Source organism: uncultured Methanobrevibacter sp. (genome assembly GCF_900314695.1).
GTDB lineage: Archaea > Methanobacteriota > Methanobacteria > Methanobacteriales > Methanobacteriaceae > Methanocatella.
This window is the reverse complement of sequence record NZ_OMWD01000010.1, coordinates 57,672-103,720: the sequence shown is the minus strand read 5'-3', so window position 1 is coordinate 103,720 and position 46,049 is coordinate 57,672. Positions and strand designations below refer to the sequence as shown.

Here is a 46,049-nt window from a genome sequence, read left to right as displayed (position 1 = left end):
CTACTTTTAAATTAAAAATAAAGAAAAATTAGAAAAGAAAATAATGTTTCTCTTCAAAAATTTTTTTAATCAAAATCAATTAAGTTTTTGAAAGAGCCAATGATTTTGCATAAATTTTTTTGCAGGTGTGATGGAATTTAAATTTTACTTTAAAAATAGTTATTTTTTTAAGATTTTGTTCAAAAATAAAAAATTAATTAAGCAGTTGTTTGTTGTACAACTGCAAATCAAAATTTATAAAATGTTTGAAGAACCCATGTCTTCTTTAATAACATCTAAAACGGTTTGGGTGTAAGTTCTTTCTATAATTGGATCTTTTAATAATTCTTTAATAAATCCATTTAGTTCATTGGTGTTTCTGAATTTTGCAATTAAAAATGCGTCATATTCGCCAGTAACGTCGTATATTCCAACAACATTTTTGTTGAAAAATGTTTTTTCTTCCCAATTTTTGAGTTTTCCGCCTTTTACTCTTACACCGATGATTGTGGTCAATACAAACCCTAATTTTTCGTGGTCAATTACTGGTGAGAATTTTTTGATTACTCCAGATTTAACCATTTTGTCTATACGGTTATGTACTGTACCTACAGAAACATCTAAACTACGAGATATTTGTCTGTAGGATGTTCTAACATCTTCATTAATAATTTTAAGGATGTTAATATCTGTATCATCGAGTTTAACAACATTGTCTTTAGTTTTTACCATTATATCACTTCATTCATGTATTAATATAGCTAATATGTATAATTAATAATTAGTATATATAATTTAATTAATTGTTTATTATATTTAAAACTTTATATATATTTAACTATTTTTTTTTATAACATCTACTATAATATAATTTAGTGTAGTATGTTTTTTTGTTATTTTTTTATATTTTAATAATATTTAGATTTTTTATCACAATTGTTAGGTTATTGTTTATTTTTTTTACATGTTATTATTCATTATTGAACTCAAGAAGAATATTTTTTATTTCAGTAATGTTTGCATTTGTTTTTATGCCTAGTGGGTTATAGTGGGTTTTAACTGCGCTATATCCTTCATCTTTTATTTTATCAAAAATTAAATCAAGCTTTGGAGCACTTATTCTCAATGTTTTACATATGTTGTGCACGTCAAAAAATGTTGCTGGTGCTTCAGATTCTATAAGGCAGCTATTAAGTAATTTAAGTGCTTGTTTTTCTGTATTAATTTTTTTATAATCTATTTCATTAATCATTTGTTCGATAAACTCTTTATTTTGGATAGGGCCTAACCATAGGGGTCCTGCATGAATTAATTTTTCACCACAAATGGGGCATTTTTCTTCAATTGCACTGGCCAATCCTTTAGTGGTCTGTCTATGTAAACAGTTTTTACAATGACTGATGTAACCTATATTTTTTAAACATTCATCAGTTTTTTTAGGACCTTTCTTAACATTAATGTATAATCTCATATAATGTTCAGTACTGTGGGACATTTTCACTTCAATATATTTTCCATATTTCGCAAGGGTAAGTGCTAAAAAACCTGCCAATATCCTAATGCCATTCTCATGGCAATATTCACTTTTATAAGGTTTTGCATTGTACTTTCTTATACATGGCTCCTTATATGTTCCACATAATGCAGAGGTGTCAGTTGCAGTTACGCATAACAATGAATTTCTACGTGCGCAGTATCCTGCAGAATCTAGAAATGGGGAGGGGGTTCCGAAAGGATCTATGTCTATTACGTCAAATTCACCACGTTTCATTCTTAAAAACATGCTTGCATCATGTTGGTAAACTTCAATATCTTCTAAATTATTTAAATCAATATTATGTTGTTCATATTCATTGGCCAATTCGCTTATGTCATTGATACATACATTTCCAACGCCTTCTATTTCATTTTTGTAACGAATTCCTCTAATTCCGCTTCCACCAAATAAATCACAAATGTCAATTTCTCTTTCTTCTTGTTTTTGGAATACCTGTATTGCAAGAATTGACAAATCTCTATTTAATTCCATGTGTGGATTGTAAAAAACAGGGGCGTCGGATGATACTTTATCAAATTCGGGAAATTCAATTTTTGTTAATCCTTCTTCAATTTGTTTAATTTTATATTCATCCATTGATTCACACTCAATTTTAATATTTTTAAATATGTAATGTTTTAAATATTATTAGATTTAAATATTAGTATGATAATTAATCTAATTTTTATAATTTGGTGATAAATGTGTCAGAAATTAAAGTTCCTATTGCAAAACCAATTATTGGTGATGAAGAAATAGAAAATGTAGTTGAAGTCTTAAAATCAGGAATGATTGCTCAAGGACCTAAAGTGGAAGAATTTGAACAAAAATTTGCCGAGTGGGTTGGAGCGGATTATGGTATTGCTGTTAATTCAGGTACTGCTGCATTGCATGTTGCTTTATTGTCATGTGGTATAGGCAAAGGTGATGAAGTAATTACAACTCCATTCACATTTATTGCAAGTGGAAATTCAATTTTATACACTGGTGCAAAGCCGGTTTTTGCTGATATTGATTTAAATACTTATACCATAAACCCTGATTCAATTGAAAAATTAATCACTGAAAATACTCAAGCAATTATGCCTGTCCAGTTATATGGGCAGTCAGCAAATATGGATAGAATCAATGAGATAGCTGAAAAACATGGATTAATTGTTATTGAAGATGCTGCTCAAGCACATGGTGCAACTTGCAATGGTAAAAAAGTAGGTAGTTTGGGAGACATGTCTTGTTTTAGTTTTTACCCTACAAAAAACATGACCACTTCTGAAGGAGGAATTATCACCACTGATGATGAAGATTTGGCAGACAATGCCAAAATATTCAGAGCTCACGGAGCAAGCGTCAGATATCACCATGATGATATAGGATATAATTTCAGAATGACTGATATTGCCGCAGCTATTGGTCTTGCACAGTTAAATAAAATTGATGATTTCAATGCTAAAAGAATTGAAAATGCTAAATATCTAAATGATGGATTAAAAGATGTCGACGGCATTGTTACACCTTATTGTGCTTATGGATCAAAGCATGTATATCACCAATACACTATTCGTGTTGAAAAAGGTGATCGTGATGATTGGGTTGATGTAATCAATGATTGCGGTGTTGGAACTGGAATTCATTATCCAATTCCATTGTATAATCAACCAATTTATAAAAAATTAGAAGTTGAAGGAGATTGTCCTAATGCGGAACTTGCAGCAGACAATGTAATTTCTCTTCCAGTGCATCCTTCACTCACAAAAGAAGATTTGGATTTAGTAATTGAAGCTGTTAAAACCGCTTCATCTAAATTTTAATTTTTTTTATTTTAACATTTTATTGACTGTTTCTACTTTCGCATCCAATGTTCTGTTTTCCAAGTCTCGTCTGTCATCTACTTTTATAACTGTATAAACTCTGCCGATTCCTAATTCAAAAATTGCTTCTTGAGCATTAGCTATTGCTTCATAAAGTTCATTTAAATTTTCTGCTTCTATTTGGGTCCCCATTCCAGTTAGTTGATAGCTTAGTCCGGAATCTTTGATTGACTGAACTGCAGCAGTTACATAATCTTTACATTCGGTTGTTTCAGTTCCCACAGGCAATATTGCAAAATCACAAGTTATCATATTATCACTGGTAAAATTATTTATTTATCTTAATATAAATTAATTTAGTAATGGTTAAACTAAACAAACAAGATTTTAACGAAAAGATTTTTACAAGGATTAACAATTTAATTTCAGATTATGAATTAATCAAGGAAGGCGAATTGATTGCCGTTGCATTGTCTGGTGGAAAAGACAGTGTTTTAACATTGCATGCATTAAAAAATTATCAGCAATTTTTAAATTTTGATTTGGTCGCAATAAGTGTTGATGAAGGAATTGAAGGTTATAGGCAACATGGAATTGATTCTGCAGTTAAAAATGCAAATGATTTAAACATTGACTTAGTTCAAAAATCCTTTAAAGATGAAGAAGGTTTTGCATTGGATGATATATATCAGGATTTTAAAAGTGCCTGTATTCCATGCGGTGTCTTTAGAAGAAATATATTGAATAAGACTGCATATGAACTTGGAGCATGCAAGATAGCTACCGGTCATAATTTGGATGATGAAATTCAATCATTTTTAATGAGCTTTGCAAGAGGGGACACAATTAAATTCTCAAAATTTGGGCCGGAATTGGATGTTATTCATCCCAAATTGGTTCCAAGGATTAAGCCATTGTGGAACACTCCTGAAAAAGAAGTTGGAATGTGGGCCATCTTGAATGATATTGATATTCATTTAGATGAATGTCCTTATTCTCATTTGTCCTTAAGGGCTAAAATTAAAGAATTTTTAAATGTTAATGAGGACAGGTATCCTGGAATTAAAAATAATGTGATGGAATCTTTTCAAAAAATATTGACTTTTGAAAATGATATTTCCACAAGCCTTAATGAATGTGAAGTTTGTGGTGAGCCGACTTCATCAAATATTTGCAAGGCTTGTGAGTTAAAAAAATTAATTTCTGAGAATTGCGAAAATCATGTATGCAATAAATAATGCAACTAATATCGCACCTTCTTTTCTATCAAATTTATCTTGTGTTTTACCGAATATGAAACATAGTACTGTTACGAATACCATGAAAGTTACATCTATGAGCATACTTGAATCAAGAGATATTGCAGTTATGGCACTACTTGCTCCGAGAACAAATAGGATGTTGAAGATGTTTGATCCGATAACATTTCCTATAACCAACTGATTTTCTCCTTTCTTTAAAGCAGTTAGTGATGTGACAAGTTCAGGTAAAGATGTACCTATTGCTACAATGGTTAAACCTACTAATGTTTCACTCATTCCAAATGCAATTGCTATATCTGATGCACTATTGACAACCAAATCTCCTCCAATAACGATTCCTGCAAGCCCAATAATTATGAAAAGTATACTATATGGGAGAGTAAATTTCGGTTTTTCTACAACATTCGCATTATCTGATTTTTTTGCGGATTTGATAAGATGGGCTACATAAGCAATTAATATAATAAGTAGAATAATTCCTTCAATTTGGGATACATTCCATCCTATTATAATAAATGCTGCAAATAAGACTGTAATTCCGACAAGGAATGGCAAATCTTTATTGAGAACATCTTTTTCCATTAATAGTTCTCCCAGCAGTGCAGATATACCGATAACCATTAATATATTGAATAAATTACTACCAATTACGTTACTTACAGCCATTGCATTATTTCCGGTAATTGCTGATGTGATGGAAACTGCTGCCTCAGGAGCACTGGTTCCAAATGCCACAATGGTTAAACCAACAATTATTGTAGGAATTTTTAAAAGGGATGCAATGCTACTGGCACCATCTACAAAAAAGTCAGATCCTTTTATTAAAAATACGAATCCAACAATTAACAAAACAAATTGTAATAGTATTGACATGTCCATTTTTTATTCCTCTATTTTAATCGGTTCTTGAGGTCCCAAATCGGTTACAAGAATTTTGTCGATTTGGTGCCCATCCAAGTCTATAACTTCAAATATGAATCTTCCACATTCATATTTTTCATTTTCATTAGGTATTTTACCACTTAAACTTAATATGAAACCTGCAATTGTAGTATATCCGTCTTCTTCTTCATCGGGCAATGTTTCATTAAAGTCAAATAGTTCTTTAAATTTATCAATAGGATATCTTCCATCAATCAACCAAGTGCCGTCGCTTCTTTGTGTAGCTTGAGGTTCATCCTCTTCGTCAATTCCAGGAATGTCTCCCACAATACCTTCAAGTAAATCGTTTAATGTAATTAATCCTTCCACACTTCCGAATTCATCAACAACAAGTGACATGTGTACATATCCTTGGTTTTCTTTGAATTCTTTTAATAGTTCCAGTGTTTCCAAGTGTTCTGAAACAACTAATGGTTCTTTTACAATTTTATGAATGTCGAATTTGTCATCATTAAACATTGCTGAAAGAATGTCTTTGGCCTGAACAACTCCGATAAAATCATCTAATTCGCCGGATGCAATAGGAAATATTGATCTTTTACTTTCAATAATTTTTACTTTGTTGATGTCCTTATCATCTTCCAAATCAATCCATATGATTTCATTACGTGGGGTCATGATACTTTCAACTTTTTGGTCATCAAGTTTGAAGACTCTTTTGATGATGTCTTCTTCCTCTTGTTCAATTGTTCCGTCTTCTCTTCCTTCCTTAATCATTAATTCAATTTCTTCTTCAGTAACAACATCATCATTTTTGTTTTCAATTCTAAGTACCCATAAAAGAAAACTGCTTGATTTTGCAAGAACAAAACTAACTGGCTTTGAAACCTTTTCAAGAATTACCATGCTTTTTGCAACTTTTAGGGATATTCTTTCAGGGTCATTCAATGCAATTACTTTAGGAACAATTTCTCCTACGACCAATGTTAAATATGTAGTGATGATAACGACTATTGCTACACTTATCGGTTCGCTGTAAGGTATGAATGAAATAGCATTTGCAAGCGGTTCAGCTAATGTTACTCCTCCAAATGCACCTGTTAAGACACCGATAAGAGATATTCCAATTTGAACAGTTGATAAAAATTCATTAGGATCTTCTAATAATTCTAAAACGATTTCAGCATTTTTATTTCCTTCTTCAATGTATTTTTGCATTTTCGCTTTTCTCACCGATACTACGGCCAATTCAGCCATTGACAAATAACCTGTGAGTATTATTAAAATTAAAATTATAATTATCTCGAGTATCGTTCCAATCATTTTTAACAGACCATTAAAACTAGTTATAACTCACTGGCTCGTTGAAAGTCAGTGTTACCATATATTTTGTCCTGCATTTCCTGAACTGCTAATGAAGCATCTTCTCGGGTAGCTGCTTTTTTAAATATTCTTCTAGATTTAACCTTCAATGTTTTACCGCAAACACATTTGCGGGTAGCTACACCTTCTTTTGCATATAATGCACGACCGCAGTCGCAACGGAATATAAGATACATGGTATTTTTCCCTTTAAAAATTAATAGTAATTATAATATATTAAGGATATATTATATAAAATTTTAACTACCCTCCGAAAATTTTCATGAATAGAGGTATGAAAACTTGGGATGGTAAAATTACTAAAGTTGCAATACTAACGGCTAAGTTAGTTCCAACAACGACCAATAATATTCTAAAGATATTGTTGTGCCACAAGTCCTTAAAGCTTTCTAAATGCGCTAAACTGTCAATATCTCTTTTTCTAACTTTTCTAAATTTGGCTTCGGTCAATCCTGAAAACCATCCTGCTGCAAGTAATGGGTGTATGATGGTTAATGGGGCCACTACACCTCCGATAATTGCGGACTGAATTTTTGAACCGGATACGATTGAACCGATAAATCCCATTACCATACTTATGATAATAAATTCGTATAAATTTCCGGTTATGTTTATCCCGCTAAAATATGCCAGAAAAAATATCACCACAAATAAAATTGGAATCAGTGCTAAAATTATCTTTACCCAAGGAATTCCTCCCTTTTTGTTTATGTCTTCCAATTCGTGAAGCGGTGGCAATGTTTCGGGATTGTCCAAATATCTTGTAATTCCCGGTTTATGTCCAGCTCCCACAACTGCGATAACATGGTCTTGTGGAATTTGAAGTAATTTGCCTGCAAGGTATGCATCTCTTTCATGCACAAGAACTTCATACACGCTCGGAGCTTCATCTTTAAACATTTCCATTAAATCGTCAAGGTTATCCGGATTTTTTAGCTCTTCAATATCAATTTCATCTTCTGCATCATCTCCACCAAATACGGATGAAAGAAGACTAAATAAAAATTTAGCTTTTTCCATAAATCCCATTCTATTTAAAGCTCTCTGCAGGGTGGTATTGATTTCCCTATCAATCAAAGCTATTGGTATTCCTAAATCTTCACATGCTTCAATGGCTCCAACCATTTCAGACCCAGGTTTCACATCAACATCCGCACCAACCTTTGATTGGAAATATCCAAGAAGTGTTGTGGTCAAAAATAATCCAACTTTGTTATCTTTAATTATTTGGCTGACGGATATGGTATCATCTTCTTCAATACCCATCATATCTTTTTTTAATTTTATATATCTTCCCTTATCAAGTTCAATTGCTACTACTTCAGGGTGTTGTTCATAAATGGCATCTTTTACTTCATCAACACTTTCTGATGATACATGCGCAGTACCAATTATTGTTAAGCATTCTCTTTTCATTAATAAAACACTTCTTTTATATTTATTCTTCTAATAATATTATGAAATTTAAATATATAAACTTAATTATTTGGTGTTTTCCTGTTTAATCATATTAATTTCAATAGGAATGTGATGATTTTCACTTGATATTGTATATTTGGATAGTTGTTAAATAAAGTTTTTCGCATGTGGGTGATTACTTGCTCCTTTTAAAATGTTAATGGACTATAGTAATACTATATTTCCATTTTTGTAGATTGCCACATTGTTGGTAATGTTTTTTTGAATACAATATTCAATATCCTTCTCATATCCTATTTTTGCCAAACGTTTTCCAGAGCGGGAATTGTAAAATCCTTCTTTCAGTGACTCGTCATCCCTATTAGCATTTATTGCAGCTTTTGCAAAATCATTCAACTCATATTCTTCTAAACTTTCACATATCCAGTATAAAATCTCACCTGCAGCCAAAAAGTCCTCAAGAGTGAATTCTCCTTTAACTCCTGCCATAACAACATCAATATGGCTTTCAGCCATTTTTGTTGATGCTTCTCCAACCGCTTTTGCATTTATAAGTGATCCTATGAGAACTTGGGATGTCATGTTTTCAAGGATTCGGGTTCCGTTGCTTGTTGTTAGGATTAAAATTCTTTCGTCACTGTCGTAATCCTTTAATCCGGTCGGGGAATTTCCAATGTCAAATCCTTCTATTTTTTCACCACCACGTTCTCCTGCAAGAACGCCTCTGTATTTATCCTTTAGTTTAAAACCTTCTTCGGGAGTAAAGCATGGAATTACTTTTTCATATTTGTTCAATGCAGAAATCATTGTTGTACTGGCTCTTAGGGCATCAACCATTATCGATGTATCTGTGCTGATTGATGTTTCTAGACTTAATGTGACTTTCATGATGTAATTTATTTAGATGTTAGTATATAATATATAAGCATGAAAATTATCACAACACCAATGTGTGAAGAAATTGTGCGGTTGGCGGGAATTTCAGATTATACTGTAAACAAATTTCCTGATGATGAAGAAGGGGATTTGGCTATTTTACTTTCAGAAAGTAAAACAAAAATGAATTCTTTAGCAATTAAAATCAATACATCTTCACAGATTTTTGAAAGCATAAAAGAAGTTTCTAAAATTAGCGGAAATGAACTGTCTGATGAGGAAGTATTGACATTTTTCAATGATTATGAACTATCTAAAAAATATCTTGTTTCAGATTTTAAAAGAGATATTAATGTCAAAGTCTATTCTGAATTCTTAAAAGATATTGTTCGAGATGTGGGATTCAATATAGTTTGTGAAAATTTTGATTATGTCATATATCCTGATTATTTGGAAAATAAGGTTGTGGAAGTGGATAATTTAGTTAAGATTCCTTCACATAATAATATTTCTAAAAACCCTTTTGAAAAAGTGGAAGCGAGATATTCTATTTTAGAAAGTTTAATATAATAATATAAATATAATAATTTCTAATAACACAATGAAATTGCATTTTTTTGAGAGTTGTTAATATGTATGAATCATTAACATTTACTGGTGGAGTTCACAAAAGTGAAGAAATTAAGGAATTGATAGAAGATTTAGGCGGTTTCATTCTTCAGGAAAGTATTCAACAGATGGAATTGGTTTTAAATATAGCTATCCCTATAGAAGATGTTGACAAAATTGAAGATAAATCCCGTGAACTTTTAGCAAAATTATCTGTTGCTCCTATGGCCGGTTCTGAAATAGCTATTGTTTCACCAACTTTGGCAAGGCATCACTTGCCTCATGCTGCATGTGATATATCTGAATATTTGAGGGAATTCGGTGCAAAAGATAATATGATTGGTCTTGCAAGAGGGGATGGAAAAGGAACTTCTGGAATCACCGAAGAAGAAAAAAGATTAATTGAAGAGCATGATATTGCTGTTTTTGCATTAGGCAGTTTTGAAAATTGTATCAAGGAAAAGGCTTTTTTATATGATGATATTGATATTCCAGTAATTGTTACCGGAGCTCCAGACATTTCTGTTGATGAACTTCCTGGTGCAGATGCATATGTGGGCGGTTTAGGCAGAATTCCTAGAAGGCTTAGAAGAGGTCCGGATATACGTGCACTTGATAAACTGGTGGAAACAATTGAGCAAATATTAAGTGATAGAAAACGTGAAATGGCTCTTGATGCACCATTAGTTCCATCCATTGTTGTTAAAAATGCAATTGAAAATCAAGTTAGTGAAATTAAGGATGTTATTTCTCCAACTCCAGTAACTTCACAATTGGATGGTGTTCGCGTAAAGTTAAATTATGACAAATATGCAGATCTGATTGCAGATGTTGTAATCGATGGTAAAAAATTGTCTGAACTTGCCGAAATTAAAAAGTCATTCATGTATGATTATATCTTAGTAAAAATAAATAGTGAGAGTTCTCTTGTTGAGGATTCAAACTAACTCTTTTTTTTAAATTCTTCTCATTCCAAAGAAGTTTATTGCATCCACCAGATCATTAAATTCTTCTAATTCTCTTTCAATGACATTTTCATCAGTCATGTCTATGCTTAATTCTCCATCAACGCTTAATGTATCTGGGCCACGGCCGATGAGCCTTTCAACTCCGTCAGCACTTAAAATTCTTTCAGCATCTAGTTGGTGGACAAATGATCGTCCTGGTATTATTACAGTATCTTTTATTTCACTTAAATCAAGCTTTTCCAAATCTTCTTTTGTAATTAGGCAAGCTATTTCTTTTTCACATGCAACAATATTGACATTTTCTCCTGTTTCTAATTTGGAAAATATTTTGGTGAGATACGGTTCTGCAATTTTTGAGGTAATGACTGTTGCTTCACCGGTAATCGGTTTGATAAATTGTAGAAATACTTCATTTTCATCTTTGGCTATTGCAAATGGACCTCCAGTTTCAGGGTCGCATACTGGTGTTCCGCTGACTCTAAACTTATATTCGGAATTTATTTGCTTAACAAGTTCGCCAAATTCTTCAACAGGCTGTGATTCAATGCCTTTTATGATGGGTTCGTTGCCCAATATTAACCCTTCGTTAAATGTATTTGCAAATCTCATTAAAAGCATTCCTTTTGCACCCCATTCTTCCAATGAGTTGCAGGTTTCTCTTAAAACATCACCATCATTAACGCCGGGAATAATTACTGCGGCACCTGTTAAGTCAATGTTTTCACAGAATATTTGGCATGCCTTTAGCGCTTCGGTAGGGTTGGGGTCTTTAACCCATTCCTTTCGAAGTTTGGGGTCAGATGAAAAAATAGTAAATGAAACTTCTTTAACGCCATTGTTGATTAATCTTGCAGCCATATCAGAGTCGGTTATTCCTTTTCCGCAGGTATATCCTAATACTGATGAAATTGAAAATTGGTTTAGGTTGGCAGTTAGACTTTCAAGATGTGGATAACAGCTTATATCTCCTCCGCCACTGATGTAAGCATTAATTTCGCCTTGATGTCCCATTGCCATCATCATTGCAGTTTGGACTTCATTCATAACTTCGAATGGTGCTTTAAAATCACCTTGTGTTTCGGAAACTCCTTTGCTGCACCTTTCACAACCTATTTTATTGGGTAGACAATGTGCACAGCCAAAACTTTTAACTTCTTTTACCTTTCTAAAGTAACAGTATTTGCAAAAACCGTTACAATCTCTTCCAGGTATACCTCCAACATCCGCTACAAGTTGCATATTATTTAATTTTTATTTTTATTTTATATAAAAATTCACGATTTTTTTTGGAGAAATTTCTTATTACTTTTAGTATTATTTATTACTATTGAACCTTAAAGTAATAATTTATTATTTTCTTTTATTTTTAATAATTCATGTAATTTTAACTTTATTTTTAAAAAATTAATTGTATTAATGTTTTAATAAATTTTAATGCATTTATTATCTATTTTTGTGTATATAAATAATTTTAATTAAAAATAAAAAGTATTACTTTTGGGGGTATTTTTCTTAAATCAAAAATCTTTTATTATACTTTATAAACTTTTCTAAATTATTTCATAGGTAATCTTTATATTATATCTTTTATAAAATAAAATTTGTATACCATATGGCTGGCTATTGCAATAGAACTTGCTTTGTAGCTCAACTCAATTTGGTGAAAAAATTTCACCATTGAGAGTGGTATATTAGTTAAACTCTATTTATTTAGGAGGGAAAAAATGGCAAAGTTTGATGATAAAATCGATTTATTCGATGATAGAGGCAACGAAATTGCATCTGACGTACCAATCGAAGCTATTAGTCCATTAAGGAACCCTGCAATTCAAAGCATCGTAAAAGGTGTAAAAAGAACTGTTGCAGTAAACTTAGAAGGACTTGAAAAATCTGTTAAAACCGCATCTGTTGGTGGAGACAAATCTAGAATCTTAGGAAGAGAATTAGATCTCGCTATTGTAGATAACGCAGAAGCAATCGCAGACAAAATGAAAGAAATTATTCAAATTTCCGCAGACGATGATACTGTTGTAACACCTATTTCCGGAGGAAAAAGGTTATTAGTACAAGTACCAACTAAAAGAATTGATGTTGCTGCTGAATATTCTACAGCTCCATTATCAAGCGCTTCCGCTTTAGTACAATCTGTTATTGATGTTTGTGGTGTAGACATTTACGATGCAAACTTCGTAAAAGCTGCAGTATTAGGTAGATACCCACAATCTGTAGACTACAAAGGTTCTAACATTGCAACCATGTTAGACATTCCACAAAAACTCGAAGGTGCAGGTTACGGTTTAAGAAACGTAAAAGCAAACGACTTCGCTGCTGCTACCTTGAAAAACACTTTCCAAGCTACCGCATTAGCTGCTATTTTTGAACAAACTGCTATGTTTGAAATGGCTGACGCTTTAGGTTCATTTGAAAGATTACATTTATTAGGTTTAGCTTACCAAGGTTTAAACGCTGATAACATGGTATATGACTTAGTAAAAGATAACGCAACTGAAGGTACTGTTGGTAGTATTGTACAAGCAACTATTGCTCGTGCAGAAGCTGATGGTGTAATTGCTCCTCAAGAACAATTAACTGATTTCGCTATTTACAACACTGATGACGCAGCTAAATGGAACGCATATGCTGCTGCTGGTGCTGTTGCAGCAACTATGGTTAACGTAGGTGCAGCTCGTGCTGCTCAAGGTATTCCATCTACTTTATTATACTTCAACGACAACCTCGAATTCGCTACCGGTTTACCTGGTCTCGACTATGGTAGAGCAGAAGGTGTAGCTGTAGGATTCTCCTTCTTCAGTCACTCCATTTACGGTGGTGGAGGTCCTGGTCTCTTCAACGGTAACCACGTTGTAACCAGACACAGTAAAGGATTCTGTATTCCTTGTGTAGCTGCTGCTATGTCATTAGATGCAGGAACACAACTCTTTTCACCAGAAGCAACTTCTGGTTTAATTAAAGAAGTATACAGTCAAATTGATGAATTCAGAGAACCTATTAAAGCAGTTGCAGCTGCAGCTGAAGAAATTAAAGGTGACATCTAATTAATTTAAACAAATCTAATTTGAAGGTCTAACAATGGATATTGAAATATTTCCTTACAGAGTTCTTGGAAGTGACACAACAGAAAAGTTATTGAATGACTTGGAGTCACTTGAAGATGTAAAAAGAACTGTTATCCACGGTCCAAGATTCCCAAAAGGTGAAGCAACTTTACCTCCACAGTATCAGGAACGTAGAGTTATTCAGATAAATGGGGAAGATGTTGTTTTACAAGTTAAAACAGCCAGAATATTTTTGGAAATTACTATGGAATCTACAATTAAGGAAGTAGAACAGATATGTGAAAAACACATTCCATATGGTTTTGATATTAATCAAGACAGGTCAAATTATATCAGAAAACAAAAAACTGTTACTGATAGGATTAAATATGGTAATAAAGAAATTCCTGACGAATTAGTAGGAATGACTGATCAATATTCAACATTCGAAGACCATGTGAAAATAATTAAAAAGGATGACTAGATCAATATGATAGGACGTTGTACTCACGTAGTGGATTGTAGGGAAGCAAGCGGTATGGGTAGAGGCGGAAGCCTTGCTCAAAGAGGTACTTTTGCAGAATGCGGTACTGATGTATGTGCAGTAGCTATGTCTCCAGGACGTAGGCACATTACAAAACCGGTTTGTGAAATTACATTTGGTTTACGCGAAGCGAATGTTTTAACAAGTACTATGGTTTTAAATGCTGGTGCAGGCGTTCCTCATGATGCTCCCGCTTCCGGTGGAACTTTGTTTGGACTTACTGATAAGGAAGTCGAACAAATGCGTAATTTTAAATTACTTGTTATTCACTTAGGTGGTGTTGCAAATCATATTATTTACAAAGCAAGATTAATTCTTAGGAATGTCAATAAACACTGTATAATTATATGCGAATCACCAGTTGACTGTGAAGATTTTGCTAAAATTGGCATAAAAACTTCCAAAGTCATGCCTGATGAAGGCGATATTAAAACTGCAGGAACTATTGATGACATTGTTACAGGTGTTATCCGTGGTGAAACAATTTCACAGGACAAATTAGATGAAATTATTAGAAAAGTTAAATTAGCATTAGGAGATGCATAATTATGGTACAAATTTATCCAGGTACTTCTCAGGTTGCTCAAAACAGAAGAAACTTCACTAACCCTGAATACGAGTTAGAAAAGTTAAGAGAAATTTCTGATGAAGACGTAGTAAAAATATTAGGTCACAAAGCTCCAGGTGAAGAATACAAATCAGTTCACCCACCATTAGATGAAATGGATGAGCCAGATGACAGTGTAAGAGAATTAGTAGCACCAATCGATGGTGCAAAAGCAGGAGACAGGATCAGATACATCCAATTCGTAGATTCCATGTACTTCGCTCCAGCTCAACCTTTCTTAAGAGCTAGATCTTACTTATGCAGATTTAGAGGAATCGATACCGGTACATTATCTGGAAGACAAGTTATTGAAGCAAGAGAAAGAGACATCGAAAGAATCTCAAAATATCTCTTAGAAACCGAATACTTCGATACCGCAAGAACCGGTATTAGAGGTGCAGGTGTACACGGTCACTCCTTAAGATTAGATGAAAACGGTTTAATGTTCGATATGCTCAGAAGACAAGTATTCAACAAAGAAACCGGTAATGTTGAAATGGTAAAAGACCAAGTTGGTAGAGAATTAGACGAACCTGTAGTCTTAGGTGAACCATTAGATGAAGAAACCTTAAGAGGAAAAACCACTATTTACAGAATAGATGGTGAAGCATACAAAGACGACGTAGACGCTGTAAAAGTCTGTCAAAGAATACACGTTACCAGATCCTTTGGTGCATTCAATCCTGAAGCAGGATGGTAGATAACATGGCTGATAAAAAATTCTTAGATGCAATGAAAAAGAAATTCACAGAAGACCCAACCGAAAAAAGAACCCAATTCTATAACATGGGTGGTTGGACTCAATCTGCAAAGAAAACTGCATTTGTAAACGAAGGTAAAGAAATCGCTGAAAAAAGAGGAATCCCAATGTACAACCCGGACATTGGTACTCCTTTAGGTCAAAGAGCTTTAATGTCTTACCAATTATCTACTACTGATACTTTTGTAGAAGGTGACGATTTACACTATGTTAACAACGCAGCTATTCAACAAGCATGGGATGATATTAGAAGAACTGTAATTGTAGGATTAAACACTGCACACAACGTTCTTGAAAAAAGATTAGGTATTGAAGTAACTCCTGAAACAATTACTCATTACTTAGAAACTGTAAACCACGCTATGCCTGGTGCAGCAGTAGTTCAAGAACACATGGTCGAAACCGACCCATTAGTAGTACAAGATTCCTATGTAAAAGTTTTCACTGGTGACGACGAATTAGCTGATGAAATTGACTCAGCATTCGTATTAGACATCAACAAAGAGTTCCCTGAAGAACAAGCTGAAGCTTTAAAAGCTGAAGTTGGCGGAGCTATTTGGCAAGCTGTAAGAATTCCATCCATTGTAGGAAGAGTCTGTGACGGTGGTAACACATCCAGATGGTCTGCTATGCAAATTGGTATGTCCATGATTTCTGCATACAACCAATGTGCTGGTGAAGGAGCTACTGGTGACTTCGCATACGCATCCAAACACGCAGAAGTTATTCACATGGGTACTTACTTACCTGTAAGAAGAGCAAGAGCAGAAAACGAACTTGGTGGAGTTCCATTCGGATTCATGGCAGATATCTGTCAAGGTTCCAGAGCTTACCCTGATGACCCTGTAAGATCAACCTTAGAAGTAGTAGCTTTAGGTGCTGCTTTATACGACCAAATTTGGTTAGGTTCTTACATGTCTGGTGGTGTAGGATTTACTCAATATGCTACCGCAGCATACACCGATAACGTATTAGACGACTTCACCTACTACGGTAAAGATTACGTCGAAGACAAATACGGTGACTTATGCTCAGCACCTAACAACATGGACACTGTTCTTGATGTAGGTACTGAAGTAGCATTCTACGCATTAGAACAATACGAAGAATACCCAGCTTTACTCGAAACTCACTTCGGTGGATCTCAAAGAGCATCCGTTGTTTCCGCAGCTGCTGGTGCATCTACTGCATTTGCTACTGGAAATGCACAAACTGGTTTAAGCGCATGGTACTTAGCTATGTACTTACACAAAGAACAACATTCCAGACTCGGATTCTACGGTTTCGATTTACAAGATCAATGTGGTGCAGCTAACGTATTCTCCATCAGAAACGATGAAGGTTTACCACTCGAAATGAGAGGACCTAACTATCCTAACTACGCAATGAACGTAGGTCACCAAGGTGAATACGCTGGTATTGCACAAGCACCTCACTCCGCTCGTGGAGACGCTTGGGCTTTCAACCCATTAGTAAAAATCGCATTTGCTGACAAAAACTTAGTCTTTGACTTCAGTAAAGTACGTGAAGAATTTGCTAAAGGTGCATTAAGAGAATTCGAACCTGCTGGTGAAAGAACTGCTATTACCCCAGCAAAATAGATAGAAAAACACATGATAGGTGATTAATTTCACCTATCTACCACTTTATAAAAATCAAGTTTACTTGAAAAATTCCAAAACATTTATATTTGAAGCATATAAAATATAATAATTAGTAATATTGGAAGGTATTTTTTGAGGTTTTTGATTTTGTATGGAACAAAAATCAAGTTTACTTGAAAAATTCTGAAACATCGTATTATTATAATATGGTGGATATTACGATTTCAATGATTTTTGTATGGAACAAAAATCAATTTCACGTTTATTAAATGATCAATTTAATAAAAAATATGGAGGAAAAAAATTATGGACCCTGTAACATTAGGTGTAGTTGCATTAATGGGTGCAGTTGCTACTATCGGAGGGGCTGCAGAGGACTTAGAATCTGATATTGGTTCTCAAAGTAACCCTAACTCCCAAGTTCAACTTGCTCCACAAATGGGACATTTACACCGTATGATAAACAAGGCGGCTTCTGGTGAACCAGTCGCTTATGGTGTTTGGTGTGGTGTCGCTGGTGCTATTGCAGGATTAGTTATGTCTTTAGGTATGATGCCTCTCGTAGCTATTGCAATGGGTGCTTGTGTCGCTGCTTTTGTTCACGCTATTTATACTGTTACATCCCACATGGGAAGGATTGTTGGACAATCCCAATTTGAACAACCATTATTTATGGATGTATTAACTCAATCTTTAGGACCTATTGTAGGTCACGGATTTATAACTAGTTTTTGTATTGTTGGAATTTCTTACTTGATGACCATTCCTATTAATGGTACCCCATTACACGTATTCCCATTACCACTTTTAGCAATGCTTTGGGGTATTGCTCTCGGTGCTATTGGATCTTCAACTGGGGACGTTCATTATGGTGCTGAAAGTGAGTATCAAAAATTCGAATTTGGTGGAGGAACCCCTGTAGCTATTCAAGGGGATATTGTTACTAAAGCTCCATTAGGTGCTAAAAACTCAATGGATGTAGTAAACTTCTGTGCTAAATTTGGTGGACCATTAACTGGTTTCTGTTTCGGTCTCGTTGTATTCTTTAGTTTCTGGAATACAGTAGTATTTGGAGTATATGGTGGTATTATTGTTGGTATTATAATCATTATCTTATTAATTATAATAGATGATAGATTAGAAGTATTTGCAAGAAACCAATATGGACCATATGAGGAAGAATAAGGAGGTTTCGATTATGGATCCAATTACATTAATTTTATTCATCGCTATAGGCGGTATTATGATTGGTGCAGGTGTGCACTTTATTCCTGTAGGAGGAGCTCCTGCGGCTATGGCAACAGCTACTGGTGTAGGTACCGGTACTGCTATGTTAGCTGCTGGTGCTGGTTTAACAGGACTTATTACTGCTGCAACTATGACAGGTGAACCATTCTATATAGTGGGTATAGGTGGTGCAATAGGTGCTATGATTATGATGGGTATTACTATGCTCATTGCAAACTTAATCTACATCTTCGGTGTAGGTATTGTTCCTGCTGCATCTAAAGTACCTGTAGACTGGATTACTAAACGTAATCAAGAAGCTTACAAAACCCCTGGTACTGAAGGTCACGGTGTACCTTTAACTTCATTCATAAGTGGTCTCATTGGAGGTCTCTTCGGTGGTTTTGGTGGTGGATTAGTCTACTACGGAATTTATCAAGCTGTTCAAGACAGTACTTTTGTAACTGACCCTGCTGTAAGTATTGGTTTAGCTGCTATTTTAGGTGTAGGTGTGTTCTTTATTAACTCAGTAATTGCTTCTTATAACATTGGTGGTACCATTGAAGGTATGCACGATCCAAAATTCAAAAGAATTGGAACTGGAGCAATTGCATGTGCTATCGCATCTATTGTTGTCGGAATCTTTTGTATTATTTTAACTGGAGGTATCTAAATGTCTGCTGGTGGAAGTGCTGATGGTGCAGCTGCAGGTGCAGTTAGCTCAACTCATTTATTAATTTTAGGTATTGTCGGTGGATTAATCGGTATTTACTTATCCGGTATGTTAAATGAAACTATTGGTTCATTATTCGGTGCTCTTGGTGCTGTATGCGCTATTGTTTGGGGTGCTGACGCTATTCGTAGAGTAGCAAGTTACGGTTTAGGTACTGGTGTTCCATCTATCGGTTACATGTCTTTATCTGTAGGTGTAATCTCATCTTTAGCAGGTATTAGTTTAGCAACTCTTATCAAAATGCCTTTAATAGGACCTGTTGCAGGTTTAGTTATTGCTATTATCATTGGTGCAATCATTGCTCTTGTCGCAACTAAAATTGTAGGTATGAAAATCCCTATTATGCTCCAATGTACTATTGAAATTGCAGGTGCTGCTTGTTTATCTATTTTAGGATTCTCCGCAGCTATTGCTGGTACTTTTGATATGACTGCAATTTATGAAAATGTTGTTGCAACTGGTTTTATTGCTGTATTATTTATTATGTGTACTATGGCAATCCAACACCCATTCAACGCATGTTTAGGACCTAACGAAGATCAAGTAAGAACCCTCAAATGTGCAGCATCTACTGCATTTTTATCCATGGCTATTACTGGTCTCATGTCTGTCACTACTGGTGGACTCGGTTGGTTCATTGTATTCATCGTTGGTTTAATCGGTTGGATTATCTCATTCAGAGCATTCGTACAAGCTTCATGTAATGATGCAGCTTCAACCAAATGGGCTGGATTATGGCCTAAAGTGGAAAATTAGATTAGGAGGAATTAAATATGGCTCAAATGTTACCTATGGTACAAATTGTACCTGAAATGAATTATGCATATGACCCAGTATCCGGGCTCATAAGTTCATCTTTAGGTTCAGGAATCGTACTCCTATCTATGGATGATGTAAATGAACAAGTAGCAAAAGTGGAATTAGCTGCTGATGAATTGATGGCTTCATTAGATCCATACACAAGTCCTGTTGGTTCTTTCCCTGGAAGGGAAGGTTCTTATGTTACCGCAGGATTATTAACTAACATGGTATATGGATTCTTATTAGCTTCATTTATCATATTTGCTGCATTACCTATATTACAAATATTGGGGGTTTTATAGATGGCTGATAAAAAAGCTCCTGCAGACGGCTGGCCGGTTATCAGTGGAGACTACATTGTCGGTGATCCAGAAAGCCCAGTTGCAGTAACAACTTTAGCTTCTCACATTGAAGCTGAACTTTCTGGTGCAGCTATTGCAGGTCCATGTAAAACAGAAAACTTAGGAATAGAAAAAGTAGTTGCAAACATTATTTCAAACCCTAATATTCGTTTCTTAATATTAGCTGGTGCTGAAGTACAAGGTCACATCACAGGTCAAAGTTTTAAAGCTTTACATGAAAACGGTGCAGATGCTGACAAAAAGAAAATCATCGGTGCAACTGGTGCTATTCCTTTCGTAGAAAATGTTCCTCTCGATGGTGTTGAAAGATTCCAACAACAATTGGAGATTGTTGATTTAATCGACACAGAAGATGTCGGAGCAATTCAATCAAAAATCAATGAATGTGTAGAAAAAGATCCAGGTGCTTTTGAAGAAGAAGCTATGGTTATTTCCGTTGACGATGATGGCGATGACGAAGAAGAAGGAGAAGCAATCAAAGTTGTTTCTGCTGAAACTGCTCTTGTTGAAGCAAGAATTAGGGATATAAACACTAAAATCGACATGGTCGGTGCAGTTCAAAGGAATATGGCTGGTAATTATGCAGGTAAAGTCCAAGGTATAATGATCGGATTAGCTTTTACTTTAATAATTGGAATTTTATTCTTGATTTAAGGAGGAGATGAATATGGTACAAATTTCAAATAAACCAAATATACACGGGATGAAAAACGCAGCAGATGATGCTGAATATAGTTCTAAACTCCTTGCAAGAGAAGGTAAACTATTCGCAGGTTTACTTGCAACTAGATTTAAAGGATTTGCTATTGGTGCTTGCATAGCATTACTTTTTATCGTAATTATTCCTGCACTTGCAAAAGCAATGGGATTATAAGGGGTGTTATTTATGAGTGAAGAAGATAATTCAATACCTCAAGTCATGGTTTCCTCAGATGATTTCAACCAAATTGTTGCAAAATTAGATGACGCAGAAGAAAAAGTTGATTTCACTGTAGGTGAATACTATCAACGTTTAGGCCAACAAAATGGTAGGGATGTTGGTATATTATATGGTATTATAATTGGCTTAATTATTTTAATTGTAGCCATAAAATTTGGTATAACTTCAATGTTATCTGCCTTATTATAGGAGGTTTATATTTATGTTAAGATTTGATAAAGAACAACTCGTCATTGATGTTGCTGGTATGAAAATGGGAGGGCAACCTGGTGAATACCCTACTGTTTTAGCAGGAACAATCTTTTACGGTGGACACAATATTATTAGTGATGAAAAAGAAGGTATCTTTGATAAAGATGCTGCTGAAGAAAGAATTAAAACTATGGAAGAAATGTCCGATGTAACCGGAAACCCTTGTGTTGTACAAACTTTCGGTGCTACTGCAGACGCTATGGTAAAATACTTAGAATTTGTAGGAGACGTCTGTGACAAACCTTTCCTTATAGATTCAACTGCAGCTGCTGCTAAAATTGCAGGTGTAGAATACGTTCAAGAAGTAGGATTATGCGAAAGAGCTGTTTACAACTCTTTAAGTATGGCTGCTGAACCTGGTGAAATCGAAGCTGTTAAAAACTCAGACATCGACGCATCCATTCTCTTAGGTTTCAACCCAATGAAAGCTGGTGTAGAAGGAAAAATCGAAATCTGGGAAACTGGTGGAGATGTAATTGATCAAGGTATCCTTGAAATGGCTGATGAATGTGGAATTACTAAACCATTCATGGATGTAGCAGTTACTCCATTAGGTCAAGGTGCAGGACCTGCTGTAAGAACTTCCTACGCTGTAAAAGCTAAATGGGGATACCCAGTAGGATCTGGTATTCACAACGTACCATCCGCATGGGATTGGTTAAGAGGATACAAAAAAGAACACAAAGAAGCATGGCCTGTTTGTGATATTGGTTCTAACATTGTTCAACAAATGGCTGGAGGAGACTTCGTTCTCTTTGGACCAATCGAAAACGCAAGACTTGCATTCCCTGCTTGTGGTATGGCAGATATCATGATTGCTGAAGCAGCAAAAGATATCGGTACCGAACCTGTAGAAGAACACCCAATTAACAAATTATTATAAACAATAAGGGTCCCGATTAGATGATTCATTTCATCTAATCCTTTTTTTAATTTTTTTTAACTATTTTTCGTGATTTTTTTAAAGATTTTTTTAATAAAATTTATATTATCTTAAAAAGAGATTATTAATTAACTTTATATTTTGGTGAGGTTGAATAATGTCTTTTTTAAGTAAAATTTTTAATAAAGGTCCTAAACCTATAATTGCCCATTCCAAAGATGGCAATTTGGCTACATTAAAGGCTCAGAGGGCAGGTCCTGCAAGTCCTGGTGCTGTTAAAAAGCCTGATACTTTTTATGTAACTGCTTCTGTTGAATTAGGTAACACCACTACAAAATCTATTGTAATGGCTACTAATTTAAATACTAGTGAATCTTATCTTTTGAATAAAACAGTTAAAATGACTCGTGATATTAGGCCACCTAAACCTTCAGAAGAGGTTTTTGGTAAAACTGTGTGGGGAATTGAACTTTCCAAGGAAGCTGTAACTGACTTAATTAGAGATACTGTTTTGGAATCTCTTAAAAAATGTCAAGTAGATAAGGATGAAGATTTGGATTTTGTTGTTAGATCTACTGGGGTAACTGCAGGTTTTGCAACTGCAGAAGAAGCGGGTCAACTCATTATTGCACTTGCAGATGGTTGTCTTGCAGCAGATATACCTCCTCGTAAGATGTCTCCAGCAATGAGTATTTCTCAACTTCCGGAAAGATTACAGAAACATTCTCTTTTGGAAAATATCATGTTTGATGGGGCTGTTGTAAGTGTTGTTCCTCCTAAAGGTAAAGAAACAGTTGCTAATGAAATGGAAGGTGAACTTGTTACTGCTGGAATTAAATTAGGTGCTAAATGGACTGAAGTTGATTATAGAAACCCTTGTGTTTCTTTAGATTTCGGATCAACATTGGCAGGACGTATTGTTAATGATAATGAACCTTATGCAAATACTGTTGGTAACTTTTTAGGGCTTGCGGGTGTTGTAAGCGATTCTCTTGCTAGAGGATCTGGTCAAATTGATAAGAAAAATGGAGCGGCTTTAGATTTATATGATGAAAAAGCAATGAAAAAAGCTAATCATAAAAAGGCTGAAGCTAATGCGCTTGAGGCTCATAAATTAATTGATATTCGTAAAGTTCCAATGGATGTTCAAAGGTTTGGTACTGTTCCAGTTAATCCGGTTGCTGCAGATAATGCGGGCACTACTTTAATTGGTTGTGATGTTGGTGTTAATGGGGATAAATTACCTGAATTGATGGAATTGGGTGCTCAATTCTATGATGCTGATGGTCTTCCAACCTTACTTTCAACTTTGGATTATGTTAGTACAAACATAGTTAAAAGGGTTTTGGATGTTGCATTTGAAGAAAATGTCATCGTTCCGGGCTCTGCTTTAGGTATTACAGGAAGGGCAGGAATTACTGGTAGAAAACCTGAACTTATTTTACAGGCAGTGCAAGATAAGTTTGAAAATGTAGTATTTGTTGAAGATGGTCTTGCTCTTGGTTCAGCAATCATGGCTCGTTGTATGAATTCAATGGGTACTCCTAAATTCCCTATTGGAGGAAAACAAGGGGGAAGATGCATTCTTAAAGATCGTATGAAAATGGCTGGCGGTAAATTCGCTTAAATTAATGTGGTTTATCATGATTTATGCAATTTTGATGGCCGGAGGTAGGGGAACTAGACTGAAAGTTCCTTGTGAAAAACCTCTTTTCAAATTACATGATAAACCTTTAATTAAATATGTAATTGATAATGTTAATCAATCTAAATTAATTGATAAATTAATTATTGCAGTCAGTCCCAATACTCTTGAAACAATCGATTACTTGAATTCCCTTGATGATGATTTTCAAATTTTGGATACGTCAGGGGATGATTATTTGACTGACTTGTCATTTATCTTGGATTATTTTGAAAATCAATCCAGTGAAGATATTTTACTTTTTATTAATGCAGATTTGCCATTTATTTCAACAGAAACTATAGACTATGTTTTAAAATATTATTTGAAGTCTGATAAAGATGCTTTGTCAGTTCTTGTTCCTGTTGAGATTTTTGAAGATTTGGGACTTGAATTTACTTATGAATTTAATGGCAATGTGCCTTCAGGCTTAAATGTTTTAAGAAGTATTAATATAGTTCAGGATGAAGACCAGTTAATTATTCCAAAAGCCGAACTGGCTTTAAATATCAATACTATTCCCGATAGCAAAGTTGCTGAAAAATTATACAATCAATATTATGTTTAAATATAATGAAGTTAAATATTTATATAACTAAATTTAATTTTTACTAGGTGAGTTCATGGAAAATAAACAAATTCCAAAAAGAGAAGAAAAATTATGGAGTGAAATTAAAAATTATCAGGTTGCTACCAATAATGCTCGCATCCTTGGTGTTTTGGATGAATTAATTATCAACGAAAAAACCGGTAAAATTGTTGATATTGCTATTAGAGTTGAAAGCGACCGTAATATTCATGTGAAAGGTGCTAAAAGAAATGGTGACTTATTGTTAGTTCCTTTTGCTAAAGTCGAAAAAGTTGGCGAATTTATTATTGTAACTGAATAATTCAGTTATCTCTTTTTTTATTTATTATTATCTTATTTTTAATCTCTTTTTATATATTGTGTTAACTATTTATATTTAGTAGATTAAATTTATATTAGTATAACAAATTCATATTTATTTTTAAGGTGATTATATGTTGCTTGAAATAGAAAATTTAGGCGTTGAGGTGGCTGGTAAAAGAGTTTTAAAAGATATCAACCTTTCAATTGAAGAAGGTGAAACTCATGTTCTTTTAGGACCGAATGGTGCTGGTAAAAGTACTTTATTTTTAACTATTTTAGGTTTTCCACAATATAACGTGGTTCAAGGATCTATTAAATTTAAAGGTCAGGATATTACTAGTTTGACAACTGCTGAAAGAGTAGAATTAGGTATTGGTGTAAGTTTTCAAACTCCTCCATCCATTAGGGGAGTATCAGTAAGAGATTTATTAAAAATAGTTTCTAATCAGGATATGGATGAAGAATTGAATCCTAGGATGCAAGAATTAGCTAAACAACTTAAATTCAGCGATGAATTTTTGGATAGGGATGTTAATTTAGGATTTTCCGGTGGTGAAGTAAAACGTTCTGAAATTTTACAGTTATTGGCTCAAATGCCTGATTTCACTATGTTTGATGAACCTGATTCAGGTGTAGATATAGAAAATGTAGAATTGTTGGCTTCTGAAATAGGAACTTTATTGGATAAAGATAAACCACAACGTTCAAGAAAAAGAAGTGGTCTTTTAATTACTCATTTAGGTTATATTTTAAATTTTGTCAGTGCAGATAAAGCACATGTTTTAATAGATGGGGTAATTTCTTGTTCTGGAAATCCTTCTGAAATTTTAGAAGATATTAGAAAAAATGGTTTTAATGGATGTGTTGAGTGTGCGCAATGTTTATAATGATGCAGAAAGAGCAAAAGATAAAAAGGCAGCTTTAGGTGCTGATATTACCATTGAAAATTTCACTGATGAAACTGTCAATGCTTTGGATATGATTGATGATTTGGATGATTTGAATAAACAAACCAAAAAAGACCTTTTAAAAGTCGGTGTTGACACTGAAGAAAACAACAGGTCTGGATCATTTTTACAAGTTGATCAAAGTAATATTTTTACCAATAACTCCATGTCTGACTCAATTGAGGTAATGAATATTGGTGTTGCATTGGATAAATACAGTTGGGTTGAAGATTATCTTTGGAATGTTGTCAAACCGGATGCAGATAAGTATACTGCAAAAACTGCACTTCGTGAAGAAAAAGATGGCGTAAAAAGCGGATACTTTGTAAGGTCCCTTCCTGGAACTAAGGAAGTAATGCCGGTTCAGGCTTGCATGTTCATTAGCGATACTGACATTATGCAAACTGCACACAATGTTATTATTGCCGAAGAAAACTCTGAACTACATTTGATTACAGGATGTGCGACAGGCAGTGACATTTCATCTGCAATGCATGTTGGTGTTTCTGAAATGTACTTAAAACCAGGTTCTAAAATAACATTTACTATGGTTCATAATTGGGCTGAAGAAGTGGAAGTACGTCCAAGAACTGGTGTTAAATTAATGGATGATTCAACTTATATTAACAATTATATCTTAACCAGTCCTGTAAGCACTATCCAGTCATTTCCTACTGCATATTGTGATGGTAAAAACTCTAGAGCTATTTTCCAAAGTATACAAGGCGGTAAAAAAGATTCCATTATTGATGTAGGTTCAAGAGTCTTATTGAATGCTGAAGGTGCTAGAGGAGAAGTTATATCAAGAGCTGTTGCTCAGGATGAATCCAAAATATATGCTAGAGGTCATTTGGCTGGAACTGTACCTGATGTTAAAGGTCATTTGGAATGTCACGGATTGGTTTTATCTGATGATAGTTTCATTTATGCGGTTCCTGAATTGGAAGCAAGCTCTGCAAATCTTGAAATGTCTCACGAAGCTGCTGTAGGTAAGATTTCTGAAGATGAAATCAATTATTTAACTTCCAGAGGTATTAAGGAAGAAGATGCTGAATCCATGATTGTTAGAGGATTTTTGAACATGGATATTACAGGGCTTCCTGATGAATTGGCTGAGCAAACTCAGAATATGATTGATATGAGTCTCGATGGAATGTAATTCCATCTAATTTTTCTTTTTTTGTCTTTATTTTTCTTATTTTCGAAAATTTGTTTTATAGTATATAAACTTTTTGGCTTATTTTTCTAAGTAACCTTTATATTAATTATTAATGAAATATATTAATCAGTACATAATGTTATGCTGAGCTAGCTCATTACGTACATAAAATTGTGATTTTAAGGCGTACCTAAACATGTATTCCTTAAAAAAAGATTTTAAAATTTTTTAAAAAACTTTAAAATTGGTTTTGAGAAACAAAAGTTTTTCAAAATTGTAAAAAATATTTTATAGAGGAGGAGAAACTCTATGGCTGATGATGTAAAAATTGTAATGTTTTGTTGCAACTGGTGTTCCTATGGAGGAGCAGACACAGCAGGTACTGCAAGGATGCAATACCCACCGAATATTAGAGTTATTCGTGTAATGTGTTCTGGAAGAATTGACCCACAATTTGTTTTAAAAGCATTCCAAGAAGGTGCTGATGGGGTATTTGTAGCTGGATGTCACATGGGTGACTGCCACTATGATGCTGGTAACTACAAATTAGATCGTAGAATGAGATTAATTTATAAATTAGTCGAAGATATGGGAATTGGAAAAGAAAGAGTTCACCACGATTGGATTTCTGCATCCGAAGGTGAAAAATTCTCTGAATCTGTTAAAATGATGGTTAACAGAATCAAAGAATTAGGTCCAGCTCCATTAAAAGAACAATTAGATGCTGAAAGATAAATTGGAGGAGTTTAATATGGCAGATAAAGTTAAAATAGGAACTATGTGGTTAGGCGGATGTTCCGGTTGCCACTTATCCATTGCGGATTTCCACGAATCATTAATTGATGTAATGGAATTTGCAGATTTTGAATTTTCCCCTGTGCTCATGGATACTAAATATGATGAAGTACCAGATTTAGATATCATTATTGTCGAAGGTGGAATCAGAAACGATGAAAACAGAGAATTAGCTGAAATGTTAAATGAAAAAGCTAACATGGTAATTTGTTACGGAACTTGTTCATGTTACGGTGGTATTCCAGGTCTTGGAAACTTATGGACTGTTGAAGAATTAGAACAAGAAGCATACATTAACTCAGTATCTACTGTAAACCCTGATGGAATTATTCCTAACGAAGATGTACCTCATCTCGAAAGCAGAGTAAGACCATTAAGTGAATGTATGGACATTGATTTAATGATTCCAGGTTGCCCACCTCGTTCAGATGTTGTAGCAGAAGCTATCTTAACATTATTAAGAGGAGAAACTATCGAATTACCTTCAACTAACCTTTGTGAAGTATGTCCTAGAGAAAAACCACCTGCTGGTTTAGCTATGGACTTCATTAAAAGACAATTTGAATTAGGAGCTCCTGAACCAGATTTATGTTTAATTACCCAAGGTTTAGTATGTATGGGTCCTGCAACTGTATCCTTATGTGGTGCAGAATGTCCTTCCATTGGTATCCAATGTAGAGGATGTTACGGTCCTACTGCTAAAGTATTAGATCAAGGAGCAAAAATGATCAGTGCGATTGCATCTGACTACGGTGTAAACGAAGATAAAACTGTAGATCCTGAAACTGTCGCAGATCAATTAGATGATATTGTAGGTACATTCTATACTTACACATTAGCTGCAGCTTTAGTACCTATGAAAATGCAGAAAGGAGGAGAATAAAATGGTTAAACTTACTATGGAGCCTGTTACTCGTATTGAAGGACACGCTAAAATTACCGTACATCTTGACGATGCAGGAAATGTAGAAGAAACAAGATTACACGTTATGGAATTCAGAGGATTCGAAAAATTCTTAACCGGTCGTCCTGTTGAAGAATTAGCAAGAATCGTACCAAGAATCTGTGGTATTTGTGATGTACAACACCACTTAGCAGCTGCTAAAGCAGTTGACCAAATCTTTGGTTTTGATGATTACGAAATCTTACCTGCTGCTTACAGAATGAGAGAAATTATGAACTGGGGTTCATACATGCACTCCCACGCACTTCATTTCTACTTCTTAGCTGCACCAGATTTAATCATTCCTAACGGAACCAGAAAAACTAGAAATGTTTTCCAAATAATTAAAGACATGCCTGAAGTTGCACTTCAAGCTATTAACATCAGAAGAAACGGATTAGAAATGGTTAGAAAAATAGGTGGTCGTCCTATTCACCCTACTTCATCCACTCCTGGTGGTATCTCTACTGAATTAGATGCTGATACTCAAAAAGATTTACTCGAAAGAGCTAAACAAAATGTAGAATTAGCACAAGCTACTTTAGACTTAGCTATTCCAGTATTTGAAGAAAACATTGACTTAATCTCTTCATTAGGTAACTTCGGTGACACTAGACACTGTGGTACTGTAAAACCTGACGGAACTTGGGATGTATATAATGGTAACATTAGATTCAAAGACAAAGATGGAAGCGACATGTTCGAATACAGAAACGAAGAGTATACTGACTATGTTGCAGAACACGTAAAACCTTACTCCTGGTTAAAATTCCCATACATTAAAGAAATGGGATACCCAGAAGGTATTTACAGAGTAGCACCATTATCTAGGATTAACGTCTGTGACCAAATGCCTAAAGAAGCACCTCTCGCTCAAGAAGCTCTTAAAGACTTCCGTGACGCTTTCGGATATGCTCAAGCACCATTATTATTCAACTATGCAAGACTCATTGAGTTATTAGCATCTGCTGAATGTGCTGCTAACGCATTAGAAGAAGATTTATCTGGTCAAAAATTCCCAGATGAATTAGAAAGAACTGAAGGTAAAGGTGTAGGTATTGTAGAAGCACCTCGTGGTACTTTAATCCACCATTACGAATCTGATGATAATGGATTATGTAATTACGCTAACATTGTTGTAGCTACAATCCAAAACAACCCAGCTATGGAAATGGGTATTCACCAAGTTGCTAAAGATTACATCAAACCTGGTGTAGAAGTAGATGACAGCATTTTCAACTTAATGGAAATGGTTATCAGAGCTTACGATCCATGTTTATCTTGTGCTACCCACTCAATGGATAGTCAAATGAGATTAGCTGAAGTAGATATTGTAGACAGTGAAGGAAACCTCATTAAAAAATTCTAAATTTAAGGGGGTTTTTATAAATGATAGTATTTAATGAAGATGGCTGTATAAAATGTGGTGCTTGTGAAGGTACTTGCCCTACATCAGCTATTGAGGTAACACCTAGCTCTATTATTCACTGTGATACTTGTGGTGAAGAACCAAAATGTGCTGACGTTTGTCCACAAGGTGCATTAAAAGTTGAAGATTATGAAGTTACTGAAGGAGTAACTCAAAAAAGATTAGTATTCAACTCTATATTATGTGATTCCTGTGGTAAATGTGAAGAAGTTTGCCCACAAGAAACAATTAATGTCACTGGTGAAAAATTAAAAGAAGTTGAAGGTTTCTGTGTAATGTGTCAAAAATGTGTTGACATTTGCCCAGTTGATGTAATTGGAATTCCGGGTGTTAAAGAACCTGCTGAATATGAGTTAGATCTCAATGGAAAAGGTCCTGTTTACATCAAAGATTGTGTTGGATGTGGAACTTGTGTAGAACCTTGTCCTGTAAGCGCAATTACTCTCGAAGAAGTTGGAAGTCCTGTTACTGTAAACGATGACTGTATTAGATGTGGTTTATGTTCACAAACCTGTCCTTGGAATGCAATATTCATTGCTGAAAAAATACCAGTCAAACGTTCTAAAGAAATTAAATCTTTCACTTTCGATTCCGCTAAATGTATCGGTTGTAACACCTGTGTAGAAGCATGTCCTGGTGATTTCATTGCTGCTAACAGTGCTAGCTTAACAGTAGCAATTCCTAGCGTATGTGCTGCATGTGGTTTATGTGTAAAACTTTGTCCTGTTGATGCATTAGAAATTGATGTAGAATGGGGTGAAGGTGCACCTGTAGATGCAGAAGGTATCGGAAGAGATGTAGAAAAATGTGATTTCATTGGTGCATGTGCTAACAAATGTCCTACTGAAGCTATCCGTGTAGTTACCAAAACTGGTATGTCCTGCCCAGCTTTAGTAGAAACTGATGCTGAACCATCTTTCACTAGTTGTATTAGATGTGGAGCTTGTGCTTCAGTTTGTTCTAACGATGCATTAAAAGTTGAACAATACGAAGTAACTATTGATGGTGAACCTGTAACCAGAGATAGGATTTCATTCAACCCATCTAAATGTGACCAATGTGGTGACTGTATCGACGCATGTCCATACGATATGCTTCATAAAACAGATAATCCTAAATTACCAATTGCAGGATTCTGTACTTTATGTGGTCAATGTATGGAAGCATGTCCAGAAGACGCATTATGTTATAAATAGGTGTGAAAACACACCTTTTTTATTTTCTTTTTTTTAAAAATTAGTTAAATTTTATTCATTACTGTTTTTCCTTTGACAATTGTCATTATTGGCATTCCAATGTAATCTAAACCGTCAAATGGGGAGTATTCTGCTTTTGTTTCAAATTCTTCAATATTGAATGTGCCTTCTCTTTTCAAATCAATTACTGTAAAATCTGCATCATTTCCAATAGCTATTCTGCCTTTATTTTCAAGACCGTATATTTTTGATGCATTCTCGGAAAAGATTTTTGGTATTATTTTTAAATCTATATTTCCTTTATTCACTTCGGTTAAAAGCAGTGGCACTACGGTTTCTAAGTTTGGTATTCCTGGTGATGAATTCCAAACACCTTTTTGCTTGTCTTCCATTGTGTGAGGTGCGTGGTCTGTTCCAATAATTGAAGTTTCATCTAAATCGCCGATGTTTATACTGTCTTCTTTTTCTCTAAGTGGTGGATTAGTTTTTATGAATGTGTCATATATATTGTATGCTGAATTATCTAGTAATAAATGGTGTGGTGTAAATTCCCAACTTACTGCTTGCTTTTTACTTGCATTTTTTGCAAGACTTAGGGATTTCCTTGAGCTTAAATGGCATATATGTAAAGATAAATTATTCGCCCTTGCAAGTTCAATAGCTTGCTTTACAGATTCGTCTTCTGACATGCCCGGTCTTGCATAACTGTAGTCAATTGCTTCATTTTCGTCTTTTTCTTTTAGCCTTGAAGTTTCTTTTTCAACAATGGATTTTTTTTCACAATGGGTCGCTACAATCCCATTATAATTGGTTTTTTCTTTTAATATTGACAGATTATGGAAATTTTCTTCTAAACTTTCATCACTTTCCAAGTCCATAAATATCTTAAATGCAATCGGATTAAGTTTCATCATTTTTTCCATTTCTTCAAGGGTATTTGTTCCAACTAGAAGTTCAAAATTTACAACGGATTTAGATTCAGCGATTTTAATTTTTTCTTTAAGTGCCTTGTAAGTGTTTGTTTTAGGCAGTGTATTTGGCATGTCAAATACTGTTGTAAATCCTCCATTTGCAGCACTTAAGCTGCCTGTTTTAAAATTTTCTTTTTGAGTCAGGCCAGGATCTCTGAAATGTATGTGGGGGTCAATAAAACCTGGAAGAATATAATTGTTTTTAATGTCTATGATTTCATCTGCTTTAATAGGTGTTTTTGAAATATCAACTATTTTTCCTTCATCAACTTTAATGTAAAATTCTCCTGGCTTATCTACAAATCTGCAATTCTTTATAACTAAATCCATATTTTGACTCCTGATATATTATAATTAATATTATATTATTAATTGAACATAAATTTTTTTTAATTTAAAGTAAATATTTTAATATATGACTCAAGTTTCATCAATTCTTAAAAGAGATATGGAATTGTTTTTCAATGATTTGGAAAGCGAATATGAGGTTTCCAGTACTTCTTCAGATATTAATTTAGTAGCTGATTTTACAGAATATAATCCGTTGCATAACGGTCATTTTCATTGCATGAAAACTGCAAAGCAACATTTTCCCGATTCATTATTTGTTGCTATTGTGCCGGGATTATTTGAAAGAAGTGGTAGGGGCATTCCATACATACTTCCAAGAGAACTCAGATCTGAAATTGCAATCTCTGTAGGTGCAGATATTGTTGTTGAAGGACCTCCTATGGGAATTATGGGTTCAGGTCAGTATTCGTTATGTCTTTGTAAAATGTTTAAGGCATTAAACACATCTCATATTCCAAGAGGTTATAAGAAAGTTGATGGCTTTGATGAAATTTTAAAAAGAATCAATATGGGACATCATATTGCTCCAAAACCTTATAAAATCGTTGATAAAACAACTGGTGAAATTCTTTTAAAGGATAAACTTGAAGAAGATAATTATGTAATCGCTTCTTTTGCGAATTCCCTGTCAAAAATAGGTTTTGATTTTAAAGATAAATTTTTATTTGTAGAAAGAATCGGAGGCGTAAGCGGCACATTAATAAGGCAAAGTATTTTGGAAGATAATTTTACTGATGTCTTGGATATGATGCCTCAAAAGACTATTGATGTATTAAGGGATGCCATTGAAAATGATTCGATTATTTATGGGATTCGTGATGAGGATTCAATTTTAAATACTGCAAATAATTTTGATTATGATGAATTGGTTAACTTAAATCTATTTAATGAAAAATTAGCAAAAAACATTGTCGATAATAGGTTTTATGACAATGTCGATGAATTAAAAAACTCAATCCTTCAGGGATTTTCAACTCATTTTAAAGAGCGTGTTTTAAGTATTATGGAAAATCCAATAAAAAAAAGTGATATTTCCGAATATATTGACAGGTACCCATCAAATATCCGGATTTTAGGATATAAAAATGAAGAGTGTTTGGAAAGTTTTAAACAAAAAGTAAATAATGAAAATATTTCATTATTTGCTTAGAGCACTGTTAATAACATTCTGTGGATTTTTAAGTCCATAAAGTGCATCCATAAATGTTGGATATGTAGAATGTAATACGAACAGGTAAACGAGATAGTAAATAACAATTAAAATCACAATGACTAAAACAATGGTTAGTAATATGTCAACAGCACCCATTGATTCTTTTTCTTCTTGGTAATTTAGGTTGTGAATATTCTCATTGGATTCTCTAATTTTTTTATCTTTTTTACCTTTTTCAGGTTCAATACCTTGTTCTTTTAGTATTTCTGCTCTAATTCTTGCTTCCATTTCTTCAGGAGTTTCGGATCTTGCTCTTTTTTGCTCTTGAGCAGGTGTCTCACTAGGTTTATATGGTCTTCTGGTTAATGATCCAAATTGTTCTTCGTCCTTTGCAAGCTGTTCTTCTAGAGGAACTTCTTTTTCATCAAAGTACAAATCATCCAAATATTTTTCGTATTTGTCTTCTAAGTCCATTCTTGCGCTAGTTGTTTGCGGTTCAAAAGAATGGTCTGGGTAAATGTATTCTTCTTGTGCAACTTGTTGGGTTTTTGCTGGTTCTTGTGCATAGTATTCAGCTTCATTTTCAACGACTTGTTGGATTTGTGTTGGTTCTTGTGCATAATATTCTTCTTGTGCAACTTGTTGGGTTTGTGCTGGTTCTTGCACATATTCTACTTCATTTTGAACAACTTGTTGAGGTTCTTCGGTTTCATATAAATAAGATGATTCCAAACCTCCTGAATACTCGATATTGTCTCTTATGTTGTATGGGGAATCATCAGCGATTCCGTATTCTTGGGTAATAGATTCTTCAGAATCATATATGACTTCTTCTTGAGTATTGTAAACATTTTCAACTTGTGGTTCTTCAACAGGTTCAGCGTTGTTTTCTATTCCGACTCCTACAATTTTCTGTAAGCAGTCTTTACAATAAATTTTTCCTGCAATTTCTAAACCACATTCTTTACAGATTGGCTTTCCACAAATTGCACATATATCTGTACTTTCTCTTTCTGGATGATAATGACATGCCATATTAAAACACTCTCTCAATTTAATTTAATAATAATTTAATATATTTTTTTTTATTTATATAAAACTTGCTATTTTAAACTTTTTTTTATAAATTTTTCTTTACAATTGTTTTTATTTTTATAAAATTAGTATATGAATATTCATATTTTTATTTGAAAATTATTAAAATCAATTATATATGTTTTATAAGTTAAAATAATTTTAAAAATTAATTTTTTGTATTTTCAATTATTTTTTCAGATACAATTTCAGATGCTATTAAATCGTCTGCAGTTGTTAAAAAACTTCCTAGACTTTTTGAAGTAATTTTATAGTTGATTTCATTGCCTTCTATTTCAGATTCGAGATAATTTTCATTGTCTACTTCTAAAGAATCATATATGAGTTTTGCATCTTTTTCATTTTTAAAATTAAATGTAATATTTCCTGATATTTTCATAATGTCACTATAAATAAATATGTTATTTGCCATTATATAATTTTATCATTAAACTTCGAAAATATGGTAACCTTTATTAATAACTAAATTAATATATTTAAGTATTCTATTATATTACGATATATAATTTTTATATAGCTATTTCAAAAATTCGTTATTCATAGCTATTCTTTTAATAAAACATGTTTAACATGTTATTTTTATTTCGGAGGAATAATAATGGTTCGTGCTTATACTAGAAGAGATTATATTAGAAAAACCCCAAATTCAAGAATTGTACAATATGATATGGGAAACTTAAAAGATGAATTCCCAGTGTCATTAAGTTTAGCTGTTAAAAAACCAGCTCAAATTAGACATAATTCTTTAGAAGCTGCAAGGATTGCTTCTAACAGATTAATGCAAAGAGCTGCTGGTAGAATGGGTTACCACTTAAAATTAAGAGTCTACCCTCACCAAATTGTAAGGGAAAACCCAATGGCAACTGGTGCAGGTGCAGATAGGGTACAAAGTGGTATGAGAAACGCTTTCGGTAAACCTATTAGTGTTGAAGCTATCGTTAAAAAAGATCAAAGAATCATCACTATCGACTGTCAAGAAAAGAACTTTGAAGACGCTAAACTTGCATTAAAAAGAGCAGGTATGAAATTACCAGTTCCATGTAAAATTGTTGTCGACAAAGGTCAAGATTTAGTTAAATAGATTTTTTAACTAACTTTTTTTCTACTTTTTTTTTATTATCATTTTTTCTAATTTTCATTAAATATTTAAACATTAAAAATTAAATATAGATATAATGTTGGCTATTTAACTATTGTCAATGTAATATATTTTTAATCCAAGAGGTTATATTTCATGTATGTTGTAAAATTTGAGGATTTAAATAAATCTGATATTGGGATTGCAGGTGGAAAAGGTGCTAATTTGGGTGAATTAACTCAAGCGGGTATTCCAGTACCGCCTGGTTTTGTAGTAACTGCTCAAGCTTATGAAAAATTTATGGAAGACTCTGGAATTAATGGTCAAGTCATGAGTATTCTTGAAAAAATTGACATTAATGATACAAAAGCACTTCAGGCAGCTGCTGAAGAAATCAAAACAATCATTAATGAAACCCCTATTCCAGAAGATATGATTGTATTAATTCTTGAAGCATACAATCAATTATGTCAAAGAGTTGGAGAAGATGATACTGATGTAGCTATTCGTTCTTCCGCTACTGCAGAAGATTTACCTGAAGCTTCATTTGCAGGTCAACAAGATACCTTCTTACATGTTTCCGGAAATGATGAAGTAATTGACTACATCAGAAAATGTTGGGCTTCTTTATTTGAAGCAAGAGCAATTTTCTACAGAGAAGAAAATAATTTTGAACACTCCAAAGTATTTATTGCAGTAGTTGTTCAAAAAATGGCAAATGCAGATAAAGCAGGAGTAATGTTTACTGTAAATCCATCCACTGGTGAGGAAATTGCTTTAATTGAAGGATCATGGGGACTTGGTGAAGCAGTAGTTTCCGGTGATGTGACTCCTGACAATTATCAAGTTGACAAAAAGAACAATGAAATTATCAATGTAACAATCAGTGATAAAAAAGTAATGTACACTAATGATGAGGACGGTACTAGTGTAAAAGTAGATGTTCCTGAAGAAAAAAGAAACGAAAGAGTATTATCTGATTCAGAACTCATTCAATTAACTGAAATGGGTAAAAGAGTTCAAGCTCATTACGGTGAGCCAATGGATACTGAATGGGCATTTGAAAGAGGCAGTTTATTCCTATTGCAAGCTAGACCAATCACTACTTTGGGAGATGCTGAAGTAGATCAAGACAGTGATGAATCTTCTGATTTAGGTGATGTTCTTGTTAGAGGTCTCGGTGCAAGCCCAGGTATGGCTTCCGGTAAAGTAAAAATTGTTTTAGATATTGATGAATTAGATAAAATTAAAGATGGGGACATAATGGTTACAACCATGACTACTCCGGACATGGTTCCTGCTATGAGAAGAGCTAGTGGTATTGTAACTGATGAAGGTGGAGTAACCTGCCATGCATCAATTATTTCCCGTGAACTTGGAATTCCTTGTGTTGTAGGTACTGGTAGTGCTACAACTACTTTAGAAGAAAACTCTGGTGTAACATTAGATGGTAAAAAAGGTTTAGTATTTGAAGGAATTTCAGAAACTAAAGAAGAAGCTGCTCCGGTAGCATCCAATGTAGAAGCAGCTCCAATTATTACTGTTACTGAAGTAAAAGCTAATGTAAGTATGCCTGAAGCTGCAGAAAAAGCAGCTGCTACTGGTGCGGATGGTGTCGGACTCTTAAGAACTGAACACTTGATGTTAACATCAGGTATTCACCCTGGTAAATTCATCGCTGATGATAATGAAGATGAATTAATAGACACTATTGCAGAAAATGTTCAAATTGTAGCAGATGCATTCTATCCAAAACCAGTATGGTACAGAACTTTAGATGCTCCAACTGATGAATTCATTACTTTGGAAGGTGGAGAAAACGAACCTAGAGAACACAACCCAATGCTTGGTTGGAGAGGAATTAGAAGAGAATTAGATCAACCTGAAATTCTTAAATGTGAATTCAAAGCTATTAAAAAGTTACATGAGAAAGGTTATACTAATATTGGAATTATGATTCCATTATCTCAAAGTCCTGCAGAATTAGTGCAAGCTAAGGCTTTATGTTCTGAAGTAGGTCTTGAACCTCATAAAGATGTTGAGTTTGGAATGATGGTTGAAATTCCAGCAGCAGCAATAATGATTGATGAGTATATTAAAGTTGGAATTGACTTTGTAAGTTTAGGAACTAATGATTTAACTCAATACACTCTTGCAGTTGACAGAAACAATGAATTCGTTGCTAAACACTACTCTGAAGAACACCCTGCAGTAATGAAACTAATTGAAAGAACAATTAGAAAATGTGCTGAAGCTGGTGTTAAATGTAGTATCTGTGGTCAAGCAGGTAGTGTACCTCACATTGTTGAAAAACTTGTTGGATTTGGAATTACAAGTGTATCATCCAATACTGACGCTATTGCTGATGTGAGAAAAACTGTTGCTAGAGCTGAACAAAAAATTATTCTTGACGCTGCCCGTAAACGTTTAGAATAATTTTATTCTTTCTTTTTTTATTTTTATTTTTATTAATTATTTTTAAATTAGGGTATTTTATGCAAGATGAACCAATAGATGAAAAAATTATTTTAGACGAATTGTCTGAAATCCATAAATTAGACTATAATTATTCTGATGGCAGAATTTTAGGTTCCATGTGCACTGAAGCACATCCTTTTGCAAAAGAGGTTTACTGCAAATTTTTAGATACTAATCTTGGAGATCCAGGTTTATTTAAAGGAACTAAACTTATTGAAGAGAAAGTAATAGCATCTATTGGGGACTTATTGTCTCTTGACAATGCTTACGGTAATATTGTTACTGGAGGTACTGAAGCTAATCTGATGGCAATTCGTGCTGCCAGGAATCATGCACGGAAGTATAAAGGCATTGTTGATGGTGAAATTATCATTCCAAGTTCTGCTCATTTTTCTTTTAAAAAAGCTGCCGATATGCTTAATTTAAAAATTGTTGAAGCTGAACTAGATGATTATTATAAAATTGATGTTGAATCAGTTAAAAATTCTATTTCTGATAAAACTGTGGCTATTGTTGCTATTGCAGGAACAACTGAATTGGGTTTAATTGATCCTATTGGTGAGATTTCCAAAATTGCTCATGAAAATAACATTTATTTTCATGTTGATGCAGCATTTGGAGGATTTTCAATTCCCTTTTTAAAAGAAGCGGGTTATGATTTGCCGGTTTTTGACTTTTCCCTTGAGGGAGTTTGTTCTATCACTGTTGACCCTCATAAGATGGGTCTTGCACCTATTCCTGCTGGCGGAATTATCTTTAGAAAAGAGGAATATTTGCAGGTTATGGCAGTAGATTCTCCATATTTAACTGTAAAAACTCAATCTACAATTGTTGGAACACGTTTGGGTGCATCTTCTGCAGCAACTTATGCAATTATGAAGTATTTCGGTAAAAAAGGATATTCTAAAATAGCTCAAAATTTAATGGATAATACTCACTTTTTTAAAAATGGTTTGGAAAAAATCGGTTATGATGTGGTATGCGAGCCGGAATTAAATATTGTCGCATTCAATCATCCTCAAATTGAAGCCCATCAATTTGCAGAAAAATTGGATAAATTGGGATGGAAAGTTTCTGTTGCAAAATGTCCTATTGCAATTCGTGTTGTATTGATGAATCATATTAAAAAAAGTCATTTAAAAAAATTGTTAGAAGATTTGGAGAAAATCTACTAACTTATTCTTCAATATTTTCTACATACATCAATGGGTAATTTAGCTCTTCAATGAATTCAATTCTTATGGTTGCTTTAACATTATCCACTTTTGTAAATATTTTAACATCCAACATATCTCCGGTAAGTGAAGTATAATCGAATTCAGTCATTGATTCTTCTAATTTATCAAATCTAATTTTAACTTGCACATCTTCGATTGCAGGCTGTAGCTTTAGTGATTCTTCCATACTTCTTTCTAAACTACCTTTTGACTGTTGATTGACGGGAGTTCCCACAAATTGGTGGAATAGCGCTCCCATACTTATTGCACCTTCAAATATTGCTCTTTCCCTTTTTGTTATATTGGAAAAATATTTTTCATCCACGTCCATCATAATCCTCCATTTAGGAATATTATTTTATCATATATTAGCTCCGAAGGTATCGGATGAATACAACAAAATGCTAATATAGCCGTGATAATCAGGACTGTAGCTAAAATATATGCTCTATTGTCTTTAGGATAGAAAAAGCTAAATATAAGACCAACAACTAAGAATATTGCTGTTATAAATAGTGCATTTGATTCTTGAGGATTACTATTTATAATTGCTGTATTGATTGGTTGTGTATCAACTAATTCTCCTTTGACAATTAATCTATTCTCGGTTGAACCAATTGGATCGCATGTAATTAGATAAACATTCTTTCCACCTTCCTGTGCATTAAGCTCGTATGATGCTGGAACGATGGTTGTATCAATTACATTATATTTCAATTCTCCAATTCCAGGCCATTCAAGTAAAAATGAATCTCCGTTATGTATTTCATTAAGTCTTAAAAACGGCGAACCTTGGAGCGTTCTATGTCCGAATATCAGAACATCTCCAACATCGGGGTTATAAGAGTCTAATTCATGAAAAACACCTTGGTTAAGGGATACATTATTGATTTTTTCCTGAACTCCGATTGAAGGTATGACAACGGTTGGGGATTCAACATTCCTTTCAACAACTATTTTGGATGCAAAATAATTCACTTCTCCCATTGCATACATTCCAATTATTATTATACAAATAATAACAACTATTGTCATGATACTTGGTCGTTTCATAATATCACTTTTGTTATATCTGATTAATAATATTTTTTAATTTTCATATGTTGAACTTATTTCATTCACCATCCAATCAGGTGCATTTGTTGTAGGAATAGTTAATACGATGTTGTCCATATTGTTTAGCATGAAGTTCACTTTGTCTTGAGGTGTTTCAATTAAAAGCATATATTGTGCATCTAAATCGCCCAAGTTTATTTGCCTTTCATAGTTTGATAGTTTTACTCCATAATTTTTTAACATTTCAAATGTTTCTTTTTCGTCATATCCGTTCATTATGCTGCCTTTTATCATTTCCAATACATTTGAAGAAAATTTTTTGGAATTTTCCTGTGGATTTGTGACATTTCCGTGGACATTCATTTTTGATTTTGAATATTCGGAATCCACTTCTCCGTTTTCTTCGTATCTCATTATCGATAAAACAGTACATCCGCTGATGTCTGGATTTGTATTGTTTGAGCTAAAATTTTCGCCACTTTCGTTCAAGTTTGAATATATATCTACAATGCTTCCAACATTCACCAGTCCTGCTCCTGCTTGAAGCCTTGAAACCAATACTGGAACAGATACGGTATTTGGCTTTTCAAATTTGATTTTTGATAAAATTCTTGCATCATTATCATTGACGATTTTTATTGCTTCATTTTGTGACATTATCACGTTTTTACTTTCATTTGAATAAACTGCCATTGTTCGATTATATTTATCTATGTTGGATTTTATAGATTTTTGATGATACGATTTCCAATCTTTTGTGGCTGGATTAATAATATCTATCATCTCAACTTCTGAATTGCTTTTTCCATTTTCAATCTTATTTTCTAGAGCCATTTCATTGGGTGATGCTGCTAGCGCTCCTGTATATAATTCATGAAGTTCATTCAGTTTAGTTGTTTTTTCTAATGATAATTCTTTCTGTCCAGGTTCGTATATTAAAAAATAGTATGATGAAATTATCAAAGTTAAAAATATTAAAATTGTTATTATAACTCCTATTTTTCTTCGTTTTTCATTTTCAGTTATATCTGTATCACTGGGGTTTAAATAAACTCCAAGTTTGTGATTAAACTTTTTTAATAGTGATAATTCATCATCTTCTTTCGGCTTTGGTTTTGGTAAAAGTTCATCTAGTTCTGTTTTTTCAAAACCGTCTGAATTAAATGGATCTCTTGGTTTTTTATTATTCATTTTAAATACTCCTTTTTAATTTTGATGGTTAATTTAATTAATAGGAGTAAACGGGTCTCATTTTTTAATTAAATTAATAATGAGGTAGTATAAGCAGAATAATAATAGGATTAACGCAGGTATGTTAACGCCATATGCTGTTGTTGGAATTGGAAGTATGATTAATACGATTAGTATGCAAGATATTATAATTGCTGGCATGTTTGAGAATTTGGGATATTTGACATTGCTAATCATTAGAATTGACACGATTGTAGCTAACAATAATGCCAAATAATTGTTATATAATCCACTTAAATACAATGTGGCAATTATAAAGGATATTCCTGGAATTGGAAAACCAATAAATCCGCTTGTTTTAATGTGGTCTGCTATTACATTGTATCTAGTTAATCTCAAAACTCCACAAATAACGATTAATAAGCTAACAAGTATTGCTATTAATTGTAATGGTATTGATGCGGTGTTTAGGGAAGTATAGAGAAATACTGCAGGTGCAACACCAAATGATATGATATCAGATAAGGAATCAATATTTTTTCCAAAACCTAAACTGTCATCTCTATTCGCTTTTCTGGCTACCCAACCATCTATGGAGTCAAATATAATTGCAATAATCATCAGAATTGCTGATAGTTCAAAATTATGATTTATTGAGCATATTATGGATAAAAACCCCGAACTCATATTTAATAATGAAATAATGTCGGATATTGCAATAAAATTTTGAATATTGGTTCTTTCAATTTCCATGTTTTGACTCCAGTAATACTTTTCATCTCATATCTTATTAATTTTATCTTGTAAATCGTTTTATTATTATCTATATTTATTTTTAGTTATTAATAAGTATTATTTTTTATTGTTTTACATAGTTTACCTATTGTTTTTAAATTTAATTAAAAATAAATTATTTTTTTCTATTTTAAATATTGATTTCACTTAGAAAACTTTTAAAAATTGAAATTTATTTATTATTTTATAAAATAACCTTAAACAACAAAATATATATAATAATAATATAAAAAAATATTAATTGTTAGACTTTAAAGAGAGTGATATTGCTAATATTTTAAATGATTAATTTTAATTGTTTTTGAATATTACCAATTATTTTTAAAGTTAATGAAATTAAATTAATGTAATGTGAGTAGTTAAATGATTGAAGATAATATACGTGTTCTTAGACAAGCTGCAAGAATAACCAATGATAGTTCTTATAAAATAGAAAAAAGTTGGTGTATTATTGCAGGCAGTGCTGAGTTAATCGATGCAATGGCTTATAAGGCTATCGCTTCAAATCACAATGTTAAAATATTGTTCAGAGAACATGTTATTTTAAAAGAAGGTAAATTAGATAAAAAATTTGATTTTATCATGGTTTATGGCAATTCAATCATTATAAATGATTTTAAAAATGAAACTAAAAACAAAGGGGGAGCAGTTATTGCCATCCCTCGTAAATATTTAGTTGAAGAACCTAATTTGATGGTTTTTATAGCTCCTGATGATGTAATTAGGAATGCAGTATCAATCATTGAAAAATCAAAGGTTTCCTTCGCCATATTGCAAGAATCACAGACTACTAATTTCATTAATATAGACATAAGTAATGAAGTTAAATTACCAAACTTCATCAAATCTGCTTTGAAACCATTTTACAATGCTAATGAAGTTGTTTTATCAACAATTTTAATTTCAGTAGATGAAGAAATCTTTGTAAAAAAGGTTCAAAGTATCGCTACATCAAATAAGATTTTCGTTATAGATTTTAAAGATATTGTAACGGAGGATTAATCATGAATATTTTTGGAAAGGATGAGGAAGAACCACAAGTTACTAATACTAAAGTTATTAGCAATAGTTTAGGAATAGATTTAGGAACTTTAAACACTGTTATTGCAAAACCTTCTGGGGATAAATTTGATTTATATCAAATACCTTCTGTTGTTGCAGTAAAAAAAGATGATCCATCTGAAGTGTTAGCTGTAGGGGAAGAAGCTAAAAGAATGCTTGGTAGAACTCCTGAAGATATACTTGCAGTAAGACCTTTGAAAAAAGGTGTTATTGAAAATGTTGTTCAAGCACAAGCATTACTCATTAAAGCAATGCAGATTGGTATTAATGAGGGTGAAAGTGTTGGAAGAATTGTTATTGGAATTCCGGGGGATGCATCTGAAGTGGAAAAGAATGCTGCTGAAGAAATTGGTAGAAAAGCCGGAGCTCAAAATATTTTAGTTATTAGTGAAGGATTGGCAGCAGCTATTGGTGCAGGTTTACCTATTGCTGAGCCAAATGGTACTATGGTTATTGATATTGGTGCTGGATCAACTGATATAGTAATCATATCTCTTGGTGGTATTAATGACATCGAAACCGTTAGATGTGGTGGGGATGACATTGATAATAAAATCGTGGAACTTGTCGCAGAAAAATATGATGTAGCTATTGGTATTCATGATGCAGAATCTGCAAAAATGGAAGTTGGTATGGTTCACTGTTCCGAACAACTAGAAAACTTAAGTGTTGAAGTAATTGGTAAATCTTTAGAAACTAACAGACCTAAAAAAGTTGTTATTGATTCAATGTTGGTAGCCGATGCTGTTGAGCCTTATATGCAACAAATCGTTGATGGTTTAAATGTGGTCTTAGAAAGATTATCTCCAGAATTAATGATGGGCGTTTACAACAATGCTGTTGCAGTTGGTGGAAGTTCCAGACTCCGTGGATTAAAAGAAAGAATTTATGATGAAATTTCTATCCCTGTTGAAATTTCTGAAGATCCAATGACAGTTGTTGCTAAAGGTACTGCTATTGTTGCCGCAGAACCTCTTGCATTAGAACCTGAAGTTCGTCTCAGGGCTATGAAATAAATATTATTATTTATTTCTTTTTTTTACTTTTTTTTGATGATTTTTATGGATATTTTAGGCATTGATGAAGCTGGTCGTGGCTCTGTTTTGGGACCTATGGTTATTGCAGGTGTAATTATTCCCGAAAAAATGGAAAAAGTTCTTGAAAGGATGGGAGTAAAAGATTCAAAAAGATTGACCCCTAATAGGAGAACAATTTTATCAAGAAAACTAAAAAAGATGTTTGAATATGAAATTGTTGTCATTTCAGCATTAGAAATTGATAAAATGAGAGCCGATGGAATTAATCTTAATGATATTGAAAAGAATGCAATGAGAGATTTAATTATTCGTTTAAATCCTGAAAAAGCTATTGTCGATGCTGTGGATGTTAAGGCTGAAAGATTTCAGAATTATCTTTGCGAATCCACTGGTGTGAATGTAATTGCTGAGCATAAAGCAGATGATAAATATATTGAAGTAAGTGCTGCATCTATTATTGCAAAAGCTGAAAGAGATGCTCAAATTGCAGAAATTAATAAAGAATATATCAAAACCGGTGGAATAGGTTCTGGATATCCATCAGACCCAACCACTAAAAAATTTTTAAATAATTATACTTATGATGAAATGCCCGAATTTGTTAGAAAATCATGGGCAACAGTTTCAAAAATGAAATAGAATCTTATTTTTTTAAATAATATTTAAGTACATGTATTAATATATTTATTTTTATAAAATTCAATATGATATAATTAGAGGATGGATATGATTATAGAATATGTTTCGCCATTTTTTGATGGTATGATGGATATTTTTACTCAAGGGGGAATTATCACTTATATAATTCTTTTCATTGGTATTTATGGTCTCATTATTGCTATTAGAAAAATTGCATATCTTAGGAAAATTAGTAAAGTTGATACAACTGAAATTTTCGGTGTTGTAACTGCTTCTATGGAAAGGGGCGGTGCTGTCGAAGCTTTAAAGCAAATAAATGGTTTTAAAAATCCTATTTCCAGAATTATTTCTGAAACTTTAAAAATTGGATATAAAAATAAAACTGAAGT

50 protein-coding genes (1 of these 50 only partly in view) are annotated in these 46,049 nt (G+C 33.4%); 34 read left to right on the top strand and 16 right to left on the bottom strand.

The features are described from left to right. Nucleotides 1–234: 234 nt before the first annotated feature. The gene (locus QZN45_RS04760) at nucleotides 235–711 is read right to left on the bottom strand and encodes an Lrp/AsnC family transcriptional regulator (protein WP_292881338.1); all 477 of its coding nucleotides are present in this window, start codon (nucleotides 709–711) and stop codon (nucleotides 235–237) included. Nucleotides 712–949: 238 nt separating this feature from the next. After that, the gene (locus tag QZN45_RS04755; RefSeq protein WP_296811394.1) at nucleotides 950–2,113 is read right to left on the bottom strand and encodes a tRNA (guanine(10)-N(2))-dimethyltransferase; all 1,164 of its coding nucleotides are present in this window, start codon (nucleotides 2,111–2,113) and stop codon (nucleotides 950–952) included. Between the two features lie 107 nt (nucleotides 2,114–2,220). On the opposite strand from QZN45_RS04755, the gene QZN45_RS04750 reads away from it, so the two are divergent. Continuing rightward, nucleotides 2,221–3,324, top strand: coding sequence for a DegT/DnrJ/EryC1/StrS aminotransferase family protein (locus QZN45_RS04750; RefSeq protein WP_292609733.1), 1,104 nt, complete (start codon nucleotides 2,221–2,223; stop codon nucleotides 3,322–3,324). A gap of 6 nt (nucleotides 3,325–3,330) precedes the next feature. Here the strand turns inward: QZN45_RS04750 and QZN45_RS04745 are convergent, their stop codons facing one another. Continuing rightward, on the bottom strand, nucleotides 3,331–3,636 hold the full coding sequence (locus tag QZN45_RS04745; protein WP_292609735.1) for an MTH1187 family thiamine-binding protein: 306 nt from the start codon (nucleotides 3,634–3,636) through the stop codon (nucleotides 3,331–3,333). Nucleotides 3,637–3,686: 50 nt separating this feature from the next. Between QZN45_RS04745 and QZN45_RS04740 the strand changes: the two genes are divergently transcribed. After that, nucleotides 3,687–4,562 carry a TIGR00269 family protein gene (locus tag QZN45_RS04740; protein ID WP_296811391.1) on the top strand — a complete coding sequence of 292 codons (876 nt, stop codon included), beginning with the start codon at nucleotides 3,687–3,689 and terminating at the stop codon, nucleotides 4,560–4,562. Here the strand turns inward: QZN45_RS04740 and QZN45_RS04735 are convergent. The 5 genes from QZN45_RS04735 to comB form a co-directional block, all read right to left on the bottom strand. After that, nucleotides 4,521–5,459, bottom strand: coding sequence for a calcium/sodium antiporter (locus QZN45_RS04735; protein WP_296801204.1), 939 nt, complete (start codon nucleotides 5,457–5,459; stop codon nucleotides 4,521–4,523). The two genes, QZN45_RS04740 and QZN45_RS04735, sit on opposite strands and share 42 nt — an antisense overlap. Before the next feature lie 9 nt (nucleotides 5,460–5,468). After that, a complete protein-coding gene (locus QZN45_RS04730) occupies nucleotides 5,469–6,791 on the bottom strand; it encodes a hemolysin family protein (RefSeq protein ID WP_292609739.1) in 1,323 nt (440 codons plus the stop codon). 23 nt (nucleotides 6,792–6,814) lie between these two features. After that, nucleotides 6,815–7,027: a DUF1922 domain-containing protein gene (locus tag QZN45_RS04725; protein WP_292609740.1), complete on the bottom strand. Its 213-nt coding sequence runs from the start codon at nucleotides 7,025–7,027 to the stop codon at nucleotides 6,815–6,817. Between the two features lie 67 nt (nucleotides 7,028–7,094). Beyond that, on the bottom strand, nucleotides 7,095–8,267 hold the full coding sequence (locus tag QZN45_RS04720; RefSeq protein WP_292609741.1) for a TraB/GumN family protein: 1,173 nt from the start codon (nucleotides 8,265–8,267) through the stop codon (nucleotides 7,095–7,097). A 207-nt stretch (nucleotides 8,268–8,474) separates the two neighbouring features. Continuing rightward, on the bottom strand, nucleotides 8,475–9,158 hold the full coding sequence (gene comB, locus QZN45_RS04715) for a 2-phosphosulfolactate phosphatase (protein WP_292609742.1): 684 nt from the start codon (nucleotides 9,156–9,158) through the stop codon (nucleotides 8,475–8,477). Nucleotides 9,159–9,197: 39 nt separating this feature from the next. Between comB and QZN45_RS04710 the strand changes: the two genes are divergently transcribed. Both QZN45_RS04710 and QZN45_RS04705 read left to right on the top strand, forming a co-directional pair. Then, nucleotides 9,198–9,716, top strand: coding sequence for a hypothetical protein (locus QZN45_RS04710; protein WP_292609743.1), 519 nt, complete (start codon nucleotides 9,198–9,200; stop codon nucleotides 9,714–9,716). 62 nt (nucleotides 9,717–9,778) lie between these two features. After that, nucleotides 9,779–10,702, top strand: a complete 924-nt coding sequence (locus QZN45_RS04705; protein ID WP_292881359.1) for a methanogenesis marker 7 protein — start codon at nucleotides 9,779–9,781, stop codon at nucleotides 10,700–10,702. Between the two features lie 9 nt (nucleotides 10,703–10,711). Here the strand turns inward: QZN45_RS04705 and mmp10 are convergent, their stop codons facing one another. After that, the gene (gene mmp10 / locus QZN45_RS04700) at nucleotides 10,712–11,962 is read right to left on the bottom strand and encodes a methyl coenzyme M reductase-arginine methyltransferase Mmp10 (protein ID WP_296801211.1); all 1,251 of its coding nucleotides are present in this window, start codon (nucleotides 11,960–11,962) and stop codon (nucleotides 10,712–10,714) included. A 485-nt stretch (nucleotides 11,963–12,447) separates the two neighbouring features. On the opposite strand from mmp10, the gene mcrB reads away from it, so the two are divergent. The 22 genes from mcrB to QZN45_RS04590 all read left to right on the top strand — a co-directional run bounded on the left by mcrB (nucleotide 12,448) and on the right by QZN45_RS04590 (nucleotide 31,537). Continuing rightward, the gene (gene mcrB / locus QZN45_RS04695) at nucleotides 12,448–13,779 is read left to right on the top strand and encodes a coenzyme-B sulfoethylthiotransferase subunit beta (RefSeq protein ID WP_292881365.1); all 1,332 of its coding nucleotides are present in this window, start codon (nucleotides 12,448–12,450) and stop codon (nucleotides 13,777–13,779) included. A 34-nt stretch (nucleotides 13,780–13,813) separates the two neighbouring features. Beyond that, nucleotides 13,814–14,263: a methyl-coenzyme M reductase operon protein D gene (mcrD, locus tag QZN45_RS04690; RefSeq protein WP_292881368.1), complete on the top strand. Its 450-nt coding sequence runs from the start codon at nucleotides 13,814–13,816 to the stop codon at nucleotides 14,261–14,263. A gap of 6 nt (nucleotides 14,264–14,269) precedes the next feature. Beyond that, entirely contained in the window at nucleotides 14,270–14,869 is a 600-nt protein-coding gene (gene mcrC, locus QZN45_RS04685) for a methyl-coenzyme M reductase I operon protein C (protein WP_296811382.1), read from the top strand. Nucleotides 14,870–14,871: 2 nt separating this feature from the next. After that, nucleotides 14,872–15,630, top strand: a complete 759-nt coding sequence (mcrG, locus tag QZN45_RS04680; protein ID WP_296811380.1) for a coenzyme-B sulfoethylthiotransferase subunit gamma — start codon at nucleotides 14,872–14,874, stop codon at nucleotides 15,628–15,630. Between the two features lie 5 nt (nucleotides 15,631–15,635). After that, on the top strand, nucleotides 15,636–17,291 hold the full coding sequence (gene mcrA / locus QZN45_RS04675; RefSeq protein WP_296811378.1) for a coenzyme-B sulfoethylthiotransferase subunit alpha: 1,656 nt from the start codon (nucleotides 15,636–15,638) through the stop codon (nucleotides 17,289–17,291). 309 nt (nucleotides 17,292–17,600) lie between these two features. Further along, on the top strand, nucleotides 17,601–18,479 hold the full coding sequence (mtrE, locus tag QZN45_RS04670) for a tetrahydromethanopterin S-methyltransferase subunit E (protein ID WP_292606069.1): 879 nt from the start codon (nucleotides 17,601–17,603) through the stop codon (nucleotides 18,477–18,479). A gap of 13 nt (nucleotides 18,480–18,492) precedes the next feature. Next, the gene (mtrD, locus tag QZN45_RS04665) at nucleotides 18,493–19,194 is read left to right on the top strand and encodes a tetrahydromethanopterin S-methyltransferase subunit D (RefSeq protein WP_292606071.1); all 702 of its coding nucleotides are present in this window, start codon (nucleotides 18,493–18,495) and stop codon (nucleotides 19,192–19,194) included. Continuing rightward, a complete protein-coding gene (gene mtrC, locus QZN45_RS04660; protein WP_292606073.1) occupies nucleotides 19,195–20,010 on the top strand; it encodes a tetrahydromethanopterin S-methyltransferase subunit MtrC in 816 nt (271 codons plus the stop codon). A 17-nt stretch (nucleotides 20,011–20,027) separates the two neighbouring features. Next, nucleotides 20,028–20,357 (top strand): tetrahydromethanopterin S-methyltransferase subunit B, encoded by a 330-nt coding sequence (locus QZN45_RS04655; RefSeq protein ID WP_292606075.1) that lies wholly within the window; start codon nucleotides 20,028–20,030, stop codon nucleotides 20,355–20,357. Continuing rightward, a complete protein-coding gene (mtrA, locus tag QZN45_RS04650) occupies nucleotides 20,358–21,071 on the top strand; it encodes a tetrahydromethanopterin S-methyltransferase subunit A (protein ID WP_292606078.1) in 714 nt (237 codons plus the stop codon). 13 nt (nucleotides 21,072–21,084) lie between these two features. Then, nucleotides 21,085–21,291, top strand: a complete 207-nt coding sequence (locus QZN45_RS04645; protein WP_296851901.1) for a tetrahydromethanopterin S-methyltransferase subunit F — start codon at nucleotides 21,085–21,087, stop codon at nucleotides 21,289–21,291. 12 nt (nucleotides 21,292–21,303) lie between these two features. After that, nucleotides 21,304–21,546, top strand: coding sequence for a tetrahydromethanopterin S-methyltransferase subunit MtrG (mtrG, locus tag QZN45_RS04640; protein ID WP_292606082.1), 243 nt, complete (start codon nucleotides 21,304–21,306; stop codon nucleotides 21,544–21,546). A gap of 13 nt (nucleotides 21,547–21,559) precedes the next feature. Continuing rightward, entirely contained in the window at nucleotides 21,560–22,492 is a 933-nt protein-coding gene (gene mtrH / locus QZN45_RS04635) for a tetrahydromethanopterin S-methyltransferase subunit H (RefSeq protein WP_296811370.1), read from the top strand. A gap of 157 nt (nucleotides 22,493–22,649) precedes the next feature. Beyond that, nucleotides 22,650–24,119 (top strand): methanogenesis marker 14 protein, encoded by a 1,470-nt coding sequence (locus QZN45_RS04630; protein WP_292606086.1) that lies wholly within the window; start codon nucleotides 22,650–22,652, stop codon nucleotides 24,117–24,119. Between the two features lie 16 nt (nucleotides 24,120–24,135). Further along, on the top strand, nucleotides 24,136–24,744 hold the full coding sequence (locus QZN45_RS04625; protein WP_292606088.1) for an NTP transferase domain-containing protein: 609 nt from the start codon (nucleotides 24,136–24,138) through the stop codon (nucleotides 24,742–24,744). 55 nt (nucleotides 24,745–24,799) lie between these two features. Then, on the top strand, nucleotides 24,800–25,066 hold the full coding sequence (locus QZN45_RS04620; RefSeq protein ID WP_292606090.1) for a PRC-barrel domain-containing protein: 267 nt from the start codon (nucleotides 24,800–24,802) through the stop codon (nucleotides 25,064–25,066). A gap of 133 nt (nucleotides 25,067–25,199) precedes the next feature. Further along, nucleotides 25,200–25,955 (top strand): ABC transporter ATP-binding protein, encoded by a 756-nt coding sequence (locus QZN45_RS04615; RefSeq protein WP_292606092.1) that lies wholly within the window; start codon nucleotides 25,200–25,202, stop codon nucleotides 25,953–25,955. Then, a complete protein-coding gene (locus QZN45_RS04610; RefSeq protein WP_292606094.1) occupies nucleotides 25,924–27,174 on the top strand; it encodes a SufD family Fe-S cluster assembly protein in 1,251 nt (416 codons plus the stop codon). The genes QZN45_RS04615 and QZN45_RS04610 overlap by 32 nt, the downstream gene beginning before the upstream one ends. Before the next feature lie 309 nt (nucleotides 27,175–27,483). Continuing rightward, nucleotides 27,484–27,909 carry a hydrogenase iron-sulfur subunit gene (locus tag QZN45_RS04605; RefSeq protein WP_292606096.1) on the top strand — a complete coding sequence of 142 codons (426 nt, stop codon included), beginning with the start codon at nucleotides 27,484–27,486 and terminating at the stop codon, nucleotides 27,907–27,909. A 16-nt stretch (nucleotides 27,910–27,925) separates the two neighbouring features. Then, nucleotides 27,926–28,852 carry a F420-nonreducing hydrogenase gene (locus tag QZN45_RS04600; protein ID WP_292606098.1) on the top strand — a complete coding sequence of 309 codons (927 nt, stop codon included), beginning with the start codon at nucleotides 27,926–27,928 and terminating at the stop codon, nucleotides 28,850–28,852. Between the two features lies 1 nt (nucleotide 28,853). Continuing rightward, entirely contained in the window at nucleotides 28,854–30,281 is a 1,428-nt protein-coding gene (locus QZN45_RS04595; protein WP_296811367.1) for a Ni/Fe hydrogenase subunit alpha, read from the top strand. A gap of 20 nt (nucleotides 30,282–30,301) precedes the next feature. Next, complete coding sequence (locus tag QZN45_RS04590) at nucleotides 30,302–31,537, top strand: 4Fe-4S binding protein (RefSeq protein WP_292606100.1); 1,236 nt, start codon at nucleotides 30,302–30,304, stop codon at nucleotides 31,535–31,537. Nucleotides 31,538–31,581: 44 nt separating this feature from the next. On the opposite strand, the gene QZN45_RS04585 is transcribed toward QZN45_RS04590, so the two are convergent. After that, nucleotides 31,582–32,838, bottom strand: coding sequence for a dihydroorotase family protein (locus QZN45_RS04585; protein WP_292606102.1), 1,257 nt, complete (start codon nucleotides 32,836–32,838; stop codon nucleotides 31,582–31,584). A gap of 85 nt (nucleotides 32,839–32,923) precedes the next feature. Between QZN45_RS04585 and QZN45_RS04580 the strand changes: the two genes are divergently transcribed. Next, nucleotides 32,924–34,009 (top strand): nucleotidyltransferase family protein, encoded by a 1,086-nt coding sequence (locus tag QZN45_RS04580; RefSeq protein ID WP_292606104.1) that lies wholly within the window; start codon nucleotides 32,924–32,926, stop codon nucleotides 34,007–34,009. Here QZN45_RS04580 and QZN45_RS04575 read toward each other — a convergent pair. Both QZN45_RS04575 and QZN45_RS04570 read right to left on the bottom strand, forming a co-directional pair. After that, nucleotides 33,998–35,047 (bottom strand): hypothetical protein, encoded by a 1,050-nt coding sequence (locus QZN45_RS04575; protein ID WP_292606106.1) that lies wholly within the window; start codon nucleotides 35,045–35,047, stop codon nucleotides 33,998–34,000. The two genes, QZN45_RS04580 and QZN45_RS04575, sit on opposite strands and share 12 nt — an antisense overlap. A 208-nt stretch (nucleotides 35,048–35,255) precedes the next feature. Then, nucleotides 35,256–35,486, bottom strand: coding sequence for a KEOPS complex subunit Pcc1 (locus tag QZN45_RS04570; RefSeq protein WP_292606108.1), 231 nt, complete (start codon nucleotides 35,484–35,486; stop codon nucleotides 35,256–35,258). A gap of 219 nt (nucleotides 35,487–35,705) precedes the next feature. Here QZN45_RS04570 and rplJ point away from each other — a divergent pair, with 219 nt between their 5' ends. The 3 genes from rplJ (at nucleotide 35,706) to mfnA (ending at nucleotide 39,838) form a co-directional block, all read left to right on the top strand. Further along, on the top strand, nucleotides 35,706–36,188 hold the full coding sequence (gene rplJ, locus QZN45_RS04565; RefSeq protein WP_292606110.1) for a 50S ribosomal protein L16: 483 nt from the start codon (nucleotides 35,706–35,708) through the stop codon (nucleotides 36,186–36,188). 153 nt (nucleotides 36,189–36,341) lie between these two features. Next, on the top strand, nucleotides 36,342–38,621 hold the full coding sequence (ppsA, locus tag QZN45_RS04560; protein WP_292606112.1) for a phosphoenolpyruvate synthase: 2,280 nt from the start codon (nucleotides 36,342–36,344) through the stop codon (nucleotides 38,619–38,621). A 59-nt stretch (nucleotides 38,622–38,680) separates the two neighbouring features. Next, nucleotides 38,681–39,838, top strand: coding sequence for a tyrosine decarboxylase MfnA (gene mfnA, locus QZN45_RS04555; protein ID WP_292606114.1), 1,158 nt, complete (start codon nucleotides 38,681–38,683; stop codon nucleotides 39,836–39,838). Nucleotide 39,839: 1 nt separating this feature from the next. Here the strand turns inward: mfnA and QZN45_RS04550 are convergent, their stop codons facing one another. Genes QZN45_RS04550 through QZN45_RS04535 form a run of 4 tightly spaced genes read right to left on the bottom strand, consistent with a single transcriptional unit; the run spans nucleotide 39,840 to nucleotide 42,880 of the window. Beyond that, a complete protein-coding gene (locus tag QZN45_RS04550) occupies nucleotides 39,840–40,211 on the bottom strand; it encodes a dihydroneopterin aldolase family protein (protein ID WP_292606116.1) in 372 nt (123 codons plus the stop codon). Beyond that, complete coding sequence (locus tag QZN45_RS04545) at nucleotides 40,211–40,933, bottom strand: sortase (RefSeq protein ID WP_292606119.1); 723 nt, start codon at nucleotides 40,931–40,933, stop codon at nucleotides 40,211–40,213. The genes QZN45_RS04550 and QZN45_RS04545 overlap by 1 nt, the downstream gene beginning before the upstream one ends. 36 nt (nucleotides 40,934–40,969) lie before the next feature. Then, nucleotides 40,970–42,127, bottom strand: a complete 1,158-nt coding sequence (locus tag QZN45_RS04540) for a DUF515 domain-containing protein (RefSeq protein WP_292606121.1) — start codon at nucleotides 42,125–42,127, stop codon at nucleotides 40,970–40,972. 57 nt (nucleotides 42,128–42,184) lie between these two features. Next, complete coding sequence (locus QZN45_RS04535; protein ID WP_292606123.1) at nucleotides 42,185–42,880, bottom strand: archaetidylserine synthase; 696 nt, start codon at nucleotides 42,878–42,880, stop codon at nucleotides 42,185–42,187. Nucleotides 42,881–43,285: 405 nt separating this feature from the next. Between QZN45_RS04535 and QZN45_RS04530 the strand changes: the two genes are divergently transcribed. The 4 genes from QZN45_RS04530 to QZN45_RS04515 form a co-directional block, all read left to right on the top strand. Then, nucleotides 43,286–43,924 (top strand): hypothetical protein, encoded by a 639-nt coding sequence (locus QZN45_RS04530; RefSeq protein ID WP_292606125.1) that lies wholly within the window; start codon nucleotides 43,286–43,288, stop codon nucleotides 43,922–43,924. A 2-nt stretch (nucleotides 43,925–43,926) separates the two neighbouring features. Further along, a complete protein-coding gene (locus tag QZN45_RS04525; RefSeq protein ID WP_292606127.1) occupies nucleotides 43,927–45,000 on the top strand; it encodes a rod shape-determining protein in 1,074 nt (357 codons plus the stop codon). Nucleotides 45,001–45,045: 45 nt separating this feature from the next. Then, nucleotides 45,046–45,660 (top strand): ribonuclease HII, encoded by a 615-nt coding sequence (gene rnhB, locus QZN45_RS04520; protein ID WP_292606187.1) that lies wholly within the window; start codon nucleotides 45,046–45,048, stop codon nucleotides 45,658–45,660. A gap of 87 nt (nucleotides 45,661–45,747) precedes the next feature. Then, a protein-coding gene (locus QZN45_RS04515; RefSeq protein WP_292606129.1) for a MotA/TolQ/ExbB proton channel family protein crosses the window boundary here: on the top strand, nucleotides 45,748–46,049 show its 5' end (the start). Its footprint extends 538 nt past the window's final position; the window shows 302 of its 840 coding nt (coding positions 1–302); it begins with the start codon at nucleotides 45,748–45,750; its stop codon lies off the right edge, out of view.

Bases quoted from the DNA above. Each gene is read 5' to 3' on its own strand.
- QZN45_RS04710 (WP_292609743.1), top strand. From the start codon at position 9,198: ATGAAAATTATCACAACACCAATGTGTGAAGAAATTGTGCGGTTGGCG.
- mmp10 (WP_296801211.1), bottom strand. From the start codon at position 11,962: ATGCAACTTGTAGCGGATGTTGGAGGTATACCTGGAAGAGATTGTAAC.
- mtrH (WP_296811370.1), top strand. From the start codon at position 21,560: ATGTTAAGATTTGATAAAGAACAACTCGTCATTGATGTTGCTGGTATG.
- QZN45_RS04615 (WP_292606092.1), top strand. From the start codon at position 25,200: ATGTTGCTTGAAATAGAAAATTTAGGCGTTGAGGTGGCTGGTAAAAGA.
- QZN45_RS04745 (WP_292609735.1), bottom strand. From the start codon at position 3,636: ATGATAACTTGTGATTTTGCAATATTGCCTGTGGGAACTGAAACAACC.
- QZN45_RS04570 (WP_292606108.1), bottom strand. From the start codon at position 35,486: ATGAAAATATCAGGAAATATTACATTTAATTTTAAAAATGAAAAAGAT.
- QZN45_RS04740 (WP_296811391.1), top strand. From the start codon at position 3,687: ATGGTTAAACTAAACAAACAAGATTTTAACGAAAAGATTTTTACAAGG.
- QZN45_RS04600 (WP_292606098.1), top strand. From the start codon at position 27,926: ATGGCAGATAAAGTTAAAATAGGAACTATGTGGTTAGGCGGATGTTCC.
- QZN45_RS04595 (WP_296811367.1), top strand. From the start codon at position 28,854: ATGGTTAAACTTACTATGGAGCCTGTTACTCGTATTGAAGGACACGCT.
- QZN45_RS04705 (WP_292881359.1), top strand. From the start codon at position 9,779: ATGTATGAATCATTAACATTTACTGGTGGAGTTCACAAAAGTGAAGAA.
- comB (WP_292609742.1), bottom strand. From the start codon at position 9,158: ATGAAAGTCACATTAAGTCTAGAAACATCAATCAGCACAGATACATCG.
- QZN45_RS04720 (WP_292609741.1), bottom strand. From the start codon at position 8,267: ATGAAAAGAGAATGCTTAACAATAATTGGTACTGCGCATGTATCATCA.
- mcrB (WP_292881365.1), top strand. From the start codon at position 12,448: ATGGCAAAGTTTGATGATAAAATCGATTTATTCGATGATAGAGGCAAC.
- QZN45_RS04575 (WP_292606106.1), bottom strand. From the start codon at position 35,047: ATGGCATGTCATTATCATCCAGAAAGAGAAAGTACAGATATATGTGCA.
- QZN45_RS04525 (WP_292606127.1), top strand. From the start codon at position 43,927: ATGAATATTTTTGGAAAGGATGAGGAAGAACCACAAGTTACTAATACT.
- QZN45_RS04645 (WP_296851901.1), top strand. From the start codon at position 21,085: ATGGTACAAATTTCAAATAAACCAAATATACACGGGATGAAAAACGCA.
- QZN45_RS04590 (WP_292606100.1), top strand. From the start codon at position 30,302: ATGATAGTATTTAATGAAGATGGCTGTATAAAATGTGGTGCTTGTGAA.
- QZN45_RS04620 (WP_292606090.1), top strand. From the start codon at position 24,800: ATGGAAAATAAACAAATTCCAAAAAGAGAAGAAAAATTATGGAGTGAA.
- QZN45_RS04760 (WP_292881338.1), bottom strand. From the start codon at position 711: ATGGTAAAAACTAAAGACAATGTTGTTAAACTCGATGATACAGATATT.
- QZN45_RS04605 (WP_292606096.1), top strand. From the start codon at position 27,484: ATGGCTGATGATGTAAAAATTGTAATGTTTTGTTGCAACTGGTGTTCC.
- mtrA (WP_292606078.1), top strand. From the start codon at position 20,358: ATGGCTGATAAAAAAGCTCCTGCAGACGGCTGGCCGGTTATCAGTGGA.
- QZN45_RS04630 (WP_292606086.1), top strand. From the start codon at position 22,650: ATGTCTTTTTTAAGTAAAATTTTTAATAAAGGTCCTAAACCTATAATT.
- QZN45_RS04535 (WP_292606123.1), bottom strand. From the start codon at position 42,880: ATGGAAATTGAAAGAACCAATATTCAAAATTTTATTGCAATATCCGAC.
- QZN45_RS04730 (WP_292609739.1), bottom strand. From the start codon at position 6,791: ATGATTGGAACGATACTCGAGATAATTATAATTTTAATTTTAATAATA.
- QZN45_RS04735 (WP_296801204.1), bottom strand. From the start codon at position 5,459: ATGTCAATACTATTACAATTTGTTTTGTTAATTGTTGGATTCGTATTT.
- rnhB (WP_292606187.1), top strand. From the start codon at position 45,046: ATGGATATTTTAGGCATTGATGAAGCTGGTCGTGGCTCTGTTTTGGGA.
- QZN45_RS04725 (WP_292609740.1), bottom strand. From the start codon at position 7,027: ATGTATCTTATATTCCGTTGCGACTGCGGTCGTGCATTATATGCAAAA.
- QZN45_RS04550 (WP_292606116.1), bottom strand. From the start codon at position 40,211: ATGGACGTGGATGAAAAATATTTTTCCAATATAACAAAAAGGGAAAGA.
- QZN45_RS04755 (WP_296811394.1), bottom strand. From the start codon at position 2,113: ATGGATGAATATAAAATTAAACAAATTGAAGAAGGATTAACAAAAATT.
- mcrG (WP_296811380.1), top strand. From the start codon at position 14,872: ATGGTACAAATTTATCCAGGTACTTCTCAGGTTGCTCAAAACAGAAGA.
- rplJ (WP_292606110.1), top strand. From the start codon at position 35,706: ATGGTTCGTGCTTATACTAGAAGAGATTATATTAGAAAAACCCCAAAT.
- mcrD (WP_292881368.1), top strand. From the start codon at position 13,814: ATGGATATTGAAATATTTCCTTACAGAGTTCTTGGAAGTGACACAACA.
- QZN45_RS04540 (WP_292606121.1), bottom strand. From the start codon at position 42,127: ATGAATAATAAAAAACCAAGAGATCCATTTAATTCAGACGGTTTTGAA.
- QZN45_RS04610 (WP_292606094.1), top strand. From the start codon at position 25,924: ATGGATGTGTTGAGTGTGCGCAATGTTTATAATGATGCAGAAAGAGCA.
- mcrC (WP_296811382.1), top strand. From the start codon at position 14,270: ATGATAGGACGTTGTACTCACGTAGTGGATTGTAGGGAAGCAAGCGGT.
- QZN45_RS04545 (WP_292606119.1), bottom strand. From the start codon at position 40,933: ATGAAACGACCAAGTATCATGACAATAGTTGTTATTATTTGTATAATA.
- mtrG (WP_292606082.1), top strand. From the start codon at position 21,304: ATGAGTGAAGAAGATAATTCAATACCTCAAGTCATGGTTTCCTCAGAT.
- QZN45_RS04530 (WP_292606125.1), top strand. From the start codon at position 43,286: ATGATTGAAGATAATATACGTGTTCTTAGACAAGCTGCAAGAATAACC.
- mtrD (WP_292606071.1), top strand. From the start codon at position 18,493: ATGGATCCAATTACATTAATTTTATTCATCGCTATAGGCGGTATTATG.
- QZN45_RS04625 (WP_292606088.1), top strand. From the start codon at position 24,136: ATGATTTATGCAATTTTGATGGCCGGAGGTAGGGGAACTAGACTGAAA.
- QZN45_RS04655 (WP_292606075.1), top strand. From the start codon at position 20,028: ATGGCTCAAATGTTACCTATGGTACAAATTGTACCTGAAATGAATTAT.
- QZN45_RS04580 (WP_292606104.1), top strand. From the start codon at position 32,924: ATGACTCAAGTTTCATCAATTCTTAAAAGAGATATGGAATTGTTTTTC.
- mcrA (WP_296811378.1), top strand. From the start codon at position 15,636: ATGGCTGATAAAAAATTCTTAGATGCAATGAAAAAGAAATTCACAGAA.
- mtrE (WP_292606069.1), top strand. From the start codon at position 17,601: ATGGACCCTGTAACATTAGGTGTAGTTGCATTAATGGGTGCAGTTGCT.
- mfnA (WP_292606114.1), top strand. From the start codon at position 38,681: ATGCAAGATGAACCAATAGATGAAAAAATTATTTTAGACGAATTGTCT.
- QZN45_RS04585 (WP_292606102.1), bottom strand. From the start codon at position 32,838: ATGGATTTAGTTATAAAGAATTGCAGATTTGTAGATAAGCCAGGAGAA.
- ppsA (WP_292606112.1), top strand. From the start codon at position 36,342: ATGTATGTTGTAAAATTTGAGGATTTAAATAAATCTGATATTGGGATT.
- mtrC (WP_292606073.1), top strand. From the start codon at position 19,195: ATGTCTGCTGGTGGAAGTGCTGATGGTGCAGCTGCAGGTGCAGTTAGC.